The organism is Gracilimonas sp. (assembly GCF_014762685.1).
GTDB lineage: Bacteria > Bacteroidota > Rhodothermia > Balneolales > Balneolaceae > Gracilimonas.
The window spans coordinates 1,384,113-1,441,783 of the sequence record NZ_JABURM010000005.1; the positions used below are offsets into that span (position 1 = coordinate 1,384,113).

The following is a 57,671-nucleotide window of genomic DNA, read 5'->3' on the forward strand; positions in this document are numbered from 1 at the left end:
GGAGGGAGCATTCGTGATGAAGAAGTCATACAGAAAGCAAATGAATACGATATGGCTATGATATTCACCGGTAAAAGGCATTTTAAACACTAATTTTGGGATTTTTAAAAAGAGAAATTACCTCTTTTTATAAAACCTAAAATATTCGTTCTTTATACATTCGCAAATACAATCTCAATATTGTATTTTCTCATGATCTATACCCCATAATGTTCAAATTATTTAACCAGCGCAAATGTCAGAATCACGCGAAGTGAATACCTCAGAGAATTCAAAAAAACAATCTCAAAAAGGTTTCCTGGATTTCCTTTATACCGATATAGCCATTGATTTAGGTACAGCCAATACCCTTATTTATTCTCGAGGCGAGGGGATCGTTTTAAATGAGCCTTCCATCGTAGCACTAAATCAGCAAAATGTACCGGTAGCAACCGGGCATGAAGCTCGCCTGATGCACGAGAAAACACACAGCAAGATCAGAACCGTTCGTCCTCTCAGAGATGGAGTTATTGCTGACTTTGAAGTAGCGGAGCAGATGATTCGCGGGATGATCAAGAAAGTTAAAATGAAGTGGTATTCCACCACCCGCCAAATGGTTATTTGTGTCCCAAGTGGAATTACTGAAGTTGAGCGCCGTGCCGTTCGTGATAGTGCCGAACACGCAGGAGCCAAAGAAGTATACCTGGTGGACGAACCCATGGCTGCCGCAATAGGGATTGGATTGGATGTACATGAACCTGTTGGCAGCATGATTGTTGATATCGGGGGAGGCACAACTGAAATTGCTGTTATAGCTTTGTCAGGAATTGTTTATGCTCAGTCTGTACGGTTAGGGGGAGATGAATTGAATGATGACATTATTAACTATTTCCGCAGAAACCACAATCTTTTGATTGGTGAAAGAACTGCCGAAAAAATAAAGTGTGAGATTGGTTCGGCTGCTCCATTGGATGAAGAATTAGAGATGATAACCAAGGGACGAGATCTGGTTAACGGAGTTCCGAGAACTCGCCATATCACTTCCAGAGACGCCCGGGAAGCCATTGCTGAATCTGTAAATACTATTGTAGAGTCTATTACCAAGTCTCTCGAGCAAACCCCGCCCGAACTCTCAGCAGATATTTTGGATCGCGGAATTATGCTAACCGGCGGAGGTGCACTGCTTAAAAATCTGGATAAACTGATCATGGAAACCACCGACCTTCCCGTTCACATAGCAGAAGATCCATTGACGGCTGTTGTACGTGGAACCGGAGCTATACTCGAAAACCTTGAATATTACCGTCCGGTAATTTCCTAATACCCCGGAAATGAATGCGATTTAGATCGTTTAATTTAAGTGATGCTAAAGATTACATAGTAACTGCCCTGATTTTAATATTTGCCTTTGCCATTATGGTTGCCAGGCATCAGGGCGGTATAGATACGCTACGAAAAATTTCTGTTACCTCTTTTAGTTTACTTGAAGAACCTCTTGCCAATATCCGGATGTACCGGCAAGCCCTAAACACTAATACGTATCTTCAGCGACAAAATATTCTTTTACAGGATGAATTGAGTCGCTTGCGCTCAATTGAACAAGAGAATAGAGAACTCCGTCGTCTTTTAGATTATCAGGAAGAAAGTGAATATGAACTTACCCCTGTTTTAATTATTGGGAAACAGCTGAGTGGTTTAAATAACATACTCACTATTGATGCCGGAACCTCAGAAAACTTAGAAGAAGGAATGCCTCTTGTTTCATCAGATGGCTTGATTGGGAAAATTGTACTGGCAGGAAATTATTATTCTTTGGTAATGCCGTACTACAATTCATTGTTCAAGGTAAGCGCAAGAATTCAAAAAAATCAGGCAAATGGTATTGTAAGCTGGCCTGGTGAACAGTATGGTGAACTTGTAATGGATTTTGTACCCAAAACTATCGCTGTTGACAGTGGGGATATAATAGAAACCTCAGGAAACAGCAATCAATTTCCGGCCGGAATACCCATTGGAAGAGTTATAAGGACTGTTCCGGAACCCGGGCGACAAACTCAGCGCATATTTTTAGAACCATATGTAATGCTTGCAGATATTGCGCAGGGCTTTGTAATTGAATTTGAGCCTGACTCCAATGTTGCTAACCTTCAACTTGAGTATAATCAACTTTTTGAATGAGCAAAGATACCTTTAGAGACTTATTGGTTGGTTTAAGTTTTATACTTGCGGAAGTACTCATATTCCAGCATTTGAGTTTTTTTGGTGCTACTCCCGATCCTTTACTGATTTATTTACTTTGGCTTGCCATGAAATATGATCGTGTTAAGTTAGTTTTAATGGCAGCAGGGCTAGGCTTAATCCAAGATGCCCTTTTTGACTTTTGGGGACTGAACATGTTTTCCAAAACTCTACTTTGCTTTATGGTTTTTAACTTTTTGAGCAGACGAAATGAAGGGCGGTTGTTACTCTGGCAAATATTTTTGATGATATTACTCGCTGCTATTTTACACAATGTCATCTTCCTTGGATTGGCAAGTTTTATTGATGCTTATACTTCCGGTTTTGCTCCAATAATTTTTATACTGGTAAACAGTTTATATACTGCATTACTTGGGTCAATGCTTTTCATATTTAAAGGTAATTAGGATTATGTCGGTAGGACAAACAAACAGAACCAAAACATCCATCAAGGCTTTACAGTTTATTATCCTGAGCCTCACGTTCATTGTTCTTGGTAGGGTTTTTCATCTGCAAATTGTAGAGTACGATACTTACGCTGCCCTGGGACAGGAAAATTCTGTTCGACAAGAGTATGTAGAACCTGCCAGAGGTTTGATTTATGATCGAAATGCAAACCTCATTGTCGACAATGAGCCTATCTTTTCAATTACTATAACCCCCTCCTTGTTCGATAAAAAGAATATCCCGCTACTCTCTTCCATTTTGGGAGTAAGTGATTCCCTATTAACCGCCAAAATTCAGGAAGCCCAGTCTTATTCCTGGCATCGTACCTCCCGCTTATTTACTGAAATCGATTTTCAGACTTTTTCTGTCATCCAGGAAAATCTTTGGCAGCTTCCAGGCATCGGCCACCAAATTGAAAGTAAACGGCATTATCCCACAGCAATGAAAGCTTCTCATTTATTAGGTTATTTGCGCGAAGCTAATGAAAGTGAATATCGACAATCGGAGAAACTAAGATTGGGCGATAAAGTAGGGAAAAGCGGACTCGAAATGATCTATGAAGACACCCTGCGTGGTCAGACAGGAATTAAATATTTGAGAGTCAACGCATTAGGGCAAGCACTTGGTGATTTTGAGGATAATACTCTTGCCCAAACACCGGTTCAGGGAGCCGACATTGTCACTACCATTGATTCCGAATTGCAAATTTTTGCTGAAGAATTAATGAAAGGAAAACGAGGTGCAGTTATAGCTATGAATCCTAACACAGGTGCCATTCTGGCTCTTGTAAGCTCTCCCTCCTATGATCTGGATAGATTGGCCGGACGGTTAGACCAAAATTATTGGGAAACTATAAATACAGATTCAACCACCCCTCTTTATAATCGTGCGATATCGAGTCGGCAACCGCCCGGTTCAACTTTCAAGCCCATCATGGGACTCATTGGTTTACATCTTGGCATTATCACTCCGGAAACAGAGGTCTATAACAGCGGTGCTTATATCCGAGGCAGGGCGTACAGGGACTTAGCTGATATAGGTGAATATGATCTGGAAAAAGCAATTACCTTTTCAAGTAACACTTATTTCCTTTCGTTAATGGATAAGATTGCTATGCAAGGCAAGCTTAACGAGTGGAGTAATTTGGTTAAAGATTTTGGCCTTGGGGTCCCAAATGCAATTGATTTGCCCAATGCCAATTCCGGAATAATACCGGACAGCACGTACCTTAATAACCGTCTTGGAAAGCGCAAATGGGGCTTGGGTGACTTATTAAATTTTGGTATTGGTCAAGGCATGATTTCTGTTTCGCCAATACAAATCGCCCAAATGACCAGCATATTGGCCAATGGCGGGTATAAAATTAAACCACACCTTGTACAAGGCATTCTAAGTCCGAATGGAGAATTATCCCGTCTGAATATTGAAAGAGAAAAGATTGACTGGATAAAAAATGAGCATCTTGAAGTCATCAAATCTGGTATGCGCGGGGTTGTACAAGAAGGAAGTGGCAGATGGTATGCCAAGCATTCCGAAATTGAAATTGCCGGTAAAACAGGTACGGCTCAAAATCCTCATGGTCTGGATCATGGTTGGTTTACCTCTTTTGCCCCCATTGATAATCCTGAAATTGTTGTGACTGCTTTTGTGGAAAATGCAGGGTTTGCATCCATCTCAGCTGCCCCAATAGCTTCATTGATTATAGAAAAATATTTACTCGGCGAAATAAAGAGAAACTGGATCTATGAGTACGTACTTAATTTTGAGCCGGTTGATCCTGACGCTTCTTCCGACTCAGATAATATAGAATTGAATGAATAATCTAAGAGAATTTAGCTGGTCGGTACTCTTCACGTGGATGCTTTTATCCGCGATCGGGCTTGTAGCAATTTACAGCGCCACTCAAGGACCTGTTTCTCAATATTTGCCCGAATACATACAGAATAATTTCTTTAAACAAATTGTTTGGGTAGTTGTATCCTTATTTATCTTGATTGCTCTTCAATTTGTCTCTCCTCGCACCTATATCCAACTTTCTTACGCTTTATATGCCTTAGGTATCGTCTTAATGCTGCTTACCCTCGCCTTCGGAACTGAAATAAATGGTGCAAAAAGCTGGCTGAGACTGGGTCCTATGAATTTACAAAGCAGTGAACTTATGAAAGTTGCCACTATTCTTGCCACGGCAAACTATTTGACAAGCAGAAGAGATATCTCAGCAGAAAATGTGCGTTATGCCATTATTGCCGTGGTTATTATTCTTATTCCAACTACTTTGGTTTTTTTGCAAAACGATTTAGGTACCGCTCTCATTTTTCTAACATTGATTCCGGTTATGCTTTTCTGGTCAGGACTCCCCTATGGTGTTTCACTTTTTATAATCTCACCGGCCGTTATTGCATATTTATCGGTGATTGAGTGGTATTATGGTATAGCGGCAGCTGTGATTCTTACCGGTATTATATTTTTTGTACAACGGCGTATTTGGCTTTCTATCGCTTCTTTAGTTACCGGACTTCTGACAATTTCGGGAGTACAGTTAGCGATCACTCAATTATTACAACCTCACCAGATTGCCCGAATTGCTGCTTTCACAAATCCTTCTTATGACCCCACAGGTGCCGGCTGGAACGTGATACAGGCTAAAACTGCGATTGGTTCCGGTGGTATTACGGGGAAAGGGTTTTTGGAAGGAACACAAACTCAACTCAAATTTTTACCTGAACAATGGACGGATTTTATTTTTTGTGTGATTGGAGAAGAGTTTGGATTTATAGGAGCAGCAATAGTAATTATCGCTTTCTTATTTCTCTTCATAAGGTTGCTGAACATGGCAGGAAATCATAAGCATCCGTTTGCACAGTTAGTTACGGTAAGTGTCACCTCTGTTTTCTTTGTTCACTTTTTTATTAATGTTGGCAGTGCTTCTGCCCTTCTACCTGTGATTGGACTTCCATTACCCTTTATAAGCTACGGAGGATCAGCTTTTCTAACCAGTACTATAATGCTTGGTATATGCTTAAATATGGACTTCTATAAGCGTGAATTCAGTATATACAGGTAAAATCTACCGGCTGTCCTATTTTCTTTTTAAGTGAGTACCCAGATTGAAAGAAGTGCGATGATATTCCGTATAACCAAGTTTTTGTAAAGCTTTCTTGTGGGTTGGAGTTGGGTATCCCACGTTTGTTGCCCAACCATATTCGGGAAATTTATTGTGTAAATCTTTCATAAGCTCATCCCGATATACTTTAGCCAGAATTGATGCCGCTGCAATACTCATTGACCTATCATCACCCTTCACCAAACAAGTATAGGGAGTTAAGGAATTAAGAAACCTATTTCCATCGACCAGCAAATAATCCGGTGAGGGTACTAAATTGTCCACACACTTTTGCATGGTCTGTAATGATGCCCATAGAATATTCAACTTATTAATTTCAGCAATACTACCTTCCTGTACGGTCCAGTGTAATGCTTCTGCTTTAATCTTATCACTTAATTCAACTCGTTCCTTTTCTTTAATGGTTTTACTGTCGCGAATTTCCGGAATCTCTGTTCCCGGTCTAAAAATAACCCCTGCTGCCACCACCGGGCCGGCCAGGCACCCCCGGCCAACTTCATCCAAGCCCACTACATATTTATAGCCTTCTTTCCATAATTGTCGCTCAAATTTTAACCGATCTGTTTCCGATATCTTTTTCATTAAAACTATGTTATTTAACAACACCTGCTATTATATATCTTTTCCAAAGATATGGAACTCATTTGACTAAGTAAGTATTTGTTAAAGAAAAGGAACAGCCATGCATTTTAAATACTTTCAGTGGGATGAACGCTTTGCCAAATCAAATGGAAAATCTCCATTTGATACTCTCTGGGATTTATTCCAACAACTTCTCACCATCTCAAGCGGTGATGTGTCACAAGCTTTAAAGTGGCTCACTGAACTTGATGATGAATACGATATCACCGGTCAATTTGAGGATGGCTATTCACTTGGTGATTTCATTGAAGAGCTCCGCGAAAGGGGATATATAGACAAAAATGATCAGGGAACCCAGTTTATCATAACCAAAAAAACAGAACGCAGTTTAAGGAAAAAGTCTCTTGAAGAAATTTTCAAGAATCTTGACAAAGGCGGATTAGGGGGGCATAAATCTCCTCACACCGGCAAGGGACTTGAACGCCATCCTGAGACTCGAAAATGGACTCAAGGCGACGATATTGGCCAAATAAACAGTGTTGAAACTATGCTGAATATGTTAAACCACAGCTCTATCGATGCTTTCGACCTTAGGGAAGATGACCTTGAAGTATATGAAACTGACCATTACACCTCTGTTGCCACCGTTCTTCTTATTGATCTGAGCCATTCTATGATTTTATATGGGGAAGACCGAATCACTCCGGCTAAAAAAGTAGCAATGGCATTGTCTGAGTTAATCATGAATAACTATGCAAAAGATTCTTTAGATATTGTAGCTTTTGGAAATGAAGCCTGGCATATTTCTGTAGACGATCTTCCTTACCTGAAAGTCGGTCCCTATCATACAAATACAAAACAAGGCCTCGAAGTAGCCCGACATATCCTTCAGCGCAAGAAATATGCAAACAAGCAGATTTTTATGATTACGGATGGAAAACCTTCTTGCATGATTGAGAATGGGAAATTGTATAAAAACAGCTTTGGTTTGGATCGTAAAATCGTCAATAAAGTACTTGATGAAGCCGTGAAGTGCCGCAGAGATCAAATCACGATAACTACGTTCATGATAGCACAGGATCCTTACCTGCAAAGCTTTGTTCGTGAAATGACAGAAGCAAACAAAGGGAAAGCCTATTTTGCCTCACTGGATAATTTAGGCGGGTATATTTTTGAAGATTATATACAAAACAGGAAGAAAAATGTGAAATAAAAAAAGCCGTTTAACTTAAACGGCTTTTTATCTAAATAATCAGTATTGCAGGTCTTCTTTAATTAAAGACACCCAATTCTTGCATTACAGCGTCCGTAATATCATACTTTGACTGAAACTCTGGCGATGCATAAAGAATGATTTGGTCACCGCTTGATGTAGTTGTATTCAAAACATAGGTCAGCCCCATCTCTTCTGCTACAGTATTAATTGCAGTACTAATCTGAGAGAACATCGGGCCTAACAATTCTTGTCGTCGCTGTTGAAGAGCAGCTTCCGCTTCTTGTTGTGCAACACTCAATTCTTGTTGCATTTTTCCAAGCCGCTCTTGCTCTCTCTCATTTGCTTCTTCTGAGATTACACCGGCTTTCTGTTGGTACTCAGCTACTGCAGTTTGAAAGGCTTGTTCTTGTTCGGCAAGCTCTTCCTGTTTTCTTTCAGCAAAATTTTGCAACCGCTGTTGTATTGCTCGCATTTCAGGCATTTTTGCCAAAACTGCTTGCGGGTTCACATACCCAATTTTAGTTTCTTCCTGAGATTGTGCCTGTACAGCTTCAGTAGCTGAAAAAGCAATAAATAAGGAGAGTATAAATAAGCTTAATTTCTTCATTATTATTGTTTTATTAACTTTTATTATTGGAGTTTTTCTATAATTCGATTCGTAATATTCAACTGCTCACTATTCGCAAAAAACACGATAGCATCTCCGGTAGAAGTACCTTCATTTAGTATCAAATCCAAACCCATTTCCTGAGCTACTTCTTCCATTGCTGTATTCATCCTCTCTATAATAGGAGCCATTAGTTCACTCCTTCGCTGACGAATCTGATTCATCATGGTTTCCCGATCCTGCTCAAACTGTTCATTCATTTCAAGCAATTCTTCTTCGCGAGTAGCACGCTCTTGTTCACTTAGATTACTCATGGTTGATTCATAATCAGTAAATCTACTTTGCAGTTCAGTAGCTTTTTGAGCAAGCGTCTGATCACTTTCTTCAATCAAAGCTTCAACCTGTTGATCTACTTCTTCCACTGCAGGCAGCGCGTTCAATATTCTTACAGGATTTGCATAGCCAATTTTCACCTGTGCAATCACGTCTTGCATGGTAAATACTGTACCCATAAGAATTATTGCGATCGTTATTTTTTTGTTCATTTTCATGTTTTACGTTTTTTTTAAAATAAAATTTTTCAGTTTAACATTCTTATTCAGAATCGCCTTCTATACCAAGCTGTTCAAGAATTTCATCATTTAGGTTATACTGGTTATTTGCATAAACAAGGTAGATATCCCCTGAACGGTCAAACACAAAATCAATACCTTGTCGCTGAGCAACAGTTCTCACTGCCGCAAATAACTGCCTTTGTATAGGCTCTAACAATGACCTTTGCCGAGTAAAATATTCACCTTCAGGTCCAAATTTTTGTTCCGCATATCTTTCCTTCGCTTGTTTCTTTTGAGAAATCTCCTGTTTCCTTTGATTACGAATTTCTTCGGTATATAGTATCTCCTTAGCTTCATAATCTTCTTCAAGTTCTTGAATCTCACTCTCCAGCCTTCTTATTTCTTCCCTCCATTGCCGGCTTAATAAATCCAATTGCTGTTGAATCCCTTCATATTCAGGAATTTGCTCCAAAATATAATCTGATTCAAAAAAACCAATAGTCTGATTTTGCCCCACAACATTTGAGGAGGAAGCTGCCAGGAAAGCAAAAAAAAGTAAGTACTTTATTAATCGCATTAGAACGGGGTTCCAATATTAAACAAGAATTCCCAATTGCCGGGTAAAACATTGCTAGTTCCACCGGGCACCTCTACACCATCAAACCTGTAACCGTAACTCAAATCAACCAAACCCAACACCGGTAAATATAAACGTGCTCCAAAACCGGCTGCCCTTTTGACTCTAAAAGGATCAAAATTTTCAAAATTAAGATATGAATTACCGGCATCTACAAAAGTATAGGGTATTACCTGGAGTTGCTCATTTGAAATAGCGGGATATCTCAGTTCGAGAGAATATTTACTAAACATCCTGCCCCCTACTTTCCGCCCATCAACAATCGGTGCTATACTTTCACGAGTGCCTCCGGGATATCCCCTAAGGTCAATATTATCATATAAAAAGCTCTGACGCTGCTGAAGCTGTGTACCCCCAACCAAGAATTTCTTTAAATTACTTCTTTTATCTTCTGTAAAGTAACCGATATATCCATATTGCACCTGACTGGTTAAAACCAATTTATCGATTACAGGTACATGATATTGGTATTGAGTACGGAACTTATAGTATTCAGAAAAACCGGGCATTGGTGGGGCAAATTCACCTGACAATGAAAATTTAGAGCCACTTGTTGGAGAAATAGGGTTATTCAGTGAATTTCTTTCCAGAACTTGCTCAAATGTAAGCAAGCTCGAAGTTCCTTCCGCAAAAAAGGATTGGTTGCCTACAACATCATATAACTGATATCCAATTACTGTTCGCTGCGTGAAGAAATCGTCCGGCCATTTCAAGCGCTTTCCAATGGAAACAGAGCTTGAAAATAGCTCATTTCTTTCATTCGAGTTTGAATAGTTCAATAAATTATATGAAACATTGAAACCTAAAGAAGTTGGATTACCTCTAAACCAAGGTTCCTGGAATCCAAAACTATAACTTTGATAACCCGTTCCGGTTACCTGCACGCCAAGAGATAATTTCTGTCCATCACCGGAAGGTATTGGAGCCCATCCTCCCTTTTCAAAAGCTCTTTGTATAGAGAAATTATTGAAATTGACTTGGGCCGACAATATAACTCCAATACCAGCCCCTCCATAACCTCCTGAAAACTCAAAATTACTGGTACTTTGAGTATCATCGAGTCTGTAATTGATATCAACGGTTTTGTCTTCCCGGTTTGGAATGGGCTGGGGTTCTATGTTTTGCGGGTCAAAATATCCAAGCTGCCCTAACTCACGAATAGATCTGATAATTGCTTGCCGGCTGTATTTGTTTCCCGGAACTGTTCTAAGTGTTCGCCGCACTACATCATCATGTGTTCGGGTATTACCGAAAAAATTCACCAGTTGAATAGTAGCAATTTCATCTTCATAAATTTCAAAATGAATATCCAGTGAATCTTCAGCCACTTTAGAAATGTTAGGGATCACCTGAAAAAATAAATAACCGACATCCTGATATAAACTGGTTATATCCGTGTTATTCTTATTGATATTGACGTTTTCATCAAATTTACTCTCATTAAAAACTTCCCCTTTTTCAAAACCGAGAGATGCTGTCAGAGTTTGATCCGAATAAACAGTATTCCCTTCCCAAGTAATGTTTCTAACTTTATATTGAGGACCTTCTTCTAAATTTAATCGAACTTTCAATCCGGTTTTATCACCTTTATAATCGTATGTGTAAACTGTGTCTTGCAGGATACGTACATCAGTAAATCCATTTTCTCTATAAAATGTCAGCAGGCTCTCTTTTCCTTCTTCAAAGTCTTCTTCTTTGAATACTTTTTTTCCAAAAATCTTCCACCAGGCATCCTCTTTAAGCGGCTTGATCTTACGTCGCAACTTCCGGTCAGAAAAATGTTCGTTCCCTTGAAATACGATGTCTTTAATTTCCAACCGTTGACCGGGATCAATATCAAATATTAACCGAACCCTATCTTCAGAATCTTCCACTTCTTCTGTGCGGGTCTTAATTTCAGTATACCAGTACCCCTTTTCTCTGTAAAACCGCCTGATTGTATTTTTTGCCTGCCCAACTGCAGCTTCTGTAATTACCGTACCCGGGGTTAATACAAGTAAGTCTTCTAAATCTCTCCGCTGAGAGCGTTTTATATTTTCAAGCCGGTATTGTAAAATTCTAGGCTGTTCCTCTACTTCAATCAAAAACCGTATTCCTGATGCAGTACGCTCAGTAATGTAAATTTTGACATCGGAAAACAAACCTGATCTATAAAGCCTCTTAATCGCGTTATTCACAACATCTCCGGGATATACCACGGAGTTTCCAACTACCAATAAGCTGGCATTTTTAATGAATTCTTCACGTGTGTTTTTATTCCCTTCTACTGAAACCTCCAGAATTTCATATTCAGACGGAGTTAATTCAGTAGGATCTGAGAGTTCAATATCTTGCGCCTGAGTAAGAAGTGGGATAAATCCGATCGTAAGTAAGGTGGCAATAAATAGTCTTTTCAAAAGTAACAACACGCCTTTTGTTTAAATGCTTATGATTTTTTGTTAACTAAACGAGATGAATAAGAGTTTTCGTCTTCCGCAGACGGGACTTTCCCAAATCTTCGGTCTCTTTGTTGGTAGGAACGTATAGCCTCATACAACTCATCCCTTCTGAAATCCGGCCAGTAGGTTTGGGTAATATACAGTTCGGAATAGGCTAGTTGCCATAATAAAAAATTACTGATTCTATATTCTCCACTGGTTCGGATAATTAAATCCGGATCCGGAACATCGGCAGTTGAAAGGTGGTCGCCTATCATTTGATCATTGATAAGTTCAGGATCTAAACGTCCTTCTTTCACATGATTGGCAATTTTTTTAACTGCCTCTGTGATATCCCAGCGCCCGGAATAGCTTAATGCCAAGCACAATTCCAACCTTTTATTATGTTTGGTAAGCTCAATAGCTTCATGCAATTCATGTTGGCAGCTTTGCGGAAATCTACCTAACTGTCCAATAGTTGAGAGCCGGATGTCATTTTTATTCAGGTTATCAGCTTCCTTTCTAAGAGAAGAAACCAACAATTTCATCAATCCCCTTACCTCAGCTGAAGGCCTGCCCCAATTTTCTGTTGAAAAAGCATAGAGTGTCAGATACTTTACTCCAAGTTGAGCACAAGACTCAGTGATATCCCGAACGGAATCCACACCTACTTTGTGCCCATGTAAACGGATACTTCCTTTATTTTTAGCCCACCGACCATTGCCATCCATTATAATGGCAATATGAAGAGGAACCTCTCCGGAATTCTTAAGAATTTCCTGGTTCTTCTTGTCTTCGTCAGTTTGAACTGTGTTTGTTAAAGTAAGCTCTTTCAAGTTATTTTTAGGCTGGTTTTGAAGCTTTGAAAATTAGAGCTTTGCTTGTCCTTTATCAAGGCTTAATAACTCCATTAAGATATTAGATTTTGTTCCATGGAAATCATTTCAAGAAGAGCTAAAGCAGCTTCTCCTCCTTTGTTTCCCTTATCCCCTGCTCGTTCCAGGGCCTGTTTTACATCATCTGTTGTAAGAACTCCAAATGATATAGGTTTATTATGTTTTAATATGAGATCAGTAATTCCGCGATTAACCGCATCACAAACATATTCGAAGTGCGGGGTTCCCCCTCTAATCACAACCCCAAGTGCTACCACTCCTGACACTTCCCGGTGCTCAAGGAGTTTTTGAACTGTCAGGGGAATTTCATAAGAACCGGGACACCGAACCACTGTAATATCATTTTCAGCAATACCATTACCTTTAAGTGCATTCAGTGCTCCTTCAAGCATTTTATCTGTAATCATTGAATTCCAGCGTGAAGCTACAATCCCAATTTTCACTTTTCCCGGGTTGGTATCACCCTCAATTAATTCTATTGCCATATCATTTTTTTATTTCAACAATATTCTTGCGTTGATGTGTCATTTTCTTCATTTTTTCGATGTGCTTATAGGCGATGGTTACTACACCTAAATTCATATAGCCGGCATCTTTCCCTTCGTGCGTATCACTCCCGCCCGTCATCAGTAAACCATTTTCGGAACATAATTCCGTATATTTTTTCTGTAATTTATAGTTGTGGCTAGGATGTATACATTCAATACCGTCTATACCGGCTTCTATAAATAATTTCATCTCTTCTGAAGAATACATTCTTCCTGGATGTGCAACTATGCATGCCCCCCCCACATTTTTTACGATCCTGATAACTTCTCTGTAATCAGGGTAGGTATTCTCAATAGATCCCAGTTTTTGATTACTCAGATACCGTATAAAAGCTTCCTTAGGGCTACTTACATATCCCTTTTGGGTTAATACTCTGGCAAGGTGTGGACGTCCGATATTTGCGCCATTAGCTTCTGCCCAAACTTCATCATACTCCACATTTACACCCGCTTTTTGAACCTTTTTGATAATTCCTTTAATCCGGCTTTTACGTGCATTTCTTTGACTTTTTAAAAAATCTTCGAGATAACTGGTATCGGTCTCAAAATAATAAGCAAGAATATGTGCTTCTTTATCACCTAAAGTTGATGTTATTTCAACTCCGGGTATAAGTTCAATCTCCAATTCATCGGCTACTTTCTTTGCTTCAAAATACCCTTTATAAGTATCATGGTCTGTAATGGAAAGAGCTGATAGTTTCTTTTCATTGGCTATTTCAACCGCATCTTGTGGAGAAAGCCGTCCATCAGAAAAGCTGGTATGGATATGTAAATCCGCTTTTGAGGGCATTTATCTACTCCCCTGCCAGCAGTTTATCTAAATCAGATTTATTATAAATAAATTCAAGAGCTTTTAATACTTCCGGATCTGACCTCAAGCCTGCCTTTATGCTTCCGGATTGTCCCTCATACCTGGAAACCAATTCCTGAAATAAAGTCCGTTTGATTTTGGGGGTATCTTCTTCAAAACGAGCACTTTTTTCCATCTCAATTGCTTTTCTCAATTCTTTGAGCTGCGCATCTGCTCCATCTACCCCTTGAAGTTCAGTCGTTAATTGCATTAACAATGTTTCAGAATCCGTTGTATAACTGAACCGCTCTTCTTTTAAATATGCTTTAAACTCTTCAAATACGTCGTCGGGTAACTCCTGATAATTGAAATTGGGATTTTGAGCCTCATATTCGGTAGCAAAATCAAAATATGCACCTTGCTGTAACAGGGCAACTTCGAGTATACTGAGCTTTTCATTCCCTTCTACAATATCCGGCTCAATACCCCGGCCTTCATACACTGTTCGCCCATTTCTGGTTTTAAATTCTCGACGAGTTGTGTCAGCATTCATCACCACTGCATTCCTGCCCTGATGTGTATATTGAACGGCCTGAATACTGCGACCACTGGGGATATAATAACGTGATATTGTAATCTTTAGAGAAGTATTATAAGGCATTGGTTTAACAATCTGTACTAATCCCTTACCAAAGCTCTGCTCACCTATAATCAAAGCACGATCTAAATCCTGCAAGGCCCCAGCCACTACTTCTGATGCACTAGCACTCCCTTCATTCATCAGAACTACAACCGGTTTTTCAAACATGACCGGCTCCCTGGTAGTAAATGTCTGATTGTATTCTCCAACTCTTCCCCGAATATCTACCACCGTAATACCCGGCTCTATAAATTTATCTATAATTGTCACTGCTTCCTGCAAAATACCGCCCGGATTATCCCTAAGATCCAAAATCAAACCTTCTAAATCCGTTTCTTCCATTAAATTATTTAATGACTCTCTTATCTCCTCTGCAGAATTATTCCCAAATTGACTGAGACGTATATACCCGGTGTCTTTGCTTTCTCCTATTAACCCTGAATAAGAAATGTTAGTAATCTCAATGCGCTGACGGGTTAAGGTAAAATCAAGTGACTGGCCCAATCCAAAACGGTCGATAGTGATCGTAACTTCAGAACCTACTTCTCCACTAGTTAAAGTGTTTACTTCTTCAGGCTGAAGCCCCTCAGTTGACACCCCATCAACGGCAATAATTACATCTCCGGCCCGAATACCGGCTCTTTCAGCTGGCCCTCCTTCTGTAGGAGCAATGACTACAACCTGCCCGTCACGATGCCCGGCCTCAATTCCAACGCCGGCATAATTACCGCGCGACATTATTTCGGCTTGCTCGTTTTGGGATTCATTAAACATTACCGTGTAAGGATCAAGCGTTTCCAACATGGCGTCGATACCTGTTCGCATCAAAATTTCAGGATCAACTTCATCCACATACTCAAGAGCTACATTTTCATAAGCGGCACTGAAAATGCTGAAGTTCTTTTTAATCAGGAAATAAATGTCGGTTTGCTGCGCAGCAATGCCAACAGAGGCTAAACCAATTATTGCCGCTGCAAAGCCCGCCTTGTATTTCCCTTTTTTAGTCATGTTGGTTTAGTTTGCAGAAATACGGAGTGTTTGCCCCACATAAATACGATTTCCGGAAATATTATTCAGCCTTCTTAGCTCACTAAGACCTATCCCAAATCTCTCAGCAATTTCACTTAAAGTATCATTGGATTGGACTGTATAAGTATTTCCACCGTCAGAAGAAGAGGCAGAGGCAATGAAAATATTTTCACCTCTTCGTTGTTTCCTTTCAATTTCTTGCTTCTGTGCATAACTCATTCCATTCACCTTTTCGTAGTGATTTTTACGGCTATTTGGCACATAAACGGTAAGCGTCTGTCCAACTCGGATGGTATTCCCAATTCCATTCCATGTTCTGATATTCCAAGCTCTTACATCATACCATTCAGCAATATGTCCAATGGTATCCCCGGTTTTTACTTTATAACTAATTGCTGTTGAATTAGCCGGTGGGCTTACGGTATTGGACGAAGATGATCTACGAGTATTTACACTGCGCTGCTGGTTAGTAGGCTGGTTTGCCGATATCTGAGATGCGCTGCCTCGCGGTAACGGAACCACAATTTTCTGCCCCGGATAAATGGTGCTCGACAGGTTTTCATTCGAACCATAAAGTCCGGCTACAGTAGTGCCATATTTTCGGGCAATTATTCCAAGCGACTCCCCACTCTTCACAGTATGCATAGTTATATTCTGGCTTCGATTTTCTTTAGGAATATTTTCGTAATTCGCTAAAAAATCTTTTTTTGTTTGAGAAGGTAGTTTTAAAGGGTATTTACCACCGGGAGGAGTAGCCCATCTCAACAATTCGGGATTATATTCTTTTAGTTCTTCTGTTGAAATCCCGGCAGCTTCAGCTAAGTCAGTTAATTCCATCAAACCATCCACTTCAACTACTTCATAACTGTAAGGCTCGCCCGGATAATTTTTTTGAAATCCAAACTCTTCAGGATTCATGGCTATCATAGTGGTGGCAATGAAACCGGGGATGTATCCACGAGTTTCACGCGGAAGATAGGGATAGGCTGCCCAATAATCTTCCACCCCGCCGGCTCTGTTAATGGCTCGTTTTAAACCACGTGGGCTAATATTATAGTTCGCCATTGCTAAATGCCAATCTCCCCAAATATTATATAAATCTCTTAAATGACGAGCTGCCGCACGTGTTGCTTTCTCTGGATCACGCCGTTCATCAATCCACCAGTTTGCTTCTAATCCATATACTGAACCGGTAGCACGGATAAACTGCCACATTCCTACAGCCGAAGCCCAGCTTCTCGCACTCGGGTTTAACCCACTTTCAATAAAAGCCAAATAAGTTAACTCTTCAGGTACTTTTTCTTCCCGAAAAATACGTCGCATCATTGGCTGATATTTTACTGCCCGGGTCAACCAGGTTTCCATTACCTCCGGCCGGCGTAATGTATAATAAACCAAGTGACGGTTTACATATTCGTTTTGGATAAGAGGGACTTGTGTTTTTTGAAAAGTTAAGTCTTCAGGAAAACTGAAATCGGTGTCCATCCAGCTGTCATCTTCAGAAAAAAGCTCTTCCTGAACTGCAAAAACCTCTCCTTCGGGCTCATTATCGGCCTCAGTAATACCATAAAACTGGCGGTACTCTGAAATAACAGACCGATATAATTCGGTAAATCGCCGATTTCCACTAATTTCAGGATAATCATCCAATAATCCCTGGGTAGCAGCAAGGGCATCGTTGATTTGAGTCTCTGCTTCCAAAGGATCATTATTTACCTGAGCTTCCATCGCATTGATATGAATCCGGTAGATATCTGAAATTCGGCTCATGATATCTTTCTGAAAATTATCCAATTCTTGCATGGCCGGTTGTTGCGCCAAGCCATCCCCTTCTTGAATTTCCTGCATCGGACTTTTGTAATCAAGAAAGCGAAGTGGCATTTCTTTCAGTTCGATGGTTGCAGTTGTATCCTGAGCAAAAATTCCGGGGGTGAAAAATATACAACAGGTTAGGGCAATGACTGTTTTTTGTAGCATTTTTTGCATTGAATGAAGATGATTTTAAAAATTTTGTGTAAAGTACTAATTATTGTATTGAATTGGGAGCGTATAACTCATAGGCACAACAACGAGCAAGATTAAAAATTAGCGCCTTTAATTTTTGATTTTTCTGGATTGAATAAGTCGTTTTTCTTGTCCGGTCCATTGTTGTGCCAGCGGCCATCTACGACCACTCCCAAATGCTTTCGCTGAAACTTTGAGTCCCGGAGCAGCTTGATAACGTTTGTGCTCATTTAAATCAACAAGCCTGAGGATACTGTCAACAATCTCTTCATCAACTCCATGATTTATGATTTCTTCTCTTGAAAGTTGTTCCTCAAGATAGTATCTGAGAACACCATCCAAAGTTTCGTAATCAGGTAAAGAATCTGAATCTTTCTGATCAGGCCGTAGTTCAGCGCTTGGGGATTTATTGATTATCGATTCGGGAATAATCACCTCTTTAAAATAAACTTCATTGAGCCACCGACAAATTTCAAAAACCTCAGTTTTATAAACATCAGAAATTGCAGATAAACCACCGGCCATATCACCATAAAGTGTACAATATCCAACCGCCATCTCCGATTTGTTTCCTGTATTTAACAACATATAGCCAAATTTATTAGCCAGCGCCATTAATAAAGCTCCGCGTGCACGGCTTTGCAAGTTTTCTTCTGCTATCCCAAATTTTGTTTCTTTAAAATGCGGTTGCAGTGCCTTGTTAAAAGAATCATAGATTTCCTTAATTGGTATCTCCAGTAATTCTATGCCTAGGTTTTCAGCTAATTTTTTCGAATCGCTGACACTTCCTTCAGAAGAAAATTTCGACGGCATCGTCACTGCAATTACATTCTTTGCTCCTAACGCTTCTTTCGCAATCACACAGGTCAATGCAGAATCTATCCCTCCGCTTAAACCTAAAATTACTTTTTCAGCTGCTTTTGTTTTTTTAAGATAATCGCGGACTCCCAACACCAGTGCTTCGAACATGACTTGTTCTTTAAGAGGGTTCTCGAAGTTCTCTTTTAATTGTGAGATTGACTCTACGGTATAATCTTCGGTATTAAATTCAACGTCAATAATATCAGTTTCAAATCTTTTGGAACGAGCTTTCATCACACCCGCTCCATTAAAAACCAAAGAGTCTCCATCAAAAATTAACTCTGTTTGAGCCCCAACCTGATTTACATAAAAAAGCGGAGTCTGAAGCTTCTTGGCGTGCTTTTGCAGCATATTCTTACGTGAGACGGGTTTATCCTTGTTAAATGGAGAAGCTGAAATATTTATGATAGCCTTAGCCCCTTTTTTTACTAAAACTTCAGCAGGGTTTACATCATAGATATGGTATTGAATGTCGTTATCGTTATACCAAATATCCTCGCATATTGTAATCCCAAAAGGTATGCCATCTAGTTCTATCGGTTCAAATTCATTCCCGGGCTCAAAATATCGAAGATCATCAAACACATCATAAGTAGGAAGGAGTGCCTTATGAATACGCTTAATTTCTCTCCCTTTTTGCGCTATAAGTGCTGAATTAAAACTCTTTCTGCCCGTTCCTGTGAGGTTTTCAGTAATCGAACCAAAAATCACTGTAGTTTCTCCTGTTTCCTCTATAATTTCTTGGTTTACTTTATAAAGTAAGTTCCGAAATACTTCCCGTTCCAATAAATCCATGGGTGGATAACCGCATGTTACCAGTTCCGGCAGAAGAAGTAAATCAATCCTCTCTTCTTCTGCTTTTTGAATAGCAGACAGAATCATTTTTTTATTTCCCGTCAAATCCCCAATTATAGGATTCAGTTGTTCAAGTCGTATTCGCACAGTTTCTTTTATTTAATTCGATTTTAAGATAAGGAGATAAGTGATAAAGTGAGGAGTGATAAGTATTCTTTTTAAGGTGGTCTCCATTATTTAAGTTTTTCTGCGAACAAACAATATTTTATGGCTTACTTATCACTTCTCACTCTTCACTTAACATACACTGTTTTTACATTTACGAATTCGCGAATACCGTATAGGCCTAATTCGCGGCCATAGCCAGACTCTTTGATACCCCCAAAAGGCAATCTCGGATCGGATTTTACAAATTTATTCACAAAACAACAGCCTGCTTCAAGTTTTGTTGCTGCAATTTGTTCAGCTCGTTTTACATCTTTGGAAAATATAGCCGCCCCCAAACCATAATTGGTATCATTAGCAACCTTTATAGCCTCTTGTTCGCTTTTTACTTTAATGATTGCAGCCACCGGCCCAAATAATTCTTCTTCATACGCCGGCATCCCGGGTTGAACGTTTTCCAGAACGGTCACAGGATAATAAGCTCCATTTCCTTCCGGTATTTCTCCCCCAAGCACAAGCTTTGCCCCTTTTGCCACACTGTTTTGTACTTGTTTGTGAAGTTCATCTCGTAAATCTTTTCGAGCCTGTGGTCCCACATCGGTATCCTCTTCAAAGGGATCTCCCACTTTCTTGGCTTTCATCAAACTTTTGAGTCTTTCGACAAATTCATCATAAACTTGCTCCATCACAATAAACCGTTTTGCAGCAATACAACTTTGTCCGCTATTAATAAGTCTTGATGTGACACAGGTTTCTGCGGCCTTTAAAATATCAGCATCTTCTAAAATTAAATAAGGGTCACTTCCACCCAACTCCAATACGGTTTTCTTCAGGGTTTCTCCTGCCTGAGCTGCCACCGCTTTTCCGGCTCCCGTACTTCCTGTTAAGGTAACGGCTGCAATGCCCGGATGCTGAATTACTTCTTTCATTCCTGTCTTATCCCGTACTATCGATCTAAACAAGTCTTTCGGAATTCCAGCATCGTGAATAATTTTCTCGATCTTTAATGCACAGCCGGTCGTGTTTTCTGAGTGTTTGAGGATAGCTCCATTTCCTGCCATCAGCGTCGGAGCTGCAAAGCGAAATAACTGCCAAAATGGAAAATTCCAAGGCATTATGGCTAGTACAACACCCAGCGGATTGAAAGTAACATAGCTTTTGGAAGCATCTGTTTCTATCACATCTTTAGCTAAAAATTTTCCGGCATTGTCGGCATAGTATTCACAAACCCATGCACATTTTTCTGCTTCTCCTATTCCCTGCTGCAATGGTTTGCCCATCTCATTGGCCATCAATTCCGCCAGCTCTTCTTTTTCATTACGGAGAATCTCAACCATACTCCTCAAATAAGTAGCTCTTTCATCAAAATTTTTGGCCTTCCATTCTGATTGAGCTTCATTGGCTTTTGCAATTATAGAATCAATTTCATCAAAATCCATTTCGGGGTATTCTGTAATGGATTCGCCAGTGGCCGGGTTGATGGTTTTCATGATAAACCTCTTTCTTTTTGATTCTTTCGTCTTAACGATTTACAGAGTGTCTCAATTCCTTAGTTATATTCCTTGACGGCCTCTAAAATCGTATTCAAAACTTCATTCAGTAACTCATCCTCCAAAATAAGAGGAGGAGCCAGCCTGATGAGTGTATTGGAGTGCAGCGTCCACCCAAGTAAAATACCTTTATCAAAACATGCTTCCACTACATTTTTTGTAAGCTCCCAGCTTTTGAGCTGCAGGCCAAGCATGGCTCCCATTCCGCGAACTTCTATGATCCCCTCTCCTTTTAGCTTAGTCTTGATTTTTTTCTCAATTTGAAGGGCACGATTAAAATAATCACCTGAAAGTAATTCTTTCAGGTTGGCATGAGCGGCAGCGGCCGAAACAGGATGACCTCCGAAAGTAGTTACATGGTTTAATGGCGGATCATATTTAAAAGTCTGAAAAATCTCCCTTGAGGAAACAAAAGCACCCATGGGCATACCTCCCGCCATGGCTTTGGCAAGGCATAAAATATCGGGTATCACTTGGTATTGTTCGAAACCAAATAGCTTCCCTGTTCGTCCAAAGCCGCTTTGAATTTCATCAAAAATAAGTAAAGCACCGGAATCATCACATTTTTTACGGGTTTTCTTCAGCCATTCTTTCCGGGCCGGGATGATTCCACCTTCGCCCTGAATCGGCTCCATAATAACTGCTGCGGTTTCCTCATCAATAACATCAAGCTCTTCATCAGAATTAAAATCCAGAAAATGTACATTTGGCAGTAACGGTAAGTACGGATCACGGTAAACATCCCGCCCGGTAACGCTCAGTGATCCGTGCGTGTCTCCATGATAGCTATTTTTAAAGGCTACTAATTTTGAACGCCCGGTATATTTCTTTGCCAGTTTCAGTGCCCCTTCAACAGCTTCCGTCCCGCTGTTCACAAAATATACCTGATTCAATTTCTGCGGCAGGTTACTCGTTAGCAGTTCTGCAAAGTCAACTTGTGGCTGTTGTACAAATTCCCCATATACCATCACATGCAGATGTTTATCAACCTGCTGATGAATAGCTTCCACAATCTTTGGATGCCGGTGTCCCAAACTGCTGACTGCAATTCCCGAAATAAAATCCACGAACCGTTTTCCGTCTTTGGTAAAAATAAACGGCCCTTCCGCATGGCTGACTTCAAGTCCCAATGGAGTGTCACTGGTCTGGGCGATATGGCGAAGGAATTTGTCTAACATTATTTTTTAAAATTAAGCTAAGAAACCTGAGTAATTCAAAGTTAAAGATTAATAGTCAGACTTCTTTAATTTTGAATTACTTCATCCATTCATCCACAGCACCCCGGGTAAAAAAGCTAAATCACTTAAAAACGAGGATTAACAGCCTGGTTAAATATAGATCCGAAGGTATATTCAAGTCCAATAAAAGCTCCATAAGAATAGGAAGTAAATTGCTCTCGAAGGTTAAGGAGTTGTTCGGCATCACTGATATCGCCGGCAGGAATATTCAGCTGATCATTTATTAATGAGTATCTGCCTGAAAGACTTAAATCAAGACCCCTGAATATCCGAAAGTTCAACCTCATGTTTACTTCAAAGCGGTTGCGGTCAAAATTGTGCATAAAAGTTTGAAAATTTGCTCTTCCTGATATGCTGCCCCACGGTTGGGTAAATTCTACTCTGCTACTCAACCGTTGACTGTATAGTGTCTCGGAATCTTCTAAGTAAATAGTAGTTTCAGTGTAATCCCGGTGTTCCGCCCCAACTATGTAAACAAAGGAAATTTCCCTTTCAGAATATTGCTCATAGGGATATATATTATACTCAATACCTGCCCCTGCACCGATACTTAAATCATAATTATTTCTCGTAGAATTTCTGGCATTTGTAAATAATCCCGTTGACCAATGATCTGTTAATGCAAAAACCTGATTTCCCTCAAAACGATGACTTCTGGTTATAAATACTGATTCATTGTTATTTCCATCTGAATCTATATTTGAAAATGTTCTTTCATTGTAATCATACTCATATTCAATCTCAGTTTTCATCAATTTCGTGACTCTTTCTGCTGACAAACCACCCGAAAATTCAATCGATTTTCTGGATTCTTCCCCATCCAATGATGTCCTTCCGTTTATCTCAAAAATCCAACTCCTCCAGGGATCATTTCTCTGAACATCCAAGCTCTCTTCGGAAGAGGTATAAGAGATTTCAATTTGGTTTAAAGCACTCGTCGTAGACACATATTGAAAAAGAGCAGCTCTCACGAATTTAACTAATCCTCTTCTTTCTTCATCATCAGTATCAGAATCATAAGAAAAATAGGTTAAGGTATTATCCTGCCCCAAAAACGATCCGCGTCCAAGCACCTGCAAAGTATATTCCGTTCCGGATCCACTTCTTTCTCTTGTTATAATAAGATGCACATCGGAATCTTCCTTATCTCTAACAAAGTCAACAAATTGAACTTCCTCCTGAATGTATGAATCGTTGCATCTCCAACAATCCAAAAATACCATAATTTTCTGGTCTCCGTTAAGGGTATCAGTTTCTTGCTGATTTTGAGCAATTGCTACATTAGATAAAAGGAATAGTGCAATTGTAATTGTTACAAGGGTATTCTTTGCCATCATTTTTAATTTTTTTGGAAGATTTTCAAGGTTCCAACAAAAACTAAAGAGTAATAATGCCAAAAGACTTTAAATAATGTTTCTATTAAAACTTTTAACATTAAAACATCTCTTTATAAAGCAGTGATGACAAAATAAATAGTACAAAAAAGAAGGAAGCTGACACTTTAATTCTCATTACGTACTGATACTCACTCTGATCGGCCTTAAGATTCCACACATAAAATAATAGCCCAAAGTAAGCTGCTAAATTCAATCCGATGAAACAGAAGCCGATCAACGTAACCTGATGCAATAAGCTCCAGCTTAAAATTCCTGACCCCATTGGGAATAATATAGTAAACAGCCATTTCACCCCTCTCAATCCATACCTTGCAGCAAATGTTTTATCTCTTCTCTGTAAATCCTCCTTTATTTGAAAAACTTGTGAAACCGGATACAGGCTTAACAAAATTAAAGCAACCCCCAATGCTATAAGATCTTCAAAATAAGTAATGGGATATCCGCCTGCAGCTAAAAATCCCAATAGAAATGAATTCGTCCCCGTACTTATCCCAATTGCTACAAAACTTAACACCGGCTTCCCTTTCCATCGGGCTAGTGGTGTCGAATACAACCAAAAAAACAACATGCTGACGGCATAGATTAGAACATAATTCCAGTTTACCGAAACAGCCCATGCCAAACCGATATATTGCATAACCATAGATGCCGGCCACATCCATTGGGTCATTTTCGGGGGTGTCTTGAGGCCACCAATGGGACCTTCATCCTTATCCCACCAGGAGTTATAGGCTGTTGCTCCACCAAATAAGAACACATGAACATTCAAAAACTGAAGCCAGAATTGCTGCCAGTTAATAGCCTCAACAAACAACCCCGCCAACAGATAGCCCCCGGAAAGTATAAAAAACTGGTAGTGCAGGCGGAGATGGGTAATAAAGTTTAGGAGTTGCTTTAACATAACACAGTTTTAAAATTTTTATTTAATATAGTATCTGATAATTGAAAGTTGATAGGGTGATTTTGGCCTTTTACTTATCACCCTATCAACTTTCACTTTATCAACTATCATTCCGTATCTTTGCAGTATGTTGATAGAAACCCAAAGCATAGAAATCAAGAAAACCATTCCCGAGGCCGAATGGAAAGTAAAGCAATCAGCCCACGAACAGCGTGTTGATGAGATTTTAAACGATTATCTGCAGGCCCGCTCGCGACAGGAAAAAAACCCTGTAATGGATTTTTTATTTGAGTATTACGCGTTTCGTCCGGCTAATTTGAGAAAATGGTCGCCCGGCATCGGTGTTGAACTTGAATATTCTAATTTTGACCAACTTCCTGAAATCAGTGAATTCTCGGTTCGGGAAAATTCTGCATTTGTAGACCCGGTATTTTTTCCTAAAAAAAGAATTTCATCTTTGAAATGGATGTTGCAGATGTTAAAAAACACACAGTCCAGCCGGCCCTCTTTTGGTTGTTTTGGAATGCATGAATGGGCAATGGTATACAAAACGGACAAGCCCCGCCATAACCAAGTACCGCTTAGAATGGAACCGGAGAAGCTTGCCGAGTTTGTAGAGTCTCGCCCGTTGCTTTGCACGCACTATGATGCTTTTCGTTTTTTTACCAAGCCTGCCCAACCTATGAATCGGTTTGAATTATCGAGAGAAAAATTCCATGAAACGGAACAACCGGGGTGCATTCATTCCAATATGGATCTCTATAAATGGGCCTTTAAAATATATCCTTTTATCTCAAGCAATTTGATTCTGGAAGCCTTTGAATTGGCTGTGAAAGCTCGTCGTATTGATATGCAAGCCAGCCCTTACGATTTACGTAATCAAGGATTACAGCCTATTAAAATAGAAACAGAATCGGGAAGAAAAGAGTACAAAAAAAAACAGGAGATGATTTTTGAAAAAGGCTTTCCGATTCGAAATGAAGTTATTAAAGCTTTGAAGAAGATTTTGTTGAGTGTTGAAAGTACAGCATTAAAAGAATGATAGTTCACCTTTAGGTTCCGGAGCATTTATTAGAAGGCATCAAAATCATTCTATGTACATTCAACTCTTGCTTACTTCCCAATTTCCTTAAGTGCTGATTTAACTTTTTCCACATCCTTATCTGTTATTTCAAAGTGAAAAGTAGCCCGAATGGTTTGGTGGCCAAATTGGGTCATTAGTACCCCCTGATCTTCCAGTTTTTTCAATATTCCCTCCGCAGTGTTATTCACTGTGTCAAAAAGCAAAATATTGGTTTGCAGGTTGTTCATGTCCACGGCTAGCTCAGAGCTGTTGAAAATTACTTCTGCTACTTCAGCTGCACGTCGATGATCATCTTTTAGCTTCTCCCAGTTATTGGATACTGCGTAATCTGCAGCGGCTGCAAGCAAACCAACCTGCCTCATTCCCCCACCCCACATTTTCCGATAACGGCGGGCTTTGGCTATTCGTTCTTTCGAGGAAAGAAGCATAGAACCAACCGGAGCACCCAATCCTTTAGAAAAACAAACCGAAATAGTGTCAGCAATTTTACCGAAAAATGCGGGTTCGATTTCTGTAGCCGTAATGGCATTCCAAATTCTTGCTCCATCCAAATGAACCATTAATTTGTGCTCATCTGCAAAAGATTTAATATTGCTCAACTCTTCTTTAGAATAGCACACGCCGCCGCCTTTATTTGTAGAATTTTCCAGACAGACAACTCTTGTTCTGGGCTCCCAATCAAAGTTTCCTCTTTTGGTGTGCTCCAAAATCTTTAAATTCAACTTGCCTCTTTTACCTTCTAATGTTCTTATTTGAACGCCTGAAAGTACCGAGGCCGCACCCGTTTCATAATTAAAAATATGGCCTTTTTCATCAATCAAAATTTCATCACCGGGATCGGTTAACACTTTAATCCCCAACTGGTTACTCATTGTCCCACTGGGAACAAAAAGGCCGGCTTCCATGCCAAACATACCCGCAATTTTTTGTTGAAAAGCATTTACAGTCTCATCTTCCCCAAAAACATCATCACCAACTTTTGCCTGCATCATGTAGTCAAGCATCTCCGGTGTTGGGCGAGTAATGGTATCACTTCGTAAATCAATCATATTCTTATTTTGCTTTTTCATTTTCATAGAATATAATCAATACCTGATCCGATCATAAAGTCTCACTCACTAAACACATGCAAAAAAGTTTTAAAATTAAAGAATTCCATTTAGATCAATCATCAATTATGGAGAGGGTAGTTTTTGAAGGTTGAAGCCAAATACGATATCGTTATAGCAGGAGGCGGACTTTCGGGACTTAGCCTTGCTTGGTATTTAGCAAAAGGCGGATATAAAGGTGCTGTTCTCGTTGTTGATGCGACCTTTGCCCCGACCAATGACAAAACCTGGTGTTTCTGGACAGACAAAGAGCCTCCTTTCAAACAAATTATATATAAAAAGTGGAAGAAAACGTGGGTATCTGTATTAGACTACAGTACTTTTCGCTACCTGAATGAATACAGTTATTACTGCATACGCAGCGGGGATTTCCGCGAGTATGTGCTTCGGGAATTAAGAAAGCACAAGAATTTTGACTTACTGGAAGAAAATATTTTAGACTTTTCAGCCAATAAAAATAAAGCTGTTTTATTAACAAAAAATGGCGACAGTTACCTGGCTAATCATATTTTTCAAAGTGTGGTAAAGCCTAAAAACCTGGATTCTTCAAAAATTAAGTATCCTCTTATTCAGCATTTCTTAGGATGGGAAGTAAAAACGTTTGAACCATCCTTTGATCCTGAAACCTTCACCATCATGGATTTTGACAGTGACTTTAGCCCCGGTGTTGGTTTTATGTACGTATTGCCCTTTACTCATGAAAAAGCATTACTTGAGTTCACAGTTTTTTCACAGGATCCTCTTAAAAAGAAACAATACAAGCAGAAAATAAGACATTATTTATATCATCAATTTGGGCTCGATAAAGAACATTATGAAATCACCCGAAAGGAATATGGGGAGATTCCAATGGAGGATCGCCCTCATATCCCCTTTTATGAAAATAATATATTCAACTTGGGTTCTGTCGGCGGCCAGACGAAGCCAAGTACAGGGTTTACATTTACAAGGATACAGGATTATGCCCAACAACTCGCCCAAAATTTGATTCAAGGTTTTGATCCTCTTCCTCCACAGCCTTCAAAATATAAATATCGTTATTACGATCTGCTACTTTTGCACATTCTTTCAAATTCTACAGAAGATAGCCTTAGGGTATTTCACTCCCTTTTCAAGAAAAACAGCTTAGATGAAATCTTTCGGTTTTTAGGAGAGGACACCAATTTCAGGCAAGACTTAAAGATTATGTCATCGGTACCTTATACTCCCTTTTTTAAAGCCATTTCAAAAAATATTCCTTTCTCAAAAAAATTATTTAACTCTCCCCTTACGTCATAGCTTATCTTTTTGAAAAGAACATGTCATAACTTTTAAAATCTCCCTTTCTATCTTGTAAAAAGAAACTGTGATAAAATTGCAGTAACTGCAGTCTCGGCTCGGAGTCTGTATTTTCCTAAAGAAATAAACGCTGTTCCGTTTTCTTTAGCAAGTTCTATCTCACGATCTGAAAATCCTCCTTCCGGGCCTACAAGCAACAAGTTGTTCCCCTCATTCAACTTATCGGCACGGTTTTCTTCAACTTCCATATGTGCCATAACCGGATTAAAACCTTGGTAATCCTTGAAAACTTCATCCAAAGAATCTTTATAAACAACTTTAGGAAGCCAATAACGCTTGCTCTGTTTGAATGCACTCAACACTATAGATCTTAGTCGCTCTTCATTAACCCTGGAGCGTTCTGAGTGATCCGCATCAAACACACAGATTTCCCAAGCATCCAGCTCCACGGCTTTTTCAACAGCAAACTCTAACCGATCTCTTTTCTTGATTGCCCCAAATGCCAAAACTTTTTTTACCCGGGATTCAGGATGTGAAGTTGTTTCTTCTATATCTGCCAGCACAGAGTTTTTGGAAATAGAAGTAACCTTTGTCCGGTACCTGTTTCCTTTCCCATCCGAAGCAAAAAGCTGGTCTCCAATATTAAACCTTAGAACTTTAGCAGCATGGCGTGCTTCCTGGCCCTCCAGTTCAAGCTGATTTCCATAGATATTTCCCGGTTCGGTAAAAAAAACATTATCCATTCTTAATACTCATATTTATTTCCGGAATTTAAAATTCAATGGCCCTTACTCAACGATCTTCCGAAGGCATGCCTTTAGTGGATTTTTTCTTGTAATAAGCACCAGGCTCAAATGCTGTTTCTCCCGTCTCTAACATTAAATCGATATAGGGAATGCATAAACCACACCCACAACCACAAAAGTCTTGAGCCTGAAGTTCTTCTACACTACTAAAATTATTTTCTTTGGCATATTCCTTTATTTCGGAAAATTCACGGGAGTGGCAAATGCATTTGCTGACTAAAAATCGGCTCATGGCTGTTTGAAATGTTTACCGAGTTTGAGATCCTGTCCCTGGTAATTACTTTCAATTTCATCACCATAAACAAAATCCGGGCGTTCCGCATTGGGTTCAAACTGCATACTAAACATGGTTTGTCCATCCTCAATCATAAATGGCACGTCGTGAGAGCGTACCTCCAGCACGGCGCGGGCTCCCTTATCTTCAATAGTACCGCCAAAACCGCTATCAAAAAATCCTGCATAGTGGGTTCTAAGCTCTCCTGAGCCGGTATCATAAGCCATCATTTCGCAGGCCAGGTGAGCCGGCACCCGAATACGCTCTTTCGAGGCAAAAATATAAAAAGCCTCCGGTTCCAGGATTAACTGATCATTTTGTTGAGCATAAATGGGTTCCCAAAATTCATCTATTTCATAATGGCCAATATTGGCAAGATCTATGTAATTGTTATGTTTTTTGGCTTTGTAGCCTATGATCTCTCCTTTTTTTCCTTTAAGGTGAACACTCATAAATAATCCCTGTTTCACCTTTATTTTCTCCATAGAAACCGGTTTTCGGTTTTCATTGAATAAAAGCGGATCGGAACCATGAACCCGCAATAAATCCTGATCTGAAAGCACCTCAAACCCATGACGAACCCTGAGCTGATTTAATCGTTGTCCTGTTTTCACTTTAATGGAAAATGACTTTGGTACTACTTCTAAATACAACCCACCCTTATAGCCCGGCGTGATTTCTTCAAATCGGTGCGAATAGTCGGTAATCACCCTTGTAAAAACATCCAGGCGGCCGGTAGAACTTTTTGGATTAGCTTTAGCTGAAAGGGTTTCAATGGTTCCGAGCTTTACATCACTTTTCTCTTCACTTCCGTTAAACAATCCTTTTTGAACAGAATTGTTTGACTCCGGCATACTTAATGATTCCAGCAAAGGTATGATGTACACACAATTTTGTTCCAATACGGCACCTTCTGTAATCGGAACTTCATACATCTTAAGTTTCCCGACTTTTTCTTCAACCGTATCATTTTCGGGCAGAAAACTGCATCGTACACGATAGGCCACTTTACCCAGCCTTAAATCAATAGAATTTGGTTGAAATTGATCTTCTTCAATGGGGTAGTCCGAATCAGAATTAATAATTCCCAGCTCATGAAGGAGCTTAAGTTTTTGGACCGGCAAAATACCTTTTGTGCGAAGCTGAACTTCTTTCAGGATCTCAGACATATTGTTTTTTACGTGCTTGTTTTCGAAGGAAGATAATGAGCCAAAGGGAATATTCAATAATCAATATCCGGTGATAGATATCGGAATTTGAATCGCATCATTAATTGATTGAATATTTTTTATTTCAACCAATCACTATATAATTCAGGGCGACGGTCTCTTAAAAATAGTTTTTTTGCATGAGATTCTTGTACTTCCGAAAGGTTTACATCACAATATAAAATTTCTTCTGTTCCTGTTCCCGCTTTGGCAATTACTTCTCCTGAGGGATTACATACAAATGATTCACCTGCAAAAGTTAACTTCGGCTCTTCTCCTACACGATTACATAAAGCAGTAAAGTATCCGTTTTGAAAAGCAGCCGTTCGTACTTCGGCTTCATATAATCCATCCGGCCATTCGCCCACAGAGCCAGCTTGGGGAATAAATACGATTTCAGCTCCTGCTATTGCCAGGGCACGCATGTATTCCGGATAGTGACGGTCATAGCAAATTGCCACGCCTATTTTACCGAAAGGTGTTTTATAAACTGGTGCCCCCTGATCTCCGGGGGTATAGTAATCTTGTTCGTAGAAACATGCGTAATCCGTAATGTGTACCATCCGCGTAGTGCCTAAAATAGTGCCGTCGCTATGGATAACAGGTGAGCTATCGTAAAGCGAATCACCGTCTTTTTCATACAAATTCAGAATAATCACCACTCCATGTTCTTTGGCTATTTCAGCAAATGCATCAGTGATTGGCCCCGGGATCGTTTCAGCATACTTAGACGGAGCCTCAGGATTTTGATGCTGTGGATAGAAGGGCTCAAAACCTAATTCTGCAAAGCAAAGAATATTGGCGCCGGCTTTGGCAGCTTCTCTTGCAGATTTTAATCCACGAGCTAAATTTTGAGCTTTATCTACGGAACAAGGTTGTTGGATAAGTGCGATTTTCATTTCAAGGACAAGGCTAAAAAATTGAGTTAGAAACACTCAAAGCTACGAAACTAGATTTAAAAACCAACCTGTTCAGGAATCCATTTTACATTTTCTGCGACAGGGATATAATAAAAAAGGCTCCGAATTGGAGCCTTACTAAAATATAAAAATGAAAAAATCTTACTTTTTCTTCTTATGTCTGTTTTTTCTCAGACGTTTTTTACGCTTGTGCTTTGCAATTTTGGCGCGCTTTCTTTTTTTACCACTCGGCATAAATACTCACCTAACTGTGTTTTATAAAAATTACTGTTGTTCGAACGATTGTAAAAATAAGAAGTTTTGACAGGTTTTCTAAATCAATTTTCAATCATGTGTGCTTCGTTCACTGCCTCTTTAAAATCTTTCGACATTTTTAATACCGGAGCGTATTGTTCAGGTACTATAACTTCTTCATTTGTTTTTGGATTTCGGGCCACTCTTTGTGCTCTCTTTACAACTTTAAAACTGCCAAATCCTCGTAATTCGATATTTTCTCCGCGTTTCATGGCATCAATTACCGTTTCCATGAATCCGTTTACGACTGCCTCGGTTTCCACTTTAGTTAAACCTACAGATGACGAAATAATATCAACAATGTCTGCTTTAGTCATGATCTAAAAGGTTGATTCTATATTAATATGGGGTTCAAAATACTACAATGAAAACAAAGCTACTAAGAAATCGTTCACAAATTTTGCTAATAATTTTACACAGTGATTTGGTGGTATTATGATGTCAGGATGATTTGAGCTTAAACTCAAAGCCGTTAAACTGTCCTTTAATACCTTATAAACCTTGATTTCTTTAAAATTACTTTATTATTCCCCGGCGAATATTCCATATTTAATATTCAACAAATGTTATCCTTTAATATTCCCAAATGTTTTTTACTTTCTCCCTGCCCTCTTACTAATATCCTTAACCAATAAATTTATTTCATGGAAGTATTTGAACAAGCTGTCAACTGGATGAATAATCTGGTTTGGTCGACCCCCGAACAATTCCCACTAATGGTAGTGGTTCTGTTAGGATTCGGAATCTTCATCACCCTTCGCCTCGGATTTGTACAAGTCAGACGTTTCGCCCACGGAGTAAAATCCGTTATGGGTATTTACGACAATCCTGACGATACCGGTGATGTGAATCACTTTCAGGCTTTAACTACCGCACTCTCAGCTACAGTAGGTATTGGTAATATTGCTGGTGTAGCTATTGCCATTCATTATGGAGGCCCCGGTGCACTTTTCTGGATGTGGGTAACCGCTTTTTTCGGGATGGCCATCAAGTACACCGAATGTACCCTGGCTGTTCAATACAGAATAAAAAATGAAGATGGATCCGTTTCAGGCGGCCCCATGTATTATATAGAAAGGGGATTAGGACCAAACTGGAAATGGCTGGCTGTGTTTTTTGCCGCAATGGCTGTTATCTGTTCATTCCTCACAGGTAATGCTGTTCAGGCAAATACGGTGGCTGATACCATGTACAGTACCTTCCAGATCCCCAGCTGGGTTTCGGGAATCGTAACAGCAACTTTTGTTGGGGTTGTAATTGTTGGCGGTATTAAAAGAATTGGCCAGGTAACTGCCCGTCTAATGCCTCTGATGGCACTGATTTATGTGTTAGGTGCCCTTATTATTCTAGCACTGAATGCAGGTGCGGTTATCCCTGCTTTTGGAACTATTTTTACCTCCGCCTTTACCCCTGAAGCTGGATTATTTGGAGTTGGTTCCGGATTATTCCTCACTACCTTGGTCTGGGGTATTAAGCGTGGATTATTCTCGAATGAAGCTGGACAAGGTTCAGCTCCTATTGCTCACGGTGCTGCCAAAACAGAAGAACCAGTACGTGAGGGGGTTGTAGCCCTACTGGAACCATTTATCGATACCATTGTGGTATGTACCATGACCGGACTGGTTATTGTTGCCACCGGTGTTTGGGAAGAGCGACACGACATGGTATTTGATCCTGGAAACCGAGACAATGCAGTAGTAGTAACGGACAACAGTAATACATTGATTATTGAGGACGGTATACCGGTTAATGGTGAAGTAACCCGTAACGATTTTGAGACCGGAGTCTTTTACGTAGATGAAGAACAAAACGAAGTATTTTCCGGTACTTTAAATACAGCAACAGGCACTTTTACCGATGACGAAGGTAACGTAGTGGCCACCGTTTATACCAGTATCATAGAGAATGGGGCCCCGCTAACATCACTTGCTTTCGAGAAAGGACTGGCCCCTATCTTCCCCTATGGAAAACACCTGGTTACTATTTGTGTACTTTTATTTGGAGTATCAACGGCGATAAGCTGGAGCTACTATGGTGACCGCTCCATCCAGTATTTGGCAGGTGATAAATCTATTATCTACTATAAAGTGGTATATCTTGGTATGCACTTTCTGGGTGCTATTTTCCCGCTCGCAACCGTCTGGGCTATTGGAGATATTGCGCTTGGGTTGATGACCTTCCCGAACATTATTGCTTTATTTGCCCTCTCAGGTTCAGTGGTTGTAGCAAGTAAAAAATATTTCAATAAAATGGAAGAACTGGAAGGTGAAAATTAATCATCCATGAAATACGTTACTGAAATAGATCACCCGGTGGTAAAACGTTATCTCACGATTTTGCGGGATAAAACAACAGAAACAGCCGCATTTCGCCGGGCGATGGGAAGCATCGGTACTATTCTTGCCTATCAGGCACTTACTGATCTTCCATTAAAAGAACGTGAAGTAGAAACTCCTATTCAAAAAACTACCGGCTATAAGCCGGGGGTTGAAGTTTTTGTTATCCCTATTTTACGGGCGGGACTTAGCCTTGTAGATGGCATCATCAGCTTTATGCCGGATGCTAAAGTAGGGCATATAGGCGTTTACCGTGATGAAAAAACGCATGAGCCTGTAAATTACTACCATAACTTCCCTGGAGGACTTAAAGGGGCTTACACACTTGTTGTTGACCCCATGCTGGCCACCGGAGGCAGCGGATCTCATGCAATCAATTTTTTAAAACAAAACGGAGCCGACAATATCCGTTTTGTTTCATTAATTTGTGCTCCGGAAGGGATTGACCGGCTTCAGAAGGATCATCCTGACGTTCCAATAATCACAGCCGCTATTGATGAAAAACTTGACGAAAACGCATTTATCGTACCGGGTCTCGGCGATGCGGGAGACCGTTATTTTGGCACGCTTTAGGTCCCTTCTTTTTTGTGTTTTAGTGATCGCATTTATCTCAAGTTGCGGAGAACTTTCAGAATACGAAAACAAACAGGTTGAAAAGGCATTAAGTGATTCACTGTTAACCCTGACAGAAAGCTGGGGTGTGAACATGGAGATTATGGAAGAGGGTCAACTCAAGCTCAAACTCAAAGGCCGTTACGCTGCTTCTATAAAAACTGAACAACAAAACATTACAAGAATCAGCGGTCCGGTTTATATCGAAATTTTCAATGAAGAGGGACAAGCTGATACCTTTGTTGACTCAGACAGTGCTGTTTATAAGCCTGATGAGTCCATTTTTGAACTCTTTGGGAATGTTTTTGTCCAGGCTCCGGAAGATAAACGGCTGCGATCCCAATATTTGAAATGGGACCGTACACAGGACCGGGTCTCCACGCCGGAATTTCTAATCATTGTAACCCCTACTGATAGTGTCAGCGCCATTGGCTTTGAGGGAGAAACCAACCTCAGCAATTATACTTTAAGGGAAGTAACCGGAGAAACCGTAATAAATTGAAATATTTACACCCAATACTTTTTCTTGTATTCATTTTCACTGTTTTTTTGGTGATACCTGCCACCACTTTTGCTCAAAATGTGGTCCAGATTGAACGGGCCAGAGAGGTTCAAAATGTTACGAAGGATGGCGAGCCCATACGTAAATTGTATGAAGCACGACTAAAAACCGGTAATGTGGTAATGGTTTGCGACAGTGCCTGGCATTATTTGAATCGAAATGAAATCAGGGCATTTGGGAATATTCAAATCGACACATCCGATGAAATCATCTGGAGTGACACCCTCTATTATTATACCAATGAGGAACTGAGCCTGCTCCGGGGACGAGTCATCATTCAACAGGATAACACTACGCTTTTCGGTGAAAAAGTAGACTACAATTTCCTTACCAAAGTTGCCTTTTTTGAAGAAGGAATCCGCCTGGAAGATGAAGACGGCACCCTTATCGCACAACGAGGTACGTATTTCCAAAATCAGGACAGCGCCATTTTTCGAGGTAATGTTCAAATAGCTGATTCGGCTCAGTATGCCGAGGGAGACAGTCTTTTTATAAATCGTGAAACAGAATATCTGCAGTTATACAGTAATATTTTTGTAGCCGATAGTACCAATAACGGGATTCTTACCGGAGATTACCTCGAAGCCGATTCTTCCGGAAGACGGTATGTAGATGGCAATTCCTATCTTCGCCAAATCAGTGCAGATACAACTGATACAACCCATATAAATTCAGATCAATTGTTGATGCTTGATCAAGATACTACGGATCTCGTCCGTTCTTATGGTAACGTTCGGGTATGGTCAAACAATTTTTCATCCGTATCTGATACTCTCTTGTATGATTCTTCCTCTGAAGTATTTGAGCTTATTTCAAATCCTATAGCATGGCACAATAATATTCAACTTGCCGGGCCTTATATTTCTGTTCAAATGGATAGCAATCAGGTTCGGCAACTGAAGGCATACCATAAAACCATCGCTGTTCAGGAAGACAGTGTCACCGGCCGGCTTCATCAAATCAAAGGAGATACGCTGATTGCCGATTTCACCAAAGGTGATATCTCCCGAATCAAAATTTATCCAAATAGCCAGGTTCTGTATCACACAAAAAATGAACAAGATGAACCGGACGGTGCCGTAGAGTATTCCTCCCCTCAGACCGTTATGTATTTCAAGAATGGAGACCTGAACCGTGTTGTAGCAGGCAAGAATGATGGTTTTTTCTTTGAAGAATTTGCGGGATTAAAAGACCGAAGATTAGATGGCTTCACATGGAATCCTGACCGGCGACCTCAGCGTCCACAGGTTGAAGCAGTTCCCCGCTTTCCTCCTGTTCCCACCGCCAGACCTTTTGAATTACCTGCCCGGTTCCTGGAACATATGCTGCAGCGAGTTCCTGAAGAATAACTTAAAAAATTAATATTTATGAGTTCCTGGACCCTAAAATCTATCCCTCCGCACGACTGGTTTCTTTGCCTTGATATTGAATCCTACTTCGACCATGAACATGAACCTGAGAAAGTGTTTGAAGAAGGGTTTACCCGTCCCATTCCTATTGGAGATACGGATGTGATTGTTACCATTTTTTTCAATGGCGACCCTGAAAACCCTGAATTTCATATAGAATCAGCCGAAACGTTATCCAAAAACGAAATTTCGGAAGCCAACAAAAGCCTGGCTAAAATTTTGGGGACTGACATGGATATTCGTCCGCTGTATGATCAGGCAAAAGACGATCCTGTTTTGGGCGATAAACTTACCGATCTGTATGGCTTGAAAAGAATGACCCGGGCCAATTTGTTTGAAGATATCCTGTACCGAATTGTTCAAATGCAGATGAACCATAAGCCGACCGCCAAAAAAATGATGTTTAAAATCCGCGAAGCCTATGGAGCCGCATTAATGCTGGGTAAAAAATCACTGCCGGCCTGGCCCCGCCCCCATCAGCTTATGAAAGCAGATCCGGCCAACATTCGTAAATTAGGTCCCACTCTGCGAAAAGGGCAATACTTGGTAGGACTGGCCAACGACATCGTAGCCGGAAATGTGGACATGAATCATTTAATGACTTGCGGTCCAAAGGAATTTTATGATGAAATCACCAGTATAAGAGGGATTGGGCCAACCTCAGGGCAAGATTTAATGATGATGCGCGGACGAACCGATGCTGTATTCCCATCCAACAAAAAAAGCGGGGAGGAAAAAGGATTGCGCCGCTGGATCATCTGGAGTTACGGAGAAGATCCCCACAACACCTCCGAAGATCGATTTCAGAAACTAATCCGAAACTGGAAAGATTATGAAGCCGCGGGGCTTGAATTTCTATATGTGAATTATGTTTTAAAGGAAAAGGAAGAGCAGGCTAAAAAGTAACTTCTTCATCCTCAGAAGATTCCGGTGTAGGGTTTTCGAAAAGGGCAAACGTCACATCATCCAGCCGAACGCCCAAGTGTTCGTCGGATACATGCATAAGCAAACTTTCTTTGGGGAGATGTACCACTTTCGTGATCTGTCCTTCCATATTCAAAACCAGCCACATTTCAGTATCCCCTTCAATATTCGATTCCATCCAAAATTCACCATTTTGATAGATCATTTCTTGAACCGGGGCTTTTATTTCCGGAAGTACATCTTTCAAAACATCCCACCTGGCATCATTATATTCTGCCTCCATTGAATCTCTTTCTGCAGCAGAAATTTCTTCAGTCGGGAAATTTACCGGAATAGTGCGGACTGTATCAAACGAAGCACTAATTTCAGCAATCAGATCGGTAGCTGTGTCAAACACAAAAAGAGTTTGGTCCTCAGGATTATAAGCCGTGATATTTCCATAGCTATAGGGAACCAATGTTGCCCCAGCCGGCCGGCCATCAATATATAAACGGGCATAAGGCTGTGCTTCCAAAGTCATTTCTTCGCCATATGCTTCAGATTCAATATCGTATTGGATGAGAATATTTTCGCGATCTTTGGTTTCACCCCGCAGGTATTCGAAAGATGTTAATTCAAACAAAAGCTGATTCTCATCTCCGGTTGGATACGCTTTTAAAATAGTAGTAGCTTCATAATTTGGCGGGATAATCTCCCGAATCAAATCCAAATTTTCGTCATAGATGATTAGCTTTTCATTATCTTGGTCATAAGTGTAGATATGTCCGTTTATATCTTTTGTAAACCGGTAGGCATCTAAAACTTCGCCGGGACCACGCCCTTCCCCTATTCTCTTCTTCAGTTTTCCTAGTTCGTCAATAACCACCAAGCTTGGTATCTCCCGGTCAGGAATTACAATATTTCCATTTTCCAGTACTTCACTTTGATAACCCAAATGCGAAAAGTAAACGGTATCAACGTGATCGAAAGCAAAAATCTGATCAGCCGTAAAAGTTTGGACATTATCTAAAATTTCACCGGAAGTTCTTGGCTCTTCACCTCCACACGCAGCCAATATGAACCCCAAACTGAATAGTATTACAACCCCTTTTAACTTTAACTTCATCTTCTTTCAAAAATTTGGTTATTATTTCGCTGACAAATCTACGAAATCAGACATACAGTATTTGAGTATTGTATAAACAAAAATATGCAGATATGAGCCGCAAAAATCATTTTTACAATTTCTATTCTCCTTTGTTTTTGATCCTGACCTTAATTTTATCAGGAACGGTAGAGGCTCAAAACATTATTCCAAAACCCGTTTCTATTGTTCAGGGGGAAGGCGTTTTTGAACTGAATGATCGCACACAAATTTATATTTCTGAGGAAAGTGAAGAGCTCAGGTTTCTTGGCAACTACCTTAACGACCTGCTCTATTCAGCTACCTGGATGGATCACTCTATTCATTTAGAAAGCTCAAAACCTGATTCCGGGATTTTTTTAGTGATCGATCAAAATGCAAAATTTAAAAATAGCGAAGCGTATAAACTGACCGTAACTCCCTCAACTATTACTATTTCAGCTCCTGCTTCGACCGGGCTATTTTACGGGGTACAAACCCTACGGCAACTCTTCCCTGTATCCATTGAACATAATAAACCGTCACTGGCATCAAACAATCAAAAATGGGAGACCCCGGCTGTTGAAATTACGGATTATCCGAGGTTTGAATACCGTGGCCTGCATCTGGATGTAGCCCGCCATTTTTTCCCGGTGGAGTTCATCAAGAAATACATCGACCTGTTGGCAATGCACAAGATGAACCGGTTTCATTGGCATCTCACGGAAGATCAGGGGTGGCGTATTGAGATCAAGAAATATCCGAAGCTGACTGAGATCGGTGCCTGGCGGGATTCAACCCTTATTGGTCATTACGGTACAGATGAATATGATAATGTACGGCACGGTGGTTTTTATACTCAGGAAGAAATTAAAGAAGTCGTTCGATATGCCGGAGAACGACATATCATTGTCATTCCTGAAATAGAGATGCCGGGACATTCCAGTGCAGCACTTGCTGCTTACCCCGAATTCGGTTGTTTTGAAAAAGAATATCATGTTCAGTCAACATGGGGCGTCTTTGAAGATATTTACTGTCCAAAAGAGGAAACTTTTGAATTTTTAGAAGATGTATTGACAGAGGTGATGGAGCTTTTTCCAAGTAAATACATTCATATTGGCGGGGACGAAGCTCCCAAGAAACAATGGGAAGAAAGCAGGCTTGCTCAACAGGTAATTGAACGGGAAGGCTTGAAAGATGAACATGAGCTGCAAAGCTATTTTATTACCCGAATTGAAAAATTTCTAAATAACCATGGCCGGCAAATAATCGGCTGGGATGAAATCCTGCAAGGCGGGCTGGCTCCTCAGGCTACTGTTATGAGTTGGCGTGGTGAAGCCGGAGGTATTGAAGCTGCCCAGATGAAACACGATGTAATCATGACCCCTTGGTCTTCAAATTATTTTGATCATTACCAGGCAGATCCTGATACCGAACCATTGGCTATCGGAGGGTTTACCACTTTAAAAGATGTCTATCATTACGAACCGATTCCTGAAGAGCTTAACGAAGAAGAAGCAAAATATATACTGGGAGCCCAGGGTAATCTGTGGACTGAATACATGCACTCAGGCGATAAAGTGGAATATATGGCTTATCCCCGGGCAGTTGCTTTAGCAGAAGTATTATGGTCACCTATATCTCAAAAAGATTGGTTTAGCTTCTGGGGTCGTCTCCAAACTCATTTTGAACGGCTCGACATATTAGAAGTAAATTATGCCCGGCATTATCAAGGAAGCAAGCCCTAAGTCAGCTTTTCCTTTCTGAAATCAGTCACAAACTTGACGACAATCAGTACTATTGTAATGGGGATTACAATCCATATCATACCCCATTCCAGTTGCTCCTTGAATGGATGATTGATGGCTATCAAAACCAAATAAGCCATATAAACCGAGTAGTAAAAAAGGAATCCGGCGGCTTCCATCCTTCCCAATAATTTCCCCGGCCAAAATAAAGGCAAACAGGCGATGGCCACTATCAACATGATCGGAAGGTCCAGTTTAATGGCGCTCGCAGATACGTCAATGACACCGGGCGCAATTATGATCGTAAGTCCCAGCGTTAAAAGAATGTTATACAAATTGCTTCCCATTACATTTGCAACAGCCGTATCCGAATCTCCTTTTCGAACTGCAGCAAGGGAAGTAGCTACCTCAGGTAAGGATGTTCCAATAGATACAATTGTAAGCCCAATAATAAGCTCGGAGATACCTAATATCCCTGCAATCTCCACTGCAGCTTCAACCATCCACCTTGAACCCAATACAATCAGTACCAGGCCAGCCAGTAAAAAGAATATGTATTTGCCATAAAATAAGGAAGTAACCGGTTCTCCAACATCAATCTTTGCCTGCTGTTGTAATCGGTTAAGAGCCCGGTCTTTTCGAATTTGAGTGTACATAAATACAGAGTACAACACTAAAGCCCCTAAAATAATACCACCATCAAGTGGACTAAGTACACCGTCTACGGCTAATACAAAGAGCAAAGTGCTTGCTCCAATTACTGCGGGGATATCAATTTTAATAATCCGGTTCGTAATTTTTAAAGGACTGACGAGCCCTGCAATTCCTAAAATCAAGAGAATATTCGCAACATTGCTTCCAAGAATGTTGCCGAGCACCAGGTCAGGTTTTCCTTCCACAGCCGCTTGTAAGCTAATAGCCAGCTCCGGAGCCCCGGTTGCAAAAGCCACAACGGTAAGCCCCATCACCACAGGCGAGACACTCCATGCTGCTCCAAATTTATCTACTGATCTCAAAAATAATTCAGCTCCCCCAATAAGGATCACCAGCCCAACAATAAATAATATAACCGTCATTCTTTACGTCTTCTTAAAAGATTTTTTCAGGGCTCAAAACTAAAACAAATAATGGTCCAAAGGAATCTCTAAATAAAAAGATTTTACCCTTCCTCATCTCAACTTTCTATTTGATACTGATCTTTAACTTCAATTCCATATATTGTCGAAAATCATCAACCCCAGTAATAATACAATGAAAATCAGAGCAGTTTTTCTCACCGTCATCTTGTCACTTTTGGTTATTTCTTCAGGATTTGCCCAACGAACCATTATTCACGCAGGCACCTTAATTGATGGAGTTTCCGATGAAGCCCGGACTGAAGTAAGCATCTTAATTGAAGACAATAAAATAACAGGTGTAGAAAAAGGATACATAGCCGGTAACAATAACGATCAGATCATTGATCTGAAATCCAAAACTGTACTTCCCGGCCTCATTGATTTACATGTGCATCTGGAAAGCGAAACCAATCCTCAAAAATATTTAGAAGAATTCACCTTTAATGAGGCTGATTTTGCCATGCGTTCCACCGCCTTTGCAAAGAGGACACTAATGGCCGGATTTACCACGGTTAGAGAACTTGGAGGATCAGGAGTTAATATTTCTCTTCGCAATGCCATTAATCAGGGCTATGTGGACGGTCCGCGAGTTATTACTGTTGGAAAATCACTGGCAACCACCGGAGGACATGCCGACCCTACCAACGGCTGGAAAAATGATCTGATGGGCAATCCCGGGCCAACGGAAGGTGTAGTAAACGGAGTAGCGGAAGCACGACAGGGAGTGCGTCAACGCTATAAAGAAGGATCAGACCACATCAAAATAACAGCAACAGGCGGGGTACTGAGTGTCGCAAAATCCGGAGATGCTCCTCAGTTTTTTGAAGACGAGCTAGATGCGATTGTTCAAACTGCCAATGAATATGGAATGCACGTTGCGGCTCATGCCCATGGCGAAGAAGGAATGAAACGAGCCGTTGAAGCAGGAGTTCTCACCATTGAGCATGGAACTCACATGAGTACAGAAGTCATGGATTTGATGATTAAAAATGGCACCTATTACGTACCTACTATTAGCGCGGGTAAATGGGTGGCTGAAAAAGCAAAAGTTGAAGGATATTATCCAGACTTGGTGGTTCCAAAGGCGCTTGAAATCGGGCCGAAAATTCAAAATACTTTTGCCGAAGCTTACAATCATGGAGTAAAAATTGCTTTCGGTACGGATGCCGGCGTTTTCCCGCATGGATTAAATGGTAAAGAATTCCGCTATATGACTGAAGTAGGAATGCCCGTAATGGAAGCTATCAAAAGTGCGACCATAACAGGAGCAACGGTTTTAGGGATGGAGAACCAGATTGGTACTATTGAGGTCGGAAAACTTGCCGATATCGTAGCTACCGATACGAACCCCCTTAATGATGTCACAGCGCTAGAGTCTGTTTCTTTTGTAATGAAAGATGGTATAATTTATAAGAATTAAGAACTTGTCCCTGGACGAAGTACGTAGATTATGCCATTACGTTCAACAAAGAAAAAGCTTCTAAAAAAACTGCAGTGGACCTTTCAAGTGGAAGGTATGAACTCGGTGATGTTTTTCGGCATCCTGCTTTTTTTAAATGCGACCTATAAAATCTCTGATTTACTTTTCCTCTCCTATGGACTGTTGTTAATGTGCTTCATCCTGTTTCAAGGAACATACTATTGGTGGGTAAAATTTTCCTCATTGAATGATGAACATATTTTTCAGTCAACAGTTCTTTCCCGGTTTCAAAATTTCAAAAAAATAAATCGAATTATGATAGCCTTGATCCCGGTCGTATTATTACTGCAATGGTTTGTTTCAAGTAAACAAATTACCGGCGATAATTTTTGGGGATGGGCTCTTTTTGCAAATGGCTTCGGGGTTTTAGAATACATCAATTATTATCATAAACAGTTAATGTATGATAATAAACAAGATTTAGACTACCTTATACAAAACAGAAAACTAAAGGAAGCCTCTCTTCACAAAGATTTGCGTGAACATAAAATTTAACCCCGGAACATCATGAGCATACTTCGAATTATCTTTGCAATCATTCTTCCTCCCCTTGGCGTATTTTTGACCATTGGAATTAAACCGGCATTCTGGCTAAATATATTATTGACCATACTTGGATTCATCCCCGGCATTATTCATGCTGTCTGGATTATTGCCAAACATGACCAATAAAAATCATCTGTAAAGAACCATTTTAGCATTAGTCCGGTCATTTTTGTAGGATATAACTGCATCACAACTAAAGTTTACACTTATGACCATCAAAGCCATTAAAGAACAGCTTAAATCATCTGATAAGCCTGTTGCCAAATCATATCATATTGGCGATCATTTTAAAGTTTTGCTCTTTGGATTCAACAAAGGAATGAAATTAGAAGATCATAAAGCCCATCATCCAACGAAATTACTGGTTTTGGAGGGAGAAGTAATCTATCACCAAGAGAAAAAAGACATACGGATGAAAAAACATGACGAGATAGATATTCCTGCTGAAGTCTCGCATTCCGTTGCTGCATTAACGGACAGCTTGATTTTGCTTACCCAAGGATAAGGAATATCGAACAAGGAAGTCCGACCTCCGAAATTTAAACCGCAATGGCTTCCCGGTTGTATTTGTCGCGATACTCGATAGGGGTAAGGCCGGTAATTTTCCGGAATAGGTTACGGAAAGACTTGGTATCGGAATAGCCCACTTCGTACATCACTTCATTTACATTTTTACGAGTGGTTTCCAGGTCTTTTTTAGCGGCCTCTATTTTAACCCGTTGCACGTATTCGGTGATAGTATTACCCGTCGCTTTTTTAAATCTTCGTTCGAGTGTTCTGCGGCTCAGAGCCAAATAATCAGCCAAATCATCTACCCGGATAGTTTCTTCATAATTATTCTCAATATATTTTTGAGCCTCTTCTACTTTATTATCCCCGTGATCCTTCTGTCCTTTAAAAATAATAAAGGCAGATTGACTGTCTCGGTCTATATCAATGGAAAAAGCTTTAGAAGCCATCACTGACACTGCACGACCGGCATTTTTTTCAATTATATGAAGCAGCAAGTTTAAAAAAGCATAGGCCCCTCCACTGGTATAAATGCCATCTTCTTCCGTCATAATTTTCTCGTCTACCAGTTTTACCTCTGGAAATAACCGCCGGAAATTATTGGCATGCATCCAATGAGTAGCACATTGTTTCCCATCTAACAGGCCGGTGGAAGCCAAGAAAAAAGCCGCCACACATAAACTCACTACTTCTGCCCCGTTTTTATATTGGTGAACAATCCAGGGAATAAATTCCTGATTTTGCTGTTTTGCTTTCTCAAAATCATCATGAATGGCCGGAATGATAATCATATCCGTTTTTTTCACTTCCTGCATCAGGCAATCCGGGCTTACAGAAAAGAGACCGTGGGACTGCCGGGTTTCTTTTTCCAGCCCCACAAGATGAACATCAAATACAGGATCTTTACCCATATCCGCCAACATTCCATTCACCATATTAAGAATTTGATGGGTACCACCAATGTTTACAACACTGGTATGTCCCCGGGGTATTAAAATAGATACGTGTTTCATGTCTGCTTAATTAGTCGTTATTCCTTGTTGGCTATTCGCCAATAACATTTAACAATTAACTAAAACCCGATGTCGCAATCAACCCTCAAGAATGGCGTAATTACCCCTGACATAGTTCATTACCAGACAGTATGTTTCTTGCAGGCAACAAAATTAGTTCAAAGTATTCAATCCATGAAAGACGTTTTACTTCTCCAATTCGATCTGCACCAACGATTATACAATAATGTATTAGATGGATTTACAGATGAAGAAACCAATCGGCGCCCTCATGGCGACCGCAACATGAACCATGTAAAATACCTGGCAGGACATCTGCTGAACTCCCGCTACGGGCTGACATCAATGACCTGGTTTAGTCCCGAAGTAAAATGGAACGATCTTTTTGCTGTGATGGGACAATCTGAAGCAAAAGATGATATCCCCTACCCATCCATTGAGGAAATAAAGAAAGAATGGAACATACTTTATGAACCTACACGTAAGGAATTGGAAAAATTAACCGCCGATAGTCTTGCTAAAACCCCTCTTGCTCCTTTTGACAAAGTAGCTGAATCGAAGGGTAAACTATGGGCCTTTATCAATCATCATCAGGCTTATCATATTGGACAGATCAGCATTTTGAGAAAAGCTTTTGCGAAAAAGCCTATGAGTTATGAGTGAACAGTAATCAGAACAATAAAAGAATAAGGTATAATACTATGACAAAAGAATTATGGATTAACCTGCCGGTAAAAGATGTGGCCCGTTCGCGGGAATTTTACAAACAGATTGGATTCAAACTCAATCCAAATCACCCTGAAAATGACCAGATGGCTGCTTTTTTAGTGGGCGAAAAAGAGATCGGGCTGATGCTATTCACGGAAGAGCAATTCAAAGAATTCAGCAATCACGAAATCCCTGATCCCCGGAACGGCACCTCTACCCTGTTTTCCTTTGATGCGGAAAGCCCGGAAGAAGTGGATGAAATAGCCCGAAAAGCAAAAGAAGCCGGCGGAACCATTTATGGAGAACCCGGCGAAAAAGATGGGTGGATGTACGGAGCCGGTTTCATTGACCCGGATGGTCACCGGTGGAGTATTTTATATATGGACATGAGTAAAATGCCAAAAGGTTGACTTTAAAAATGGTTAAAGTGTATAAAACCAATGTAAATGAGTCTTCCCGGGCGCAGGACATTCTAGAAGATATCCGTGATTTGCTACCCGGAAGTGATCCCAGTTTTGACCTTGAAGATCGCGATAAGGTACTTCGGATTGAACGTACTTCCGATAAGATAGAGGAACAGGAAATTCGGGAAATCCTGTCTAATTACGGACATTCCTTAGAAATACTTCTTTAAATATAAACCACAACATGAGAAAAATAATCTATACTAAAAGCGTATCCCTGGATGGATACATCGAAGATCAAAAAGGTACAATAGACTGGACGACTCCATCTGAAGAACTGCACCGCCATTTTAATGACCGCGAACTGGAAGTGGATACTCATTTATATGGACGAAAAGTCTATGAAGTGATGCAGTATTGGGAAGACGCTGATCAGGATCTCGATTACATGAAAGAATATGCCCGGCTTTGGCAGAAGCAAAAGAAGATAGTATTCTCAACCACAATGGATCAGGTAAAAAGTGGGTACGAACTCAGGAACTCGGTGAATCCGGATGAGATCAGACAATGGAAAAAATTAACCGGAAAAAACATGATCGTTGGCGGGGCTTCATTAGCTTCGTCGTTCATGGAGCACGGATTGGTGGATGAAATTCACTTATACATCCCGCCGGTTCTTTTAGGGGGTGGTAAACCGATGTTCCCGCTTAACCAAAAACTGGATCTGGAATTTATGGAAAGTCAGATTTTTCCCGGCGGTGTGATGATGCTTAAATATCAAATTAAATCCTGACCAAACTACCATGAAAACTAAAAATCAGGAATTCTTAGAGAAGTTCAATCAAGCTTTTGCCCAAAACGATACAGATTTCATCCTCGGGCAAGTTTCAGATACTATTAAATGGACTGCCGTTGGTGATTTCACTGTAGAAGGAAAAGAAGCTTTCCAAAAAGCTCTTGAAAGTATGACCGGAGATGAACCCTATGAACTCAATGTCCATAAGATCATTACCCATGGAAAAGATGCGGCCGTAAATGGAATAATGAGATCAAAAGATGGCAAGCAGTATGCCTTTTGTGATGTGTATAAATTCAGTGGCTTCAACGAACCAAAGATCAGTGAATTGACTTCATATGTGGTTGAGCTTCGTTAATCGTTATTCGAGAACCCTAATACGATTAACGAATAACTAATCCCCTCACTTTAATCTTTATTATAATTTTTTATGGCAAATATTGACATAAAGGTTTCGTTAATGTATTTTACTAATCAGTTAATTAACCATATAGTTAAATATAATCATCTATGTCAGCAGATCAACTCAGTTCTACATTTCATGCACTCGCCGACCCTACGCGCCGGGCTATACTGGGCAGTTTGACCTCAGGCGAAAAAACGGTTTCAGATTTAGCGGAACCATTTGATATGACCATGCCTGCCATTACCAAGCACTTGAAGGTACTGGAAAAGGCACACCTGATTGAGCGCAGCCGGGAAGCACAATACCGCCCCTGCAAACTTCAGCCGGAGCCGCTGAAAGCGATTGATGAATGGATGGAACAATACCGCAGATTTTTTGAGGCAAGCTTTGACCGATTGGAGGATTATTTAAAACAAATACAAACAAAGGAGGGCGACGATGCCAACCAATAAAACAAATGTACAAACCAAAGGACGTGAACTAATTATGGAGCGCATTTTTGATGCCCCACCCCAACTGATGTTTGAGGTGTGGTCGAGCTGTAAACACCTGAAAAACTGGTGGGGGCCGAAAGAATGGCCCATGCACGAATGCGAGATGGATTTCCGGGAAGGAGGTAAATGGCATTTTTGTCTGCGCGGCCCCAATGAAGGAGACGAATCCTGGGGACTGGCCGTCTATAAGAATATCGACAAACCTCGGAAAATTGAGTACAAAGATAATTTTTCAGATGAGCAGGGCAACATCAATGAAGACATGCCGGAAATGCTGATAACTGTTGAATTTTTTGAACACGAGGGTAAAACCCGTCAGGTAAGTACTACTCTTTTTGATACCGAAGCAACACTTAAACAGGTCATTGAAATGGGCGCAGTTGAAGGCAATGAAAGCCAAATGGAACGCCTGGATGAATATTTACCAACCATTCAATAATTAACTACAAGGATAGAAAAAATTATGAAAACAGAGAAAAAGCTTGAAAACCAGAAACTCATTTTAACCCGCGACTTTGACGCTACGCCTGAATTGATGTTCGAGGTTTGGAGCAACTGTACACACCTGAAACACTGGTGGGGTCCCAAAGAATGGCCTATGGAAGAATGTGAGATGGACTTCCGAGAAGGCGGCCAATGGCGATACTGCCTGCGCGGACCGAACGAAGGCGATGAGTCTTGGGGAATGGCAGTCTATCAACAAATCAACAAGCCGGGTAAGATCATTTATAGCGATCACTTTACCGATGCAGACGGCAGTCTAATGGAAAATATGCCGAACATGACCATTACCGTTGAATTTGTAGCTCAAAATGGCAAAACACGCCAAATCAGCACCGTTGATTTCGATACAAATGAGGAACGTGACAAAATCGTGGAGATGGGCATGGCTGAAGGCATGGACAGCTCCCTAAATCGACTGGAGCAATATCTGGCTGAATTAGAATAGCAGGCTAAGCTGGAACCATAAGATTTCTAAAAATAAAAAAGCTAATACTATGAGTGTTCAAAAAACTACCACACAAATTACAATTTCACTATTCCTGTTGATTTTTCTAATCTGCTCTCCAAGTGTGTTACACGCACAGCCTAAAAGCGGGTATGTAGAAACAGGCGGAATCAACTATTACTATGAAATCCATGGGGAAGGTGAGCCACTTCTCCTCTTACACGGCGGGCTGGGTTCCATTGATATGCTTGAATCCCTCCTTCCTGCCTTTACAGAAAACCGGCAGGTTATCGGGATTGATTTGCACGGACACGGCCGAACCGAATTGGGCGACCGTGAAATCAGCTACATTGATATGGGCAACGATATGGCTGCCATCCTAAAGGAGCTAGGTTACAAAAAAGTAGATGTGATGGGCTATTCTATGGGAGGCGGTGTAGCTCTGCGTGTGGCCATACAACATCCCGAAATCGTAAGGCGGTTAGTAGCCGTATCGGCCAGTTTTGCTCATCCGGAAGCAACCTATCCGGAAATAATAGCACAACAAAAACAAGTGGGAGCAGAAATGGCGGAAGCTATGAAAGAAACGCCCATGTATCAGACATACAAAGCAGTAGCACCCTATCCTGAAGATTTCCCTACGCTGCTTGACCGAATGGGGGAATTGATGCAAAAACCCTTCAACTGGTCGGAAGAAATAAAGGAACTCGAAATGCCGGTCATGCTCGTTTATGGCGACAGCGATATGTTCCGGCCAGAACATATCGTGGAGTTCTATCAGCTATTAGGCGGTGGTTTGAAAGATGCCGGGTGGCAACGCGAGAACATGTCTCAAAACCGGTTGGCGATCCTGCCAAACCTCACGCACTACGAAATATTTATGGCACCCCAATTGGCCAAAACGGCCCTTCCTTTCCTCAATGGAGATAGCGGGGCACCGAGCTGGAGCACAGGTTCATCTGAATAAAACAGAACCTCAAGAATTAAAACTGAATCCATTACGAACGAATAAAAATCCTATAAAAGATTCTGATTCTGTAATAACTAAAAACACATAATTAAGCATGAAAAGCATTATTCAAAATATCGTCAGTCTGCTTGCAGGTTTAATGTTCATCAATGCCGGGCTGAACAAATTCTTCCATTATATGCCCATACCTGATGATTTACCAGAGCAAGTGGTAAATATGAACGCTGCTATGGCAGAAATCGGCTGGCTGCTGCCTCTTGTGGCTATCGCCGAAATAGCCGGAGGTATGCTATTTATTATCCCCCGATTCAGAACCCTTGGAGCTATTGTACTTTTCCCCGTCATGATTGGGATAATTTTGATTCACCTTACGGTTGCTCCCTCCGGTCTGCCAATAGCAGTGGCAATCTTCCTTGTCCTTTTATGGGCAATGTATGACCAGCGAGAAAAATACCTGTACTTGGTAAAAATGGATAGCCTGCAAAAAAATTAACCACCCATTAACCAATAGCTAAAAACCAAGTATCAAAAAATGAACACCATCAAACACTAATTCAACCAAAATCCTATGAGTACGCAAAAAATCATACCTCATCTGTGGTTTGACTACCAAGCCGAAGAAGCTGCTGGATTTTATATTTCAATATTTGGAGAAAATTCGGGCACAAAAGAACGAACCTATTATACAGAAGCCGGTCAAGATATCCACGGCATGGAAGCAGGCTCTTTAATGACTGTAGACTTTGAACTTGCCGGTTATAAAATAATCGCCCTTAACGCCGGGCCGCTTTTCCATTTTACCCCCGCTATTTCGTTCTACGTAACATGTGAGACGGAAACTGAAGTCGATGAGCTGTGGCATAAACTATCAGAGGGCGGGTCAGCTATGATGCCCCTTAAAAAATACGACTGGAGCGAAAAATACGGTTGGGTTAAGGATAAATACGGATTGACCTGGCAAATTTCACTAGGACAACTGGAAGATGTCCACAACCAAAAAATCATCCCCTCACTGATGTTTGTTAGTGAAGAAGGGCAAGCCGAGGAGGCCGTCAATCTCTATACTTCCCTATTTGATGATTCGGACATCACCGGAATATTACGATATGGGAAAAACGAAGATCAGCCGGAAGGCAGCGTGATGCATAGTCAGTTTCAACTCAATAACGGGGAAGTTTTTATGGCGATGGACAGTTCTCCGGAACATGCTGATTTCACCTTTAATGAAGCGATTTCACTATTGGTTGAATGCAAAAACCAGAAAGAAATTGACCATTTCTGGGAAAAGCTCTCCAGCGACCCCAAAGCTGAACAGTGCGGCTGGCTGAAGGATAAATTCGGGCTTTCGTGGCAAGTTGTTCCTGAGGGAATGAACCAGATGATAAATGCCAATGATTCTGAAAAAGCCAAGCAGGCTATGAATGCAATGCTCCAAATGAAAAAAATCGATATCCAAAAATTACAAGAAGCCTTCCAAGGCAAATAACTTTGCGAACCGATCCTATGAAAGACAAAACCATACATATATCCCGTGAATTTGATGCTCCCCGCGAACTTGTTTTTGAAGCATTCACCCAACCGGAACACATCGGCAAATGGTGGGGGCCCAATGGGTTTTCAACCACCACCAAAAGCATGAATTTTAAAGTTGGGGGCGAATGGATTTTCACCATGCACGGACCCGATGGCACCGACTACCCCAACCGGGTTGTTTATACCGAGATTAAAAACTCTAAACTCCTAAAATATGACCATTTTGACAAATATAAGGATGATGGCAGGCCTCCCCATTTCAAACAAACCATCACTTTTAAAGAAGCAAATGGTAAAACCAAAGTAGAAATGAACTTGCTCTTCCCCACCGTTGAAAAACGAGAGGAAGCTACTGAATTTGGAGCTGTGGAAGGCGGGAATCAAACATTGGCACGACTGGCTGAATTTCTTGTCTCTGAGAAACCTGGTTAATGCAGATTGGAAATCTTCTCTCCATTGAGAGCCGCCACCCGATTGTACATTTGATATCGATTCCGGATTTCTTTCACATACTGTACCGTTTCAATTCCGCGAATATATCCATGTCGGGCGTATTGATGATATCTTTCTTGCATCAGCTTGAGAAGAGCATCTTCCACATTCTCCCATTCATTCGGATCCCTATTGTGTTCCATTGCCAGCCGGCGAGCATCAATCATGTGTCCATTTCCCGCATTATAAGTCGCAAGAGCAAATGATAGCTGGTTTACGCTGTCAAGGTAGGCATAATGGTTAAGATTATTTTTCAAAATCCATGCCCCTTCGTGCAAATTTGTCAGGGGATCATACAGGTTATTATATTCCGTAACTGAAAAACGTGGCAAAATCTGCATTAATCCCACCGCTCCTGCAAAACTTTTAGCTTCCGGATTAAAACCGGATTCCTGAATAACCATCGAAGTTAGCAACAGCCAATCAAGTCCTACTGAATCCGCTACAGATTTAGTCAGATCCTCGAATGACGAAATCAATCCCATACTCGAGTAGTATTTTTCGGGGTTATAATAATCCTCCACATAAGGACTTTGATTATGATATCTATAGCGCAGCTGATTCAAAAAAGCAGAGCGAAGAGGTTCCTCGCGTACATCAGAAAACCTGAAGTGTTTTTCCAGGAAACTGTTTAATTTCGCTTCCAGTCCCGGTGCATTTTTCCTGATTGCCCAGGCTATAGTATCTTTTTGTGCGATCACCGGGCCTGCCTGTAATCCGGGAAAATAACCGGAACCGGCCTGATATGTCTGTTCATCCAGTACCGCTGCCTTGATTTCTCCCCCCGAAACCTGCATGAGCAATGATTTCGCATCTTCGTTATAGGGCACAAAGTTTATATTTAGATCATACCCCTGTTCCTCAAGTCTTTCAAGGTGGGTATGATCTGTACTGTTTCTGCGCACATACACCGGAATCCTTTTTACAGAAAAATCCTCGAGGGTTTCCGGCTGGATTTCTAAGCTATCGGAATAAACGATTATTTTATCCGATAACTTATATGGCCTGCTAAAATTAACAGTTCTCCTCTTTTGACTGCTAACCGTATAATTATTGGCAATTACATCTCCTGTACCCGAATTCAGCAGGTTATGAGGATGTTCATCAACTCCAAGAAATATAACCTCCAGTTCCAATCCGTATTCTTTAGCGAATTCATTCAACAACTCATATTCGAATCCTGACTCATACCCATGGCGAAGAAAATACTTATCCGCACCATAGCCGGTGATCATCCGTAAAACACCGCTTTCTTTGATCTGTTCAAAATCACGCTCAACGGTTTGAGTACTTTGACCAAAATATTCCTCAATAAAACGATCAATATCATCTTCATTTATACAGCCGGACAGCAAAACACATGACATGACCAATAGCAGGGCTCCAATTGACCTAAATGATTGCATATTATTTCTTTTGTTGTTCATTTTAATCTCTTCAAACCTGATTATTAAAGAATGTTCCGTCTTCACTCCCTCCATTATCTAGGTGAAACGAATGCTTCATTAACCTAATTGTGCATCTCCGCTTTTACCTAATTAAATAATTATTGTGAATAGCCAAAATTTAATTTCATTACAATTGCCAAATTTCGGAATTCATCATTCTCTTCATTTGGCTCTTATAGCATCCGCGGAGTATTTTTCCCTTCCTGATTCCAACTCCCTCTTTTTCCCATAAATCATCATTCATTTGATTCTTGAAGCAACCCTCACAGTAAATCTGCTGTATAGTCATATAAAACAGGTATGGATTTCTTCTTTAAGTGAATCTTTACCCCATCAAGATTAATTAAAATTATACGATTATGATGAATACAAAACGAATCATTTCTTGCGTCTTCTTTTTATTGGCTGTCACGGTAAGTATTTCATTGATTGGATGCAGCACCGGCTCCGGTACCGAGGAAGAAGGAACTAATGGTAATGGCCAAGAGCCTTCTGCCGGTGAAGTTGAGATGGTTAACACCTCTTTCTCGCCAAATGATTTAGAAGTGGAAAAAGGCACAACCGTAACATGGACGAATAACAGTAGTCTGACTCATACCGTAACAAGTGGATCAAACGGTCAACATGATGGCCTGTTTGACAGTGGTAATATTGCACCCGATGGTCAATTTTCATATAAGTTCGATGAGGTTGGCACATTCGACTATTACTGTATCCCACATGTAGATCAAGGTATGACCGGTACTGTAACCGTTACAGAATCTTCCGGCAGTGGTTACTAGCCTAATACTTCTTTATTCATTTTGCTGCTTTCAGCTTCAGCCTGTAATCAATACCAATAGTGTAGATACGGTATATTATTCTGATTCCGGGTATGTTGAATTTACTTCAAGTGTGCCTATGCACTCCTTTTCAGGAGAGTCAGACCACCTTACCGGGATGATCGATTTTGAAGAGAATATCATCGACTTCTACATTGACCTGAATACCCTTAAAACGGGAATCGGGAAACGAGACAGGGATATGTATCAGACGCTGAACACTGAAAGGCATCCTTTTGCTGAATTTACGGGTTCATTTGAGAGTCCACGCTCCATTCCCGATCAAAGAACAGAAGTTACCGCTATCGGTGAATTTACCATAAACGGGGCAACCAACGAAGTAGAAGTTGAGGGCTTCATAGAACCTAAAGAAGAAGGATTGATACTGGAGGCAAAATGGTCTCTCCTCATAAGCGACTATAACATCGAGCCTCCGGGCATTCTCTTCTACCGGGTTGACGATACCCAGGATATCAAGATCAAAGTTGTTTTAAAGCCAACCTCCGGGGAAGCACTATCTGCCGAAAACTAAACCGAACATAAACAATGAAGCAATTGCATATTCTATCTTCTACGATCTTAAACAGCCTGATTACGGTACTTTTGATCTCAGTTACTGCCCACGCTCAGTTACCCAGAGAACTAGTTCAGTCAGATGGGCCGGTCGAAAGCGCCTTCTGGGCAACCACCAATATCGGAATCAGCACGGTTCAGAATGTGGATAAACATAACCTGGAAAGTTCAGTCGTACATACTTTTGGGCTGGTCAGAGGGGGAATTGACACTTTCTACGGATTGGACGACGGAGCTAATACCAAAATTGGACTGGATTACGGAATCAGTGAAAGGCTTTCCGTCGGAATAAGCAGAATGACCTTCAACAAGGTCGTAGATCTGAGGGGGAAGTATAATATACTCAGGCAAACACAATCCGGAAGCATGCCGGTGGACCTTGCAATCAAATCTTCCCTGGGAATCAGTACGCTCTCCGGCCTTAACCTGAAGTTTAACGAACGCCTCAGCTATTTTACTTCTGTTATGTTAGCCAGAAAATTCGACCGGCTGAGCCTACAATTAACGCCAATGATAGCTCACTTTAACAATCCGGCCGCAGGTAATCCCAACCAATTGTTTGGACTGGGAACCTTGATAAATTATAAACTAAACAAACGTTTTGCCCTGAGTGCCGAATACCTGCCCGTGATCGGAGAAAGAAATGCTTTTAGCCGGGATGCCATGGCCGTGGCTTTGAATATCAATACAGGCGGACACGTATTTCAACTATTTCTAACCAGTTCTCAATGGCATAATGAGCAATATATTATGGCAAATAACCGGGATGAATTCTGGAAAGGAGATTTCAGGTTTGGCTTTAATATCCACCGGGTATTTGGACTGGGAGGAAATTAACGGCAAAACACAGGCAACCCTTTGGGGCATCGTATGGTATAGGTTATAGGAGTCGTCCATATTTTTCTTTTAATTAGTAGCATACAGGTTTTAAATAAAACAAGATTCTTTGTTAACCGATATCATTAAAGGATGCTGCAAGCATCGCCGGGAAAGCCAAAAAGAGCTTTATGAGATGTTCTATGCCTATGGCATGAGCATAACGCTGCGATATGCCGATTCCCGAAATCAGGCTGCTGCTGTTTTAAACGACGCCTTTATGAAAGTTTTTGAGAACATAAAAACCTATGACACCAATCGGGACTTTAAACCCTGGTTTCGAAGAATTGTGATTAACACCGCCATCAACCAATACCATAAGGATGAGAAACGCCTGAAGATGACCGAGCCATTATCGGATGATGAAAACCATTTTACGGAGGAACACATCATCAGCGGTATTTCCTATGATGAACTTATTGAAATGGTTCAGCAGCTGAGTCCCGCTTACCGAACCGTTTTTAATCTGTACGTGATAGAGGGATTTAAGCATGAGGAAATAGCCGGGATGCTGGATATCTCGGTCGGAACGTCAAAGTCCAACCTCTCCAAGGCCAAAAGGAACTTGCGGGAGATTTTAGAGAGAAATTTAATTTGAGACCGTACTATGAATAGCAAAGACGAACATAAAGACCCGCTCGAGCAGTTTTTCAGGAAGAAAGCTGAAGAATACGATATTTCTTACCGGGAAGAAGACTGGCTTGACCTCGAGAAAAAGCTGGACCGCAGACAGGCCGCCAAAACCCGGCAACGGCGCACTTACTTTGCCGCCGCTGCCGTACTGCTGATCGTATCCGCAATGGGTTATTTCATCTATGATAACTCAAATAAGATAGATCAACTGAACCGGCAACTGGAGGATAACATGACTACGGGAGTCCTCCCCGATTCCGCCCGGGAGGATACCGCTAAAGAGCCGGAAGCTCTCCCGCCGGTGAACCGGGAAATGCTGGCCAATATTCCTCAGGAAACCCAAAAACCAACTGAAATTACCGATGATGTTACCCCCAAGTCAGGTCCCGAAAAACAGGATCAGCAAGCGGTTATAAATGCTGATCCTGTATCGGTCTCCGGTGGCGAACTAGCGCATGCAGAACTGCGATCGGTTTCCTATTCCGAACTTATGGATGACGACCTTTCTCTCTCAACCGGCAATAACATCCCCGGCGATACGGGGTATCTTGCTTCCGTGAGTTATGGGGGGATAGTGATTCCTTCCGGCAATCTCCCCCAACGCGACGGACTCGACAGAACAGCACCTTCCCGATTTGAATTCGGGCTCATTGTTTCGCCGGATATCAGTACCGTTGGGGGCATCTCGAATTTTCATGAACCGGGATATAAACTCGGGGTAAGCGCCGGCTACCACATCAACGACCGATTTACGATCTCGAGCGGGGTCATTCATTCCAATGTGAAATACAGTTCCGGAAGCCAATATTATGATCCTCCAGCGTACTGGAATCCCGGTGGAACCCCCAGCGGCATCCGGGCTCAGTGCTTTATCCTGGATATTCCGGTCACCCTGAAATATGATGTGAAGCAATTCGGCAATTCCCGCTTTTTTGCCACGGGTGGACTTTCCTCCTACGTGATGCTAAGCGAAGACTATTGGTTCGACTATAATAATGGCGGCTATTCCGGCGGACAAACCACCACGCTGAATGAAAAATCGGGCAAAGCACATCTGTTCAGCAACGCCGGCTTTTCCGTCGGCTACGAATACGACCTCCACAAAAACTGGAGCCTGAAAGCCGAGCCCTTCATCAAGGTCCCCCTCCGTGAAGTAGGCTGGGGAAATGTGAAGCTTTATACGCTTGGGACTTTTGTTTCGGTGAGTTATAGGCTTTAGAAATGAATTGAATATCCAATAACGAATAATCAACATGGAATATCCAACTAGTCATGCTGAGGATACTTCCGAAGCATCTTCATGTAGCTTTGTGCTTGTGCAGGTCCTTCGGGGGTACCCTCAGGATGACCCTTGAAGAAGTTGTAAAAGCGACCATCATCCAGGGATATTTTAATTCAGAGCAGCGGTAATTTTTCTTGCCATCTCTTCGGTATCATCATCCCGGGTTATTTTATCCAGTATTTCATGGCTCTCGGCATCTATCAATAAGACAAAACCCGTCATTCCCTCATTTTTCTCGAATATTTCTGAAAGTCCCAACCTGGATGCCAACAACTTTGATTGATGGGCTGTAAAATCATCGGTCATATCCATTTTGGTAAACAAAACCGGTTCTCCTT

The 57,671-nt window shown here is 40.9% G+C and carries 62 protein-coding genes (2 of these 62 cut by a window edge); 36 read left to right on the top strand and 26 right to left on the bottom strand.

Annotated features, from left to right (window positions below):
- The 6 genes from purH to rodA all read left to right on the top strand — a co-directional run.
- On the top strand, positions 1-93 hold the final stretch of the coding sequence (gene purH, locus HUJ22_RS06225) for a bifunctional phosphoribosylaminoimidazolecarboxamide formyltransferase/IMP cyclohydrolase (RefSeq protein ID WP_290875322.1). Its footprint begins 1,482 nt before the window's first position; 93 of the gene's 1,575 nt are visible here — the last part of the coding sequence; the start codon falls outside the window, past its left edge; the stop codon is at positions 91-93.
- Between the two features lie 142 nt (positions 94-235).
- Positions 236-1,300 (top strand): rod shape-determining protein, encoded by a 1,065-nt coding sequence (locus HUJ22_RS06230; RefSeq protein ID WP_290875324.1) that lies wholly within the window; start codon positions 236-238, stop codon positions 1,298-1,300.
- 14 nt (positions 1,301-1,314) lie between these two features.
- Positions 1,315-2,157 carry a rod shape-determining protein MreC gene (mreC, locus tag HUJ22_RS06235; RefSeq protein WP_290875326.1) on the top strand — a complete coding sequence of 281 codons (843 nt, stop codon included), beginning with the start codon at positions 1,315-1,317 and terminating at the stop codon, positions 2,155-2,157.
- Positions 2,154-2,624 (top strand): rod shape-determining protein MreD, encoded by a 471-nt coding sequence (gene mreD / locus HUJ22_RS06240; RefSeq protein ID WP_290875328.1) that lies wholly within the window; start codon positions 2,154-2,156, stop codon positions 2,622-2,624. The genes mreC and mreD overlap by 4 nt, the downstream gene beginning before the upstream one ends.
- 4 nt (positions 2,625-2,628) lie before the next feature.
- Complete coding sequence (gene mrdA, locus HUJ22_RS06245) at positions 2,629-4,485, top strand: penicillin-binding protein 2 (protein WP_290875330.1); 1,857 nt, start codon at positions 2,629-2,631, stop codon at positions 4,483-4,485.
- On the top strand, positions 4,478-5,728 hold the full coding sequence (gene rodA / locus HUJ22_RS06250) for a rod shape-determining protein RodA (protein WP_290875332.1): 1,251 nt from the start codon (positions 4,478-4,480) through the stop codon (positions 5,726-5,728). Before mrdA ends, rodA begins: the two co-directional genes overlap by 8 nt.
- A gap of 15 nt (positions 5,729-5,743) precedes the next feature.
- Here rodA and HUJ22_RS06255 read toward each other — a convergent pair whose 3' ends face one another.
- Positions 5,744-6,370 (bottom strand): ribonuclease HII, encoded by a 627-nt coding sequence (locus HUJ22_RS06255; RefSeq protein ID WP_290875334.1) that lies wholly within the window; start codon positions 6,368-6,370, stop codon positions 5,744-5,746.
- Between the two features lie 100 nt (positions 6,371-6,470).
- On the opposite strand from HUJ22_RS06255, the gene HUJ22_RS06260 reads away from it, so the two are divergent.
- The gene (locus tag HUJ22_RS06260; protein WP_290875336.1) at positions 6,471-7,583 is read left to right on the top strand and encodes a hypothetical protein; all 1,113 of its coding nucleotides are present in this window, start codon (positions 6,471-6,473) and stop codon (positions 7,581-7,583) included.
- 58 nt (positions 7,584-7,641) lie between these two features.
- On the opposite strand, the gene HUJ22_RS06265 is transcribed toward HUJ22_RS06260, so the two are convergent.
- The 14 genes from HUJ22_RS06265 to HUJ22_RS06330 form a co-directional block, all read right to left on the bottom strand.
- A complete protein-coding gene (locus HUJ22_RS06265) occupies positions 7,642-8,193 on the bottom strand; it encodes an OmpH family outer membrane protein (protein ID WP_290875338.1) in 552 nt (183 codons plus the stop codon).
- Between the two features lie 23 nt (positions 8,194-8,216).
- Positions 8,217-8,738: an OmpH family outer membrane protein gene (locus tag HUJ22_RS06270; RefSeq protein ID WP_290875340.1), complete on the bottom strand. Its 522-nt coding sequence runs from the start codon at positions 8,736-8,738 to the stop codon at positions 8,217-8,219.
- A 49-nt stretch (positions 8,739-8,787) separates the two neighbouring features.
- Entirely contained in the window at positions 8,788-9,324 is a 537-nt protein-coding gene (locus tag HUJ22_RS06275; RefSeq protein ID WP_290875342.1) for an OmpH family outer membrane protein, read from the bottom strand.
- Entirely contained in the window at positions 9,324-11,780 is a 2,457-nt protein-coding gene (gene bamA / locus HUJ22_RS06280) for an outer membrane protein assembly factor BamA (protein WP_290875344.1), read from the bottom strand. Before bamA ends, HUJ22_RS06275 begins: the two co-directional genes overlap by 1 nt.
- Positions 11,781-11,809: 29 nt before the next feature.
- The gene (locus tag HUJ22_RS06285) at positions 11,810-12,637 is read right to left on the bottom strand and encodes an isoprenyl transferase (RefSeq protein ID WP_290875346.1); all 828 of its coding nucleotides are present in this window, start codon (positions 12,635-12,637) and stop codon (positions 11,810-11,812) included.
- Positions 12,638-12,711: 74 nt separating this feature from the next.
- Positions 12,712-13,182, bottom strand: a complete 471-nt coding sequence (gene ribH, locus HUJ22_RS06290; RefSeq protein WP_290875347.1) for a 6,7-dimethyl-8-ribityllumazine synthase — start codon at positions 13,180-13,182, stop codon at positions 12,712-12,714.
- Position 13,183: 1 nt separating this feature from the next.
- Positions 13,184-14,035 carry a PHP domain-containing protein gene (locus tag HUJ22_RS06295; protein ID WP_290875349.1) on the bottom strand — a complete coding sequence of 284 codons (852 nt, stop codon included), beginning with the start codon at positions 14,033-14,035 and terminating at the stop codon, positions 13,184-13,186.
- Positions 14,036-14,039: 4 nt separating this feature from the next.
- Positions 14,040-15,683 carry a S41 family peptidase gene (locus HUJ22_RS06300; protein ID WP_290875351.1) on the bottom strand — a complete coding sequence of 548 codons (1,644 nt, stop codon included), beginning with the start codon at positions 15,681-15,683 and terminating at the stop codon, positions 14,040-14,042.
- Positions 15,684-15,689: 6 nt separating this feature from the next.
- On the bottom strand, positions 15,690-17,681 hold the full coding sequence (locus HUJ22_RS06305) for a LysM peptidoglycan-binding domain-containing protein (RefSeq protein WP_290875353.1): 1,992 nt from the start codon (positions 17,679-17,681) through the stop codon (positions 15,690-15,692).
- 117 nt (positions 17,682-17,798) lie between these two features.
- Positions 17,799-19,511, bottom strand: a complete 1,713-nt coding sequence (locus HUJ22_RS06310; RefSeq protein ID WP_290875356.1) for an NAD+ synthase — start codon at positions 19,509-19,511, stop codon at positions 17,799-17,801.
- A gap of 146 nt (positions 19,512-19,657) precedes the next feature.
- On the bottom strand, positions 19,658-21,019 hold the full coding sequence (locus HUJ22_RS06315; protein WP_290875358.1) for an NAD-dependent succinate-semialdehyde dehydrogenase: 1,362 nt from the start codon (positions 21,017-21,019) through the stop codon (positions 19,658-19,660).
- Between the two features lie 59 nt (positions 21,020-21,078).
- A complete protein-coding gene (locus tag HUJ22_RS06320) occupies positions 21,079-22,257 on the bottom strand; it encodes an aspartate aminotransferase family protein (protein WP_290875360.1) in 1,179 nt (392 codons plus the stop codon).
- Positions 22,258-22,382: 125 nt separating this feature from the next.
- On the bottom strand, positions 22,383-23,654 hold the full coding sequence (locus tag HUJ22_RS06325; protein WP_290875362.1) for a hypothetical protein: 1,272 nt from the start codon (positions 23,652-23,654) through the stop codon (positions 22,383-22,385).
- A 97-nt stretch (positions 23,655-23,751) separates the two neighbouring features.
- On the bottom strand, positions 23,752-24,615 hold the full coding sequence (locus HUJ22_RS06330) for a UbiA family prenyltransferase (RefSeq protein WP_290875364.1): 864 nt from the start codon (positions 24,613-24,615) through the stop codon (positions 23,752-23,754).
- A 127-nt stretch (positions 24,616-24,742) separates the two neighbouring features.
- Here HUJ22_RS06330 and HUJ22_RS06335 point away from each other — a divergent pair, with 127 nt between their 5' ends.
- Positions 24,743-25,657 carry a 3-methyladenine DNA glycosylase gene (locus tag HUJ22_RS06335; RefSeq protein ID WP_290875366.1) on the top strand — a complete coding sequence of 305 codons (915 nt, stop codon included), beginning with the start codon at positions 24,743-24,745 and terminating at the stop codon, positions 25,655-25,657.
- A 71-nt stretch (positions 25,658-25,728) separates the two neighbouring features.
- Here the strand turns inward: HUJ22_RS06335 and HUJ22_RS06340 are convergent, their stop codons facing one another.
- Positions 25,729-26,769, bottom strand: a complete 1,041-nt coding sequence (locus HUJ22_RS06340; protein WP_290875368.1) for a GntG family PLP-dependent aldolase — start codon at positions 26,767-26,769, stop codon at positions 25,729-25,731.
- Between the two features lie 123 nt (positions 26,770-26,892).
- On the opposite strand from HUJ22_RS06340, the gene HUJ22_RS06345 reads away from it, so the two are divergent.
- Complete coding sequence (locus HUJ22_RS06345; RefSeq protein WP_290875370.1) at positions 26,893-28,086, top strand: lycopene cyclase family protein; 1,194 nt, start codon at positions 26,893-26,895, stop codon at positions 28,084-28,086.
- Between the two features lie 47 nt (positions 28,087-28,133).
- Here HUJ22_RS06345 and HUJ22_RS06350 read toward each other — a convergent pair whose 3' ends face one another.
- The 5 genes from HUJ22_RS06350 to HUJ22_RS06370 form a co-directional block, all read right to left on the bottom strand.
- Positions 28,134-28,829 carry an RsmE family RNA methyltransferase gene (locus HUJ22_RS06350; protein ID WP_290875372.1) on the bottom strand — a complete coding sequence of 232 codons (696 nt, stop codon included), beginning with the start codon at positions 28,827-28,829 and terminating at the stop codon, positions 28,134-28,136.
- A gap of 49 nt (positions 28,830-28,878) precedes the next feature.
- Positions 28,879-29,124 carry a hypothetical protein gene (locus HUJ22_RS06355; protein ID WP_290875374.1) on the bottom strand — a complete coding sequence of 82 codons (246 nt, stop codon included), beginning with the start codon at positions 29,122-29,124 and terminating at the stop codon, positions 28,879-28,881.
- Positions 29,121-30,335, bottom strand: a complete 1,215-nt coding sequence (locus HUJ22_RS06360; protein ID WP_290875376.1) for a 2'-deoxycytidine 5'-triphosphate deaminase — start codon at positions 30,333-30,335, stop codon at positions 29,121-29,123. Before HUJ22_RS06360 ends, HUJ22_RS06355 begins: the two co-directional genes overlap by 4 nt.
- 119 nt (positions 30,336-30,454) lie before the next feature.
- On the bottom strand, positions 30,455-31,273 hold the full coding sequence (locus HUJ22_RS06365) for a nitrilase-related carbon-nitrogen hydrolase (protein WP_290875378.1): 819 nt from the start codon (positions 31,271-31,273) through the stop codon (positions 30,455-30,457).
- 338 nt (positions 31,274-31,611) lie between these two features.
- The gene (locus HUJ22_RS06370; protein ID WP_290875380.1) at positions 31,612-31,905 is read right to left on the bottom strand and encodes an HU family DNA-binding protein; all 294 of its coding nucleotides are present in this window, start codon (positions 31,903-31,905) and stop codon (positions 31,612-31,614) included.
- Between the two features lie 327 nt (positions 31,906-32,232).
- Here HUJ22_RS06370 and HUJ22_RS06375 point away from each other — a divergent pair, with 327 nt between their 5' ends.
- The 5 genes from HUJ22_RS06375 to HUJ22_RS06395 are packed head-to-tail and all read left to right on the top strand — an operon-like array spanning position 32,233 to position 37,413.
- Entirely contained in the window at positions 32,233-33,864 is a 1,632-nt protein-coding gene (locus HUJ22_RS06375; protein ID WP_290875382.1) for a sodium:alanine symporter family protein, read from the top strand.
- A 6-nt stretch (positions 33,865-33,870) separates the two neighbouring features.
- Entirely contained in the window at positions 33,871-34,497 is a 627-nt protein-coding gene (gene upp, locus HUJ22_RS06380; RefSeq protein ID WP_290875384.1) for a uracil phosphoribosyltransferase, read from the top strand.
- A complete protein-coding gene (gene lptC, locus HUJ22_RS06385; protein WP_290875386.1) occupies positions 34,484-35,038 on the top strand; it encodes an LPS export ABC transporter periplasmic protein LptC in 555 nt (184 codons plus the stop codon). The genes upp and lptC overlap by 14 nt, the downstream gene beginning before the upstream one ends.
- Positions 35,035-36,447 (top strand): OstA-like protein, encoded by a 1,413-nt coding sequence (locus HUJ22_RS06390; protein WP_290875388.1) that lies wholly within the window; start codon positions 35,035-35,037, stop codon positions 36,445-36,447. Before lptC ends, HUJ22_RS06390 begins: the two co-directional genes overlap by 4 nt.
- 18 nt (positions 36,448-36,465) lie before the next feature.
- Complete coding sequence (locus HUJ22_RS06395) at positions 36,466-37,413, top strand: hypothetical protein (RefSeq protein ID WP_290875390.1); 948 nt, start codon at positions 36,466-36,468, stop codon at positions 37,411-37,413.
- Here the strand turns inward: HUJ22_RS06395 and HUJ22_RS06400 are convergent.
- Positions 37,403-38,536, bottom strand: coding sequence for a 6-bladed beta-propeller (locus tag HUJ22_RS06400; RefSeq protein WP_290875391.1), 1,134 nt, complete (start codon positions 38,534-38,536; stop codon positions 37,403-37,405). The two genes, HUJ22_RS06395 and HUJ22_RS06400, sit on opposite strands and share 11 nt — an antisense overlap.
- Positions 38,537-38,628: 92 nt before the next feature.
- Between HUJ22_RS06400 and HUJ22_RS06405 the strand changes: the two genes are divergently transcribed.
- On the top strand, positions 38,629-40,281 hold the full coding sequence (locus tag HUJ22_RS06405; RefSeq protein WP_290875393.1) for a beta-N-acetylhexosaminidase: 1,653 nt from the start codon (positions 38,629-38,631) through the stop codon (positions 40,279-40,281).
- On the opposite strand, the gene HUJ22_RS06410 is transcribed toward HUJ22_RS06405, so the two are convergent.
- Positions 40,278-41,357, bottom strand: coding sequence for a calcium/sodium antiporter (locus HUJ22_RS06410; RefSeq protein ID WP_290875395.1), 1,080 nt, complete (start codon positions 41,355-41,357; stop codon positions 40,278-40,280). The two genes, HUJ22_RS06405 and HUJ22_RS06410, sit on opposite strands and share 4 nt — an antisense overlap.
- Positions 41,358-41,532: 175 nt before the next feature.
- On the opposite strand from HUJ22_RS06410, the gene HUJ22_RS06415 reads away from it, so the two are divergent.
- The 4 genes from HUJ22_RS06415 (at position 41,533) to HUJ22_RS06430 (ending at position 43,930) form a co-directional block, all read left to right on the top strand.
- Positions 41,533-42,819: an amidohydrolase family protein gene (locus HUJ22_RS06415; RefSeq protein ID WP_290875397.1), complete on the top strand. Its 1,287-nt coding sequence runs from the start codon at positions 41,533-41,535 to the stop codon at positions 42,817-42,819.
- A gap of 30 nt (positions 42,820-42,849) precedes the next feature.
- Positions 42,850-43,374 carry a hypothetical protein gene (locus tag HUJ22_RS06420; RefSeq protein ID WP_290875399.1) on the top strand — a complete coding sequence of 175 codons (525 nt, stop codon included), beginning with the start codon at positions 42,850-42,852 and terminating at the stop codon, positions 43,372-43,374.
- A gap of 12 nt (positions 43,375-43,386) precedes the next feature.
- Positions 43,387-43,551 (top strand): YqaE/Pmp3 family membrane protein, encoded by a 165-nt coding sequence (locus HUJ22_RS06425; RefSeq protein WP_290875401.1) that lies wholly within the window; start codon positions 43,387-43,389, stop codon positions 43,549-43,551.
- An 82-nt stretch (positions 43,552-43,633) separates the two neighbouring features.
- Positions 43,634-43,930: a hypothetical protein gene (locus HUJ22_RS06430; protein WP_290875403.1), complete on the top strand. Its 297-nt coding sequence runs from the start codon at positions 43,634-43,636 to the stop codon at positions 43,928-43,930.
- 34 nt (positions 43,931-43,964) lie between these two features.
- On the opposite strand, the gene HUJ22_RS06435 is transcribed toward HUJ22_RS06430, so the two are convergent.
- Complete coding sequence (locus HUJ22_RS06435) at positions 43,965-44,948, bottom strand: helix-turn-helix domain-containing protein (RefSeq protein WP_290875405.1); 984 nt, start codon at positions 44,946-44,948, stop codon at positions 43,965-43,967.
- 69 nt (positions 44,949-45,017) lie between these two features.
- Between HUJ22_RS06435 and HUJ22_RS06440 the strand changes: the two genes are divergently transcribed.
- The 12 genes from HUJ22_RS06440 to HUJ22_RS06495 all read left to right on the top strand — a co-directional run bounded on the left by HUJ22_RS06440 (position 45,018) and on the right by HUJ22_RS06495 (position 51,640).
- Positions 45,018-45,611 carry a DinB family protein gene (locus HUJ22_RS06440; RefSeq protein ID WP_290875407.1) on the top strand — a complete coding sequence of 198 codons (594 nt, stop codon included), beginning with the start codon at positions 45,018-45,020 and terminating at the stop codon, positions 45,609-45,611.
- A gap of 38 nt (positions 45,612-45,649) precedes the next feature.
- On the top strand, positions 45,650-46,066 hold the full coding sequence (locus HUJ22_RS06445; RefSeq protein ID WP_290875408.1) for a VOC family protein: 417 nt from the start codon (positions 45,650-45,652) through the stop codon (positions 46,064-46,066).
- Positions 46,067-46,074: 8 nt separating this feature from the next.
- Entirely contained in the window at positions 46,075-46,290 is a 216-nt protein-coding gene (locus HUJ22_RS06450) for a hypothetical protein (protein ID WP_290875410.1), read from the top strand.
- A 14-nt stretch (positions 46,291-46,304) separates the two neighbouring features.
- Complete coding sequence (locus HUJ22_RS06455; RefSeq protein ID WP_290875412.1) at positions 46,305-46,853, top strand: dihydrofolate reductase family protein; 549 nt, start codon at positions 46,305-46,307, stop codon at positions 46,851-46,853.
- Positions 46,854-46,863: 10 nt separating this feature from the next.
- Positions 46,864-47,214 (top strand): nuclear transport factor 2 family protein, encoded by a 351-nt coding sequence (locus HUJ22_RS06460; protein WP_290875414.1) that lies wholly within the window; start codon positions 46,864-46,866, stop codon positions 47,212-47,214.
- A gap of 152 nt (positions 47,215-47,366) precedes the next feature.
- Complete coding sequence (locus HUJ22_RS06465) at positions 47,367-47,714, top strand: metalloregulator ArsR/SmtB family transcription factor (RefSeq protein WP_290875416.1); 348 nt, start codon at positions 47,367-47,369, stop codon at positions 47,712-47,714.
- On the top strand, positions 47,701-48,195 hold the full coding sequence (locus HUJ22_RS06470) for an SRPBCC domain-containing protein (protein ID WP_290875418.1): 495 nt from the start codon (positions 47,701-47,703) through the stop codon (positions 48,193-48,195). The genes HUJ22_RS06465 and HUJ22_RS06470 overlap by 14 nt, the downstream gene beginning before the upstream one ends.
- A 24-nt stretch (positions 48,196-48,219) precedes the next feature.
- Complete coding sequence (locus tag HUJ22_RS06475) at positions 48,220-48,705, top strand: SRPBCC domain-containing protein (RefSeq protein WP_290875420.1); 486 nt, start codon at positions 48,220-48,222, stop codon at positions 48,703-48,705.
- Positions 48,706-48,754: 49 nt separating this feature from the next.
- Positions 48,755-49,672, top strand: coding sequence for an alpha/beta hydrolase (locus HUJ22_RS06480; RefSeq protein WP_290875422.1), 918 nt, complete (start codon positions 48,755-48,757; stop codon positions 49,670-49,672).
- Positions 49,673-49,769: 97 nt separating this feature from the next.
- Complete coding sequence (locus HUJ22_RS06485; RefSeq protein ID WP_290875424.1) at positions 49,770-50,168, top strand: DoxX family protein; 399 nt, start codon at positions 49,770-49,772, stop codon at positions 50,166-50,168.
- A 75-nt stretch (positions 50,169-50,243) separates the two neighbouring features.
- Positions 50,244-51,161 carry a VOC family protein gene (locus HUJ22_RS06490; RefSeq protein ID WP_290875426.1) on the top strand — a complete coding sequence of 306 codons (918 nt, stop codon included), beginning with the start codon at positions 50,244-50,246 and terminating at the stop codon, positions 51,159-51,161.
- Positions 51,162-51,178: 17 nt separating this feature from the next.
- Positions 51,179-51,640 (top strand): SRPBCC family protein, encoded by a 462-nt coding sequence (locus tag HUJ22_RS06495; RefSeq protein WP_290875428.1) that lies wholly within the window; start codon positions 51,179-51,181, stop codon positions 51,638-51,640.
- On the opposite strand, the gene HUJ22_RS06500 is transcribed toward HUJ22_RS06495, so the two are convergent.
- Positions 51,637-53,127 carry a transporter substrate-binding domain-containing protein gene (locus HUJ22_RS06500; RefSeq protein ID WP_290875430.1) on the bottom strand — a complete coding sequence of 497 codons (1,491 nt, stop codon included), beginning with the start codon at positions 53,125-53,127 and terminating at the stop codon, positions 51,637-51,639. The genes HUJ22_RS06495 and HUJ22_RS06500 overlap by 4 nt on opposite strands.
- A 380-nt stretch (positions 53,128-53,507) precedes the next feature.
- Here HUJ22_RS06500 and HUJ22_RS06505 point away from each other — a divergent pair, with 380 nt between their 5' ends.
- The 5 genes from HUJ22_RS06505 (at position 53,508) to HUJ22_RS06525 (ending at position 57,270) form a co-directional block, all read left to right on the top strand.
- On the top strand, positions 53,508-53,930 hold the full coding sequence (locus HUJ22_RS06505) for a plastocyanin/azurin family copper-binding protein (RefSeq protein ID WP_290875432.1): 423 nt from the start codon (positions 53,508-53,510) through the stop codon (positions 53,928-53,930).
- Positions 53,920-54,501: a YceI family protein gene (locus tag HUJ22_RS06510; RefSeq protein ID WP_290875434.1), complete on the top strand. Its 582-nt coding sequence runs from the start codon at positions 53,920-53,922 to the stop codon at positions 54,499-54,501. The genes HUJ22_RS06505 and HUJ22_RS06510 overlap by 11 nt, the downstream gene beginning before the upstream one ends.
- Positions 54,502-54,515: 14 nt before the next feature.
- Positions 54,516-55,379, top strand: coding sequence for a DUF5777 family beta-barrel protein (locus tag HUJ22_RS06515; RefSeq protein ID WP_290875436.1), 864 nt, complete (start codon positions 54,516-54,518; stop codon positions 55,377-55,379).
- Between the two features lie 109 nt (positions 55,380-55,488).
- Positions 55,489-56,016, top strand: a complete 528-nt coding sequence (locus tag HUJ22_RS06520) for an RNA polymerase sigma factor (protein ID WP_290875438.1) — start codon at positions 55,489-55,491, stop codon at positions 56,014-56,016.
- A 9-nt stretch (positions 56,017-56,025) separates the two neighbouring features.
- Positions 56,026-57,270 (top strand): outer membrane beta-barrel protein, encoded by a 1,245-nt coding sequence (locus HUJ22_RS06525; protein ID WP_290875439.1) that lies wholly within the window; start codon positions 56,026-56,028, stop codon positions 57,268-57,270.
- 171 nt (positions 57,271-57,441) lie between these two features.
- Here the strand turns inward: HUJ22_RS06525 and HUJ22_RS06530 are convergent, their stop codons facing one another.
- Positions 57,442-57,671: the 3' portion of a protein disulfide isomerase family protein gene (locus HUJ22_RS06530; RefSeq protein ID WP_290875441.1), read on the bottom strand. Its footprint extends 199 nt past the window's final position; only the last 230 of its 429 coding nucleotides appear in the window; its start codon lies off the right edge, out of view; its stop codon occupies positions 57,442-57,444.

Bases quoted from the DNA above. Each gene is read 5' to 3' on its own strand.
- HUJ22_RS06295 (WP_290875349.1), bottom strand. From the start codon at position 14,035: ATGCCCTCAAAAGCGGATTTACATATCCATACCAGCTTTTCTGATGGA.
- HUJ22_RS06325 (WP_290875362.1), bottom strand. From the start codon at position 23,654: ATGATGGCAAAGAATACCCTTGTAACAATTACAATTGCACTATTCCTT.
- HUJ22_RS06480 (WP_290875422.1), top strand. From the start codon at position 48,755: ATGAGTGTTCAAAAAACTACCACACAAATTACAATTTCACTATTCCTG.
- HUJ22_RS06335 (WP_290875366.1), top strand. From the start codon at position 24,743: ATGTTGATAGAAACCCAAAGCATAGAAATCAAGAAAACCATTCCCGAG.
- HUJ22_RS06450 (WP_290875410.1), top strand. From the start codon at position 46,075: ATGGTTAAAGTGTATAAAACCAATGTAAATGAGTCTTCCCGGGCGCAG.
- ribH (WP_290875347.1), bottom strand. From the start codon at position 13,182: ATGGCAATAGAATTAATTGAGGGTGATACCAACCCGGGAAAAGTGAAA.
- HUJ22_RS06525 (WP_290875439.1), top strand. From the start codon at position 56,026: ATGAATAGCAAAGACGAACATAAAGACCCGCTCGAGCAGTTTTTCAGG.
- HUJ22_RS06370 (WP_290875380.1), bottom strand. From the start codon at position 31,905: ATGACTAAAGCAGACATTGTTGATATTATTTCGTCATCTGTAGGTTTA.
- HUJ22_RS06430 (WP_290875403.1), top strand. From the start codon at position 43,634: ATGACCATCAAAGCCATTAAAGAACAGCTTAAATCATCTGATAAGCCT.
- HUJ22_RS06415 (WP_290875397.1), top strand. From the start codon at position 41,533: ATGAAAATCAGAGCAGTTTTTCTCACCGTCATCTTGTCACTTTTGGTT.
- HUJ22_RS06445 (WP_290875408.1), top strand. From the start codon at position 45,650: ATGACAAAAGAATTATGGATTAACCTGCCGGTAAAAGATGTGGCCCGT.
- HUJ22_RS06375 (WP_290875382.1), top strand. From the start codon at position 32,233: ATGGAAGTATTTGAACAAGCTGTCAACTGGATGAATAATCTGGTTTGG.
- HUJ22_RS06490 (WP_290875426.1), top strand. From the start codon at position 50,244: ATGAGTACGCAAAAAATCATACCTCATCTGTGGTTTGACTACCAAGCC.
- mreC (WP_290875326.1), top strand. From the start codon at position 1,315: ATGCGATTTAGATCGTTTAATTTAAGTGATGCTAAAGATTACATAGTA.
- HUJ22_RS06475 (WP_290875420.1), top strand. From the start codon at position 48,220: ATGAAAACAGAGAAAAAGCTTGAAAACCAGAAACTCATTTTAACCCGC.
- mrdA (WP_290875330.1), top strand. From the start codon at position 2,629: ATGTCGGTAGGACAAACAAACAGAACCAAAACATCCATCAAGGCTTTA.
- mreD (WP_290875328.1), top strand. From the start codon at position 2,154: ATGAGCAAAGATACCTTTAGAGACTTATTGGTTGGTTTAAGTTTTATA.
- HUJ22_RS06315 (WP_290875358.1), bottom strand. From the start codon at position 21,019: ATGAAAACCATCAACCCGGCCACTGGCGAATCCATTACAGAATACCCC.
- HUJ22_RS06300 (WP_290875351.1), bottom strand. From the start codon at position 15,683: ATGACTAAAAAAGGGAAATACAAGGCGGGCTTTGCAGCGGCAATAATT.
- HUJ22_RS06275 (WP_290875342.1), bottom strand. From the start codon at position 9,324: ATGCGATTAATAAAGTACTTACTTTTTTTTGCTTTCCTGGCAGCTTCC.
- HUJ22_RS06305 (WP_290875353.1), bottom strand. From the start codon at position 17,681: ATGCTACAAAAAACAGTCATTGCCCTAACCTGTTGTATATTTTTCACC.
- HUJ22_RS06350 (WP_290875372.1), bottom strand. From the start codon at position 28,829: ATGGATAATGTTTTTTTTACCGAACCGGGAAATATCTATGGAAATCAG.
- HUJ22_RS06320 (WP_290875360.1), bottom strand. From the start codon at position 22,257: ATGTTAGACAAATTCCTTCGCCATATCGCCCAGACCAGTGACACTCCA.
- HUJ22_RS06440 (WP_290875407.1), top strand. From the start codon at position 45,018: ATGTCGCAATCAACCCTCAAGAATGGCGTAATTACCCCTGACATAGTT.
- HUJ22_RS06265 (WP_290875338.1), bottom strand. From the start codon at position 8,193: ATGAAGAAATTAAGCTTATTTATACTCTCCTTATTTATTGCTTTTTCA.
- HUJ22_RS06395 (WP_290875390.1), top strand. From the start codon at position 36,466: ATGAGTTCCTGGACCCTAAAATCTATCCCTCCGCACGACTGGTTTCTT.
- HUJ22_RS06230 (WP_290875324.1), top strand. From the start codon at position 236: ATGTCAGAATCACGCGAAGTGAATACCTCAGAGAATTCAAAAAAACAA.
- HUJ22_RS06255 (WP_290875334.1), bottom strand. From the start codon at position 6,370: ATGAAAAAGATATCGGAAACAGATCGGTTAAAATTTGAGCGACAATTA.
- HUJ22_RS06505 (WP_290875432.1), top strand. From the start codon at position 53,508: ATGATGAATACAAAACGAATCATTTCTTGCGTCTTCTTTTTATTGGCT.
- HUJ22_RS06485 (WP_290875424.1), top strand. From the start codon at position 49,770: ATGAAAAGCATTATTCAAAATATCGTCAGTCTGCTTGCAGGTTTAATG.
- HUJ22_RS06435 (WP_290875405.1), bottom strand. From the start codon at position 44,948: ATGAAACACGTATCTATTTTAATACCCCGGGGACATACCAGTGTTGTA.
- HUJ22_RS06355 (WP_290875374.1), bottom strand. From the start codon at position 29,124: ATGAGCCGATTTTTAGTCAGCAAATGCATTTGCCACTCCCGTGAATTT.
- HUJ22_RS06330 (WP_290875364.1), bottom strand. From the start codon at position 24,615: ATGTTAAAGCAACTCCTAAACTTTATTACCCATCTCCGCCTGCACTAC.
- HUJ22_RS06365 (WP_290875378.1), bottom strand. From the start codon at position 31,273: ATGAAAATCGCACTTATCCAACAACCTTGTTCCGTAGATAAAGCTCAA.
- HUJ22_RS06425 (WP_290875401.1), top strand. From the start codon at position 43,387: ATGAGCATACTTCGAATTATCTTTGCAATCATTCTTCCTCCCCTTGGC.
- HUJ22_RS06340 (WP_290875368.1), bottom strand. From the start codon at position 26,769: ATGAAAAAGCAAAATAAGAATATGATTGATTTACGAAGTGATACCATT.
- HUJ22_RS06515 (WP_290875436.1), top strand. From the start codon at position 54,516: ATGAAGCAATTGCATATTCTATCTTCTACGATCTTAAACAGCCTGATT.
- HUJ22_RS06465 (WP_290875416.1), top strand. From the start codon at position 47,367: ATGTCAGCAGATCAACTCAGTTCTACATTTCATGCACTCGCCGACCCT.
- HUJ22_RS06260 (WP_290875336.1), top strand. From the start codon at position 6,471: ATGCATTTTAAATACTTTCAGTGGGATGAACGCTTTGCCAAATCAAAT.
- rodA (WP_290875332.1), top strand. From the start codon at position 4,478: ATGAATAATCTAAGAGAATTTAGCTGGTCGGTACTCTTCACGTGGATG.
- HUJ22_RS06500 (WP_290875430.1), bottom strand. From the start codon at position 53,127: ATGAACAACAAAAGAAATAATATGCAATCATTTAGGTCAATTGGAGCC.
- HUJ22_RS06360 (WP_290875376.1), bottom strand. From the start codon at position 30,335: ATGTCTGAGATCCTGAAAGAAGTTCAGCTTCGCACAAAAGGTATTTTG.
- HUJ22_RS06405 (WP_290875393.1), top strand. From the start codon at position 38,629: ATGAGCCGCAAAAATCATTTTTACAATTTCTATTCTCCTTTGTTTTTG.
- HUJ22_RS06470 (WP_290875418.1), top strand. From the start codon at position 47,701: ATGCCAACCAATAAAACAAATGTACAAACCAAAGGACGTGAACTAATT.
- HUJ22_RS06455 (WP_290875412.1), top strand. From the start codon at position 46,305: ATGAGAAAAATAATCTATACTAAAAGCGTATCCCTGGATGGATACATC.
- HUJ22_RS06400 (WP_290875391.1), bottom strand. From the start codon at position 38,536: ATGAAGTTAAAGTTAAAAGGGGTTGTAATACTATTCAGTTTGGGGTTC.
- upp (WP_290875384.1), top strand. From the start codon at position 33,871: ATGAAATACGTTACTGAAATAGATCACCCGGTGGTAAAACGTTATCTC.
- HUJ22_RS06410 (WP_290875395.1), bottom strand. From the start codon at position 41,357: ATGACGGTTATATTATTTATTGTTGGGCTGGTGATCCTTATTGGGGGA.
- HUJ22_RS06460 (WP_290875414.1), top strand. From the start codon at position 46,864: ATGAAAACTAAAAATCAGGAATTCTTAGAGAAGTTCAATCAAGCTTTT.
- HUJ22_RS06495 (WP_290875428.1), top strand. From the start codon at position 51,179: ATGAAAGACAAAACCATACATATATCCCGTGAATTTGATGCTCCCCGC.
- HUJ22_RS06270 (WP_290875340.1), bottom strand. From the start codon at position 8,738: ATGAACAAAAAAATAACGATCGCAATAATTCTTATGGGTACAGTATTT.
- HUJ22_RS06420 (WP_290875399.1), top strand. From the start codon at position 42,850: ATGCCATTACGTTCAACAAAGAAAAAGCTTCTAAAAAAACTGCAGTGG.